General features: G+C 64.3%; 51 protein-coding genes, 1 pseudogene and 1 riboswitch (1 of these 53 running past the window's edge). Of the genes and pseudogenes, 36 read left to right on the forward strand and 16 right to left on the reverse strand.

Features of this window, described 5'->3' with window-relative positions; genetic code table 11:
- The first annotated feature begins 74 nt into the window (after positions 1-74).
- From KF886_17985 to KF886_18005, 5 genes are all read left to right on the forward strand, one after another.
- A complete protein-coding gene (locus tag KF886_17985) occupies positions 75-932 on the forward strand; it encodes a hypothetical protein (protein MBX3179249.1) in 858 nt (285 codons plus the stop codon).
- Positions 933-994: 62 nt separating this feature from the next.
- A complete protein-coding gene (locus KF886_17990; GenBank protein ID MBX3179250.1) occupies positions 995-1402 on the forward strand; it encodes a hypothetical protein in 408 nt (135 codons plus the stop codon).
- Positions 1403-1555: 153 nt separating this feature from the next.
- A complete protein-coding gene (locus KF886_17995) occupies positions 1556-1765 on the forward strand; it encodes a hypothetical protein (GenBank protein ID MBX3179251.1) in 210 nt (69 codons plus the stop codon).
- Between the two features lie 90 nt (positions 1766-1855).
- Positions 1856-2248, forward strand: coding sequence for a hypothetical protein (locus KF886_18000; GenBank protein MBX3179252.1), 393 nt, complete (start codon positions 1856-1858; stop codon positions 2246-2248).
- A 180-nt stretch (positions 2249-2428) separates the two neighbouring features.
- Entirely contained in the window at positions 2429-3577 is a 1149-nt protein-coding gene (locus KF886_18005; GenBank protein MBX3179253.1) for a WG repeat-containing protein, read from the forward strand.
- A gap of 1207 nt (positions 3578-4784) precedes the next feature.
- Here the strand turns inward: KF886_18005 and KF886_18010 are convergent.
- Positions 4785-6881, reverse strand: coding sequence for a B12-binding domain-containing radical SAM protein (locus KF886_18010; protein MBX3179254.1), 2097 nt, complete (start codon positions 6879-6881; stop codon positions 4785-4787).
- A 774-nt stretch (positions 6882-7655) separates the two neighbouring features.
- Between KF886_18010 and KF886_18015 the strand changes: the two genes are divergently transcribed.
- Complete coding sequence (locus KF886_18015; protein MBX3179255.1) at positions 7656-8864, forward strand: PQQ-binding-like beta-propeller repeat protein; 1209 nt, start codon at positions 7656-7658, stop codon at positions 8862-8864.
- A gap of 549 nt (positions 8865-9413) precedes the next feature.
- Here KF886_18015 and KF886_18020 read toward each other — a convergent pair.
- Entirely contained in the window at positions 9414-10367 is a 954-nt protein-coding gene (locus tag KF886_18020; GenBank protein ID MBX3179256.1) for an aldolase catalytic domain-containing protein, read from the reverse strand.
- Positions 10368-10537: 170 nt separating this feature from the next.
- Between KF886_18020 and KF886_18025 the strand changes: the two genes are divergently transcribed.
- The 4 genes from KF886_18025 to KF886_18040 are packed head-to-tail and all read left to right on the forward strand — an operon-like array spanning position 10538 to position 13633.
- Positions 10538-11815, forward strand: coding sequence for a GAF domain-containing protein (locus KF886_18025; GenBank protein MBX3179257.1), 1278 nt, complete (start codon positions 10538-10540; stop codon positions 11813-11815).
- A complete protein-coding gene (locus KF886_18030; GenBank protein ID MBX3179258.1) occupies positions 11812-12099 on the forward strand; it encodes a hypothetical protein in 288 nt (95 codons plus the stop codon). The genes KF886_18025 and KF886_18030 overlap by 4 nt, the downstream gene beginning before the upstream one ends.
- A gap of 11 nt (positions 12100-12110) precedes the next feature.
- Positions 12111-12548: a tetratricopeptide repeat protein gene (locus tag KF886_18035; GenBank protein ID MBX3179259.1), complete on the forward strand. Its 438-nt coding sequence runs from the start codon at positions 12111-12113 to the stop codon at positions 12546-12548.
- A 17-nt stretch (positions 12549-12565) separates the two neighbouring features.
- On the forward strand, positions 12566-13633 hold the full coding sequence (locus KF886_18040; GenBank protein MBX3179260.1) for a hypothetical protein: 1068 nt from the start codon (positions 12566-12568) through the stop codon (positions 13631-13633).
- Here KF886_18040 and KF886_18045 read toward each other — a convergent pair.
- Entirely contained in the window at positions 13619-15358 is a 1740-nt protein-coding gene (locus tag KF886_18045; protein MBX3179261.1) for an O-antigen ligase family protein, read from the reverse strand. The genes KF886_18040 and KF886_18045 overlap by 15 nt on opposite strands.
- A 308-nt stretch (positions 15359-15666) precedes the next feature.
- On the opposite strand from KF886_18045, the gene KF886_18050 reads away from it, so the two are divergent.
- The 9 genes from KF886_18050 (at position 15667) to arsB (ending at position 26546) form a co-directional block, all read left to right on the forward strand.
- Positions 15667-19149, forward strand: coding sequence for a tetratricopeptide repeat protein (locus KF886_18050; protein MBX3179262.1), 3483 nt, complete (start codon positions 15667-15669; stop codon positions 19147-19149).
- A 5-nt stretch (positions 19150-19154) separates the two neighbouring features.
- Positions 19155-19595, forward strand: a complete 441-nt coding sequence (locus KF886_18055) for a hypothetical protein (protein ID MBX3179263.1) — start codon at positions 19155-19157, stop codon at positions 19593-19595.
- Between the two features lie 44 nt (positions 19596-19639).
- The gene (locus KF886_18060) at positions 19640-20788 is read left to right on the forward strand and encodes a PAS domain S-box protein (protein MBX3179264.1); all 1149 of its coding nucleotides are present in this window, start codon (positions 19640-19642) and stop codon (positions 20786-20788) included.
- A 9-nt stretch (positions 20789-20797) separates the two neighbouring features.
- Positions 20798-22195 carry a sigma-54-dependent Fis family transcriptional regulator gene (locus KF886_18065; GenBank protein ID MBX3179265.1) on the forward strand — a complete coding sequence of 466 codons (1398 nt, stop codon included), beginning with the start codon at positions 20798-20800 and terminating at the stop codon, positions 22193-22195.
- Positions 22196-22685: 490 nt separating this feature from the next.
- Positions 22686-23051: a helix-turn-helix transcriptional regulator gene (locus KF886_18070; GenBank protein ID MBX3179266.1), complete on the forward strand. Its 366-nt coding sequence runs from the start codon at positions 22686-22688 to the stop codon at positions 23049-23051.
- Positions 23035-23481, forward strand: a complete 447-nt coding sequence (locus tag KF886_18075) for an arsenate reductase ArsC (protein MBX3179267.1) — start codon at positions 23035-23037, stop codon at positions 23479-23481. The genes KF886_18070 and KF886_18075 overlap by 17 nt, the downstream gene beginning before the upstream one ends.
- Before the next feature lie 2 nt (positions 23482-23483).
- Entirely contained in the window at positions 23484-24362 is an 879-nt protein-coding gene (arsM, locus tag KF886_18080; GenBank protein ID MBX3179268.1) for an arsenite methyltransferase, read from the forward strand.
- A 184-nt stretch (positions 24363-24546) separates the two neighbouring features.
- Positions 24547-24813, forward strand: a complete 267-nt coding sequence (locus KF886_18085) for a hypothetical protein (GenBank protein ID MBX3179269.1) — start codon at positions 24547-24549, stop codon at positions 24811-24813.
- 536 nt (positions 24814-25349) lie between these two features.
- Positions 25350-26546: an ACR3 family arsenite efflux transporter gene (arsB, locus tag KF886_18090; protein MBX3179270.1), complete on the forward strand. Its 1197-nt coding sequence runs from the start codon at positions 25350-25352 to the stop codon at positions 26544-26546.
- Positions 26547-26548: 2 nt separating this feature from the next.
- Here arsB and KF886_18095 read toward each other — a convergent pair whose 3' ends face one another.
- From KF886_18095 to KF886_18135, 9 genes are all read right to left on the reverse strand, one after another.
- The gene (locus tag KF886_18095; protein ID MBX3179271.1) at positions 26549-26827 is read right to left on the reverse strand and encodes an EscU/YscU/HrcU family type III secretion system export apparatus switch protein; all 279 of its coding nucleotides are present in this window, start codon (positions 26825-26827) and stop codon (positions 26549-26551) included.
- Positions 26824-28065, reverse strand: coding sequence for a flagellar hook-length control protein FliK (locus KF886_18100; GenBank protein MBX3179272.1), 1242 nt, complete (start codon positions 28063-28065; stop codon positions 26824-26826). The genes KF886_18095 and KF886_18100 overlap by 4 nt, the downstream gene beginning before the upstream one ends.
- Positions 28066-28102: 37 nt before the next feature.
- Positions 28103-29278 (reverse strand): hypothetical protein, encoded by a 1176-nt coding sequence (locus KF886_18105; protein ID MBX3179273.1) that lies wholly within the window; start codon positions 29276-29278, stop codon positions 28103-28105.
- A gap of 58 nt (positions 29279-29336) precedes the next feature.
- Positions 29337-29681 carry a hypothetical protein gene (locus KF886_18110; protein MBX3179274.1) on the reverse strand — a complete coding sequence of 115 codons (345 nt, stop codon included), beginning with the start codon at positions 29679-29681 and terminating at the stop codon, positions 29337-29339.
- Between the two features lie 22 nt (positions 29682-29703).
- Entirely contained in the window at positions 29704-30462 is a 759-nt protein-coding gene (locus tag KF886_18115) for a FliA/WhiG family RNA polymerase sigma factor (GenBank protein MBX3179275.1), read from the reverse strand.
- Entirely contained in the window at positions 30459-31403 is a 945-nt protein-coding gene (fliN, locus tag KF886_18120; GenBank protein ID MBX3179276.1) for a flagellar motor switch protein FliN, read from the reverse strand. Before fliN ends, KF886_18115 begins: the two co-directional genes overlap by 4 nt.
- A 9-nt stretch (positions 31404-31412) precedes the next feature.
- Entirely contained in the window at positions 31413-32390 is a 978-nt protein-coding gene (fliM, locus tag KF886_18125; GenBank protein MBX3179277.1) for a flagellar motor switch protein FliM, read from the reverse strand.
- A gap of 270 nt (positions 32391-32660) precedes the next feature.
- The gene (locus tag KF886_18130; GenBank protein ID MBX3179278.1) at positions 32661-33503 is read right to left on the reverse strand and encodes a polysaccharide deacetylase family protein; all 843 of its coding nucleotides are present in this window, start codon (positions 33501-33503) and stop codon (positions 32661-32663) included.
- Positions 33496-34344, reverse strand: a complete 849-nt coding sequence (locus KF886_18135) for a glycosyltransferase (protein ID MBX3179279.1) — start codon at positions 34342-34344, stop codon at positions 33496-33498. Before KF886_18135 ends, KF886_18130 begins: the two co-directional genes overlap by 8 nt.
- Before the next feature lie 274 nt (positions 34345-34618).
- Here KF886_18135 and KF886_18140 point away from each other — a divergent pair, with 274 nt between their 5' ends.
- The 3 genes from KF886_18140 to KF886_18150 all read left to right on the forward strand — a co-directional run bounded on the left by KF886_18140 (position 34619) and on the right by KF886_18150 (position 37848).
- On the forward strand, positions 34619-35386 hold the full coding sequence (locus KF886_18140; GenBank protein ID MBX3179280.1) for an HIRAN domain-containing protein: 768 nt from the start codon (positions 34619-34621) through the stop codon (positions 35384-35386).
- Positions 35387-35497: 111 nt separating this feature from the next.
- A complete protein-coding gene (locus KF886_18145) occupies positions 35498-36832 on the forward strand; it encodes a hypothetical protein (GenBank protein MBX3179281.1) in 1335 nt (444 codons plus the stop codon).
- A 365-nt stretch (positions 36833-37197) separates the two neighbouring features.
- The gene (locus tag KF886_18150; GenBank protein MBX3179282.1) at positions 37198-37848 is read left to right on the forward strand and encodes a YdeI/OmpD-associated family protein; all 651 of its coding nucleotides are present in this window, start codon (positions 37198-37200) and stop codon (positions 37846-37848) included.
- Between the two features lie 79 nt (positions 37849-37927).
- Here KF886_18150 and KF886_18155 read toward each other — a convergent pair whose 3' ends face one another.
- Complete coding sequence (locus tag KF886_18155; GenBank protein ID MBX3179283.1) at positions 37928-38965, reverse strand: ThuA domain-containing protein; 1038 nt, start codon at positions 38963-38965, stop codon at positions 37928-37930.
- A gap of 114 nt (positions 38966-39079) precedes the next feature.
- Between KF886_18155 and KF886_18160 the strand changes: the two genes are divergently transcribed.
- The 4 genes and pseudogenes from KF886_18160 to KF886_18175 all read left to right on the forward strand — a co-directional run bounded on the left by KF886_18160 (position 39080) and on the right by KF886_18175 (position 42435).
- Positions 39080-39379, forward strand: coding sequence for a nucleotidyltransferase family protein (locus KF886_18160; GenBank protein MBX3179284.1), 300 nt, complete (start codon positions 39080-39082; stop codon positions 39377-39379).
- A pseudogene (locus KF886_18165) lies at positions 39369-39720 on the forward strand (DUF86 domain-containing protein). The gene KF886_18160 and the pseudogene KF886_18165 overlap by 11 nt, the downstream one beginning before the upstream one ends.
- Positions 39721-40156: 436 nt before the next feature.
- Positions 40157-42073 carry a RecQ family ATP-dependent DNA helicase gene (locus tag KF886_18170; protein MBX3179285.1) on the forward strand — a complete coding sequence of 639 codons (1917 nt, stop codon included), beginning with the start codon at positions 40157-40159 and terminating at the stop codon, positions 42071-42073.
- A complete protein-coding gene (locus KF886_18175) occupies positions 42073-42435 on the forward strand; it encodes a hypothetical protein (protein MBX3179286.1) in 363 nt (120 codons plus the stop codon). Before KF886_18170 ends, KF886_18175 begins: the two co-directional genes overlap by 1 nt.
- A gap of 15 nt (positions 42436-42450) precedes the next feature.
- Here the strand turns inward: KF886_18175 and KF886_18180 are convergent, their stop codons facing one another.
- Both KF886_18180 and KF886_18185 read right to left on the reverse strand, forming a co-directional pair.
- Positions 42451-43695 (reverse strand): hypothetical protein, encoded by a 1245-nt coding sequence (locus KF886_18180; protein ID MBX3179287.1) that lies wholly within the window; start codon positions 43693-43695, stop codon positions 42451-42453.
- On the reverse strand, positions 43692-44966 hold the full coding sequence (locus tag KF886_18185) for a hypothetical protein (GenBank protein MBX3179288.1): 1275 nt from the start codon (positions 44964-44966) through the stop codon (positions 43692-43694). Before KF886_18185 ends, KF886_18180 begins: the two co-directional genes overlap by 4 nt.
- Before the next feature lie 219 nt (positions 44967-45185).
- On the opposite strand from KF886_18185, the gene KF886_18190 reads away from it, so the two are divergent.
- The 10 genes from KF886_18190 to KF886_18235 all read left to right on the forward strand — a co-directional run bounded on the left by KF886_18190 (position 45186) and on the right by KF886_18235 (position 57587).
- Entirely contained in the window at positions 45186-46985 is a 1800-nt protein-coding gene (locus tag KF886_18190; GenBank protein ID MBX3179289.1) for a metallophosphoesterase family protein, read from the forward strand.
- 332 nt (positions 46986-47317) lie between these two features.
- Entirely contained in the window at positions 47318-47971 is a 654-nt protein-coding gene (locus KF886_18195; protein ID MBX3179290.1) for a hypothetical protein, read from the forward strand.
- A 187-nt stretch (positions 47972-48158) separates the two neighbouring features.
- Positions 48159-48461, forward strand: a riboswitch (cobalamin riboswitch).
- A gap of 545 nt (positions 48462-49006) precedes the next feature.
- A complete protein-coding gene (locus KF886_18200; protein ID MBX3179291.1) occupies positions 49007-49996 on the forward strand; it encodes a PEP-CTERM sorting domain-containing protein in 990 nt (329 codons plus the stop codon).
- 75 nt (positions 49997-50071) lie between these two features.
- Positions 50072-50965, forward strand: coding sequence for a type II secretion system protein (locus KF886_18205; protein ID MBX3179292.1), 894 nt, complete (start codon positions 50072-50074; stop codon positions 50963-50965).
- A gap of 108 nt (positions 50966-51073) precedes the next feature.
- A complete protein-coding gene (locus tag KF886_18210; GenBank protein MBX3179293.1) occupies positions 51074-53086 on the forward strand; it encodes a right-handed parallel beta-helix repeat-containing protein in 2013 nt (670 codons plus the stop codon).
- Between the two features lie 57 nt (positions 53087-53143).
- On the forward strand, positions 53144-53359 hold the full coding sequence (locus KF886_18215) for a DUF4258 domain-containing protein (protein MBX3179294.1): 216 nt from the start codon (positions 53144-53146) through the stop codon (positions 53357-53359).
- Positions 53356-53568, forward strand: a complete 213-nt coding sequence (locus KF886_18220) for a DUF2283 domain-containing protein (GenBank protein ID MBX3179295.1) — start codon at positions 53356-53358, stop codon at positions 53566-53568. Before KF886_18215 ends, KF886_18220 begins: the two co-directional genes overlap by 4 nt.
- A 61-nt stretch (positions 53569-53629) precedes the next feature.
- Positions 53630-54109 (forward strand): YaiI/YqxD family protein, encoded by a 480-nt coding sequence (locus tag KF886_18225; GenBank protein MBX3179296.1) that lies wholly within the window; start codon positions 53630-53632, stop codon positions 54107-54109.
- Complete coding sequence (locus KF886_18230; GenBank protein MBX3179297.1) at positions 54106-55656, forward strand: FAD-dependent oxidoreductase; 1551 nt, start codon at positions 54106-54108, stop codon at positions 55654-55656. Before KF886_18225 ends, KF886_18230 begins: the two co-directional genes overlap by 4 nt.
- 611 nt (positions 55657-56267) lie before the next feature.
- The gene (locus tag KF886_18235) at positions 56268-57587 is read left to right on the forward strand and encodes an NHL repeat-containing protein (GenBank protein ID MBX3179298.1); all 1320 of its coding nucleotides are present in this window, start codon (positions 56268-56270) and stop codon (positions 57585-57587) included.
- Between the two features lie 61 nt (positions 57588-57648).
- Here the strand turns inward: KF886_18235 and KF886_18240 are convergent, their stop codons facing one another.
- Positions 57649-57671, reverse strand: the end of a protein-coding gene (locus KF886_18240) for an NAD(P)-dependent glycerol-3-phosphate dehydrogenase (GenBank protein MBX3179299.1). 949 nt of this gene lie beyond the right edge of the window; only the last 23 of its 972 coding nucleotides appear in the window; its start codon lies beyond the right edge, outside the window; its stop codon occupies positions 57649-57651.

Here is a 57671-nt window from a genome sequence, read left to right on the forward strand (position 1 = left end):
AGGAGGCTTGCGAGCGCAATTGTGGTTAGCCGCTGATCGCTGTGCATCGCGGAGAACATTGGGAGGCTGTCCATATGCGCTTGATTATCTTCATTTGCAGTGTGCTCATCCATGCGGTGTGTTCCCTCTCCGTATACTTCCTCGCGCCGGACTTCTTTGGCGATACTTATGCGGCGGTTCCCGTATTTCTAGGTTTGATGGGTTACTTCGGGTGGCGCCTAACTCAATGTGCTGCTCATGAATATGCGCGCTTCCGCTCCTTGAGCTTACTGGCGTTTTTCTTTTCAGGTTGCGCCGCACTGAGCGCCTTCTTGCCTCTTGTGGCCCTGGTCCTGTCGGAATGGGCGGCATCGCAACTGCCTCGAGGCGTCGGCGAAGTACTCGTAACGGGCGTTTGGGCCAAGGTTGGGATCACAGTTTGCTTCGTGCTTGCCATGGTGAACGTCTGTCTGCTTGTATCCATCTACAGAAATAAGCGCGAGAGCATGGTTCGCCAGAATGACACCCGTGAAATACAGTGGCTGCATATCGGCGGATTACGGGTCTCCGCGGCGTTCCTGTTATGGCTGAATGCGGCCTTGATACTCGTGTTTGCCGCGGCAATGGCAATCACGGTGGTTTGGTACAAGGTTTCGATGGACGGAATGCGAAAGGACTTGTTGCGCCAGGCGGCTTTCAGCGATATGGCGGTTTCTCATCTCAGTCTGCGATTGGCGCAGTCGGATTACGAATCCGGCAATTTGCGCCTCTTCACCCTGGAGGACACCGCCGTCGAGGGCGAATCGGAACCCGACGGGGACCGTTCCCTGAGCGTTTCCCGGCTGGTGTGGTCCGGTGATGAAGCGACCGGCGCGGCGCTTGTCCGGAGGTTTGTTGCGGACTACAATCGAAAGATGCGGGAACTGGTGAGCGCGCGTGCCGCAAATGAGTAGATCGGGAAGCGCGGGCGCGGGTATAGAGGAATGGCGGCAAGCTCAGCAGGAGGGTATATGATATGTCGAATCACGCAGTGACAATGGCAATCCGTTGTTGCCAATTCCTGAATACCAAATACGTGATAGTGCTATACTTCGCGTGGTATTGGACCGAACTTGATGGACGAGGCTTTCCGTTTCCATCCGTCGTGTATGGTATTGGGGTTTGCGCAGTTTATTTTGTTATCTGGCTGGAACTTAACAAATTCACCAGTCGGCGCGTTGTGTTTGGGAAGGGTGTCGGCTGCAGTATGGGCGAGCTTGGCTCGGCCCTCCTGATCCTGACGCATCCGGCGTTCTATCTGGCGGAGGATCGCGGCATCTGGGGAGTTCATGAGGTCTTTTTATATTTGTGGCCTGTTGGCTATCTCGTCGTCCTGGGCTTTGTCATTGGCATGATAGTGGATCGAAATGAGAAACTTACCTGAGGGCAAGGTGGCCCGGCTTGAAGTGGTGAGGAAGCAGGGGTGTTACAGAATGGCGCGTACCCTGGTCGAAACCAGCTATCTACACGCGAGCGACGGGAAGCGCTTGGGCGATGCGCCGCACACCGGGATCTCGCTACAGGAGGGTTCTCCAAGATGAAAATTGATTCTGATCGCGCCATAATCGGCGGCAGCCTGTTAGGGATCTTTGGCGGATGCCTTGGGATGCTATTGGGAGACGTGAAGTCTGGACTTCTCTATGTTGTATTGTTCTTGATTCTTTTTAACGTGACGCAAACACGCATGGAGGTAATGGCGGCGATTAGGAACAAGGGTGAACAGCATACCGACGATGCGGATGCGTGAGTGTGTTGCGCCTGCCGGAGGCTCCGGGCGGTTGCGAAGGCGTTTAAAGCCCGCGTTCGCCGGGGCGGGCGCCAGCAGAGGAGGGCTTGGGTGAGAGCAATCGAAGATATGCGCAATAGAATCAGGTTGCTACACAAGCGTGAATTGGAATTGGAAGACCGTGTAATTGGCTTTTTGAGCGTTGAATTACGCCGTTGGGCGGGTCTCCTCTATGTGGTGGCGGGGTTCTTCGTCTACCTGCTAAGCCCTCTTGCAGATCTGATCGTACAATGGATCGTATCCTTTTTGTGTCTATTCGCGTGGTTACTAGCATTTCCCTTGCTCTTACGTGTTAAAGAAAAGTGGATGGTTTTCTACAAGTGGAGATTTGCGTACTGGACACTCATCGTGGTCGCTTTTGTCTGCGCGGCTCCATACACTCTTTTCCCGTGGGTGTGGCTCTGTCTCTACCGTGCTTACGCGGCATTCCCGAGTTTGTTGTAGTGTTTCCACATAGCATCCCACTTTCCTTGCCCCGCCTTCGATTTCGCGCCGGGGAAACACTGTTCAGGACGCATTCGACGTGGCTCCATCTTTGGCAGGTGTCGTGCTTTCTTTCGGCTGGCGTTGGAACACAAACGCGAGCGCCTCGCGGAGGGACTTGATCCCATGGGGATGCACAACATGAATGGGTGGAATTGGTTCACCGGCAATAAATGGAAGGCGATCATCGCCGCGGCGGCCGTGCTCTGCCTCATTGCGGTTGGACTATGGTCGGGCGGCTACGCGGTCCTTCGGTATGTGTGGTATGGCGCCGTGGACGGCCCGATCGCCGTTATTCGCCCGGATGGCTCCCCGGCGCCCGCGGAAGCGCTTGCCTGGCTGAAACCGGCGGCGGAGAACTTCTTCGCGCAGTCCGGCGATTCCCACTTGCTCGACCTGTGGACGAAGCACGGGGCCGCGGGCGTCCTGGCCACCCTGCATGCCGGCACGCGAACGTTTGGTTCGGGTTTCCTTCGTGAGTTCACTTTGGAGAACGCCCCCGAGATATTTCCCATCCGCACCGAGCGGGGCTGCAATCTGGTCGATTGGGAAGGCAATGTCCACCTGCGGTTGGGTCCCAATGTGGACGATGCGGGGCCTGTGTCCGGGGGGTTGGTCGCCGTGCGGCGACGTACGGTGGATGATGGGTCGGGAACGGCCAAAGCCGCCTGGGCGTACCAGAATCTGGACGGGGAGACTGTTGTTCCGGGGCCGTTCGAGATTGCGTTTCCCTTTCAGGAGGGCCTCGCCGCGGTGGCGGTAACGCAGGATGACGGGACGTTGCGCTGGGGAATGATCGACACGAGCGGCGCCTGGGCCATTGCGCCCCGTTTCTGGAGTTTGGGCGGGTTTTCGAACGGGCTGGCGCCCGCGGAGATCCGGGCGGACGACAACACGTTGGAGACCGCTGGATTCATCGACCGTTCGGGCGCGTTTGCCGTTACGTTGGACGGCGCCCGTGGGATGCTGAGTTCACATCGGGATGGGCTCGCGCTGGTATGGTATGGGTCGAGCCCGGGATACGCCCTTGTCGACGAAGCCGGCGCCATCGCCCTGGCGCTCGACTACGAGGACGTGGCCCCCTTTTCAGACGGTCGAGCGCCGGTGCGGGTCGGCAACGCCTACGGGTATATCGACACGGCGGGCGCGCTGGTGATTCCGGCGAAGTACGAGCGCCCGGCTTCCTTTTGCAGGGGCCTGGCGGTGGTGGTTCGTTATTCCGCCGTTCGCCATTGGGTGCTTCAAACCTACCTGACGTGGAAAGAGGCGCTTCCGGCGGGCCTGGGGTAGCCCTGGATTCGCGGGCCGGCCCCGGAGCGACGCAGAGGCCAATCGCGCGCGGGCGGGCGGCGGCGGTGTGTGGGGGGGGGGACAGCCGAGACGGCTGTGCCACGTTCCTTTCGGGGTGGCTTTTTGGGGGCGGGTACAGGCCCCTTGGGGACTGCCTCCGGCTCTTAAGTGGGCCAACGTATTGTCCAATGGCGCCAATCCAGCCAGTGGCTGTACCCGCAGAGCTTTCGGCGGGTACAGTCCCCCGCGATTTTGGGGTGGTATTGGGCGCTTTCGCGGCTTGGGTGGAATTTGTCGCGGGCTCCAGTCCCCTTGGGTCAGCGACGGGACAGCCGCGCCGGTTGTTGGTGTTGTGGGTTGGTTGGGCTGGCTTTTGGTGTTGTGCGGGCTGTTGGTGCGTGGGGTGATGGGGCGCCGCAGTCCCTGGGGTGGGCGGATTGCGTTGCAGTCCGGGGACAGCCGGGACGGCTATCCTACTTTTCGGCGGGTACAGTTTTTCACTACGCTTCGCGTCACCCATTAAGGACGAAAAAAGACGGCGGCTTCGCCGCCTGGCAGGCGGGGACGCCTGCGCTCCCAGCCTTTGCCGCTTCCTTGTTTGGGATACTGTAATCTGGTTTGCATGGGGCAGTTGTGGTGATGCTGGGGCGCAGGTCGGATTGCGTTGCAGTCCGGGGACAGCCGGGACGGCTATCCTACTTTTCGGCGGGTACCGCCGTTCATGACGCGTTGCGTCACCCGTTAAGTTTGAGATACTGCTCCTGACGGTTGCGCTCTTCTGGAGTCTCGCACGCTCAAGCCTTCGCGGCGGAGCCGCGGAGCTTGAACTTGGCACCCGTGGCTCCCTTTGGGGGCGACGGGACAGCCGCGCCGGTTTTCGGTGTTGTGGGTTGGTTGGGCTCGCTTCTGGTGTTGTGCGGGCTGTTGGTGTGTGGGGTGGTGTGGCGCCGCAGTCCCTGGGGTGGGCGGATTGCGTTGCAGTCCGGGGACAGCCGGGACGGCTATCCTACTTTTCGGCGGGTACAGTCGTTCATGACGCGTTGGGTCACCGGTTAGGTTTGAGAAACTGCTCCTGACTGTTGGCGCTCTTCTGGAGTCTCGCACGCTCAAGCCTTCGCGGCGGAGCCGCGGAGCTTGAACGTCGGAGATCCGCCGCAGGAGGATGGCACCCATGGCTCCCTTGAAATTTCAGAGCAGTCCCCTTGGGTCAGCGGTGTGCGATGAGGGTCCAGGCGAATCTTGAGGCGAGGAACATTTCGCAGGCGAGGGTCCAGGGGAGGGCGAGGGGGTTGATGCGGGGCCAGCGTCCGGCGCGGATGCGGTCGAGGGCGTTTTGGCGGAGGGCGTTGAACTGGCGTCGCCGGGCGACGTAGCGGATGGCGATTTCCTCGTAGCCGGCGATGAGTTTGGTGGTGACGAAGCGCTCGGCGTCGATGAGGGTGTTCTGGCCGGGGACGTTGACTTCGATGGCGCGGACGTAGGCCTCGACTTCGGCGGCTTTTTGCGCGAGTTTGCGGCGTGCGGAGGCGCTGAGGTGGCTGCCGGTTTCGCTGAGCTGGCGCAGGCGCGTGGCGGCGGTGTTCAACATTTCGCGCAGCTCGCTTTCGGCGTCGGCGTAGCGGCCTTCGAGGCGGAAGCCGGCGACCCGCCGCTGTGCGGCGATCCATCGTTCGCGGAGGTCGGCGAGGGTGGCCCATCGGGGGTCGCGGGGCTTGCGGGTGAGCATCCAGATTTCCTGGAACTCGATGAAGAGCTGGAAGTAGACGCGGAAGCTTTCTCGCGCGTCGAGGAGGCGTCTGCGCAGGTAGGCGAGGCGGCTTTCGCTGGGGTAGGTGGGCCGGCGGCCGCGGCGCTCTTTGAGGCGGTAGATGCCGGTCGCCATGGGGTGTTGTCCGGTGAGGGCGCCGTGGCGGTACCAGATGGAGAAGCCGAGGATGGTCCAGTACTGGCGCGCTTCGGCGCGGAGCAGGGCGGCGATGATGTTCTGGGTGCTGTAGAGGGCGTTCATGGCCTCGTCGTAGGCGGCGCGCCAGCCGCCGCTTCCGAGGCGGGGGTGGCGGAAGGTTTCGTGGAGCCCGTCGTAGTTGTTGTAGTCCGCGTCGATGGGGACGCCGTCCTGGATCATCCGCCAGTGGTCGCGCGAACCCGGCAGCGGGGTGAGCATGAAGAGGGAGGCGACATCGACCTGGACCTCGTTGCGCAGAAAGGCGATGTTCTCGCGGACGGATTCCCGGGAGTCGTGGGGGAGGCCGATGATGTAGCCCACATGGACGAGGATGCCGTGTTCGTGCCAGGCGTCGACCATGGCGCGATACTGGTCGGCGTGGTTCTGTCGCTTGCCGACGGCCTTGAGGTTTTCGGGGTTGACGCTTTCCATGCCGATGAAGGCGAGGTAGCATCCGGCGCGGGCGGCTTTTTCGACGAAGCCGGGGATGCGGTGGGCCTGGGTGTCGGTCTGCATCATGAATCGAACGGCGATGCCGCGCGCGCGCAGGGCGATGAGGCCATCGAAGATCGCGCTCCAGGCGGGATTGCGGGAGAAGTTGTCGTCGGTGAAGAAGTAGGAACGGATGCCGCGGGCGTAGTTGTCCTCGACCGCCTCGAGCACGCGTTCGGCGGGGCGGTAGCGCATCTTGCGGCCCTGGACGTTGATGATGGTGCAGAAGGAGCAGTTGAAGGGGCAGCCGCGGCTGGTGTCGATGGTGGCCATGCGGCGGGCGAGGTAGCGGCGCTGTAGCCGTTCGCTGGCGCGGGGCACGGGGGCCTGGGCCAGGTCGGGGAACTCGGTGATGTTGTAGATGGGCTGGAGGGCCTGGCGGAGCGCGTCGCCGAGGAGCCGGGCCATGACGCCGGGGGCCTCCACCTCGCCGCGGACGAGGGTGACCCCGGCGTCGAGCAGGCGCTGGAGATCGTGGGAGGGCTGGTCGAAGAGCGCGAGCATGCCGCTGACGTGGAAGCCGCCGATCATGACCTGGACGCCGGCGGCGCGGAGATCGAGGGCGAGGTCGGTAGCGCGCATGAACTGGTTGCTTTGCACACCGGCGAATCCGACGACCACGGTGGTGTCCGGGCGGCGGTTCCAGCGGGCGATGCGGCGGACGGGGATGCGCTCGAGGGTGTCGTCGAAGACGGAGACGGATACGCGGACGTCCGGGCCCAGTTCGCCCGATTCGCCGGTGTGTTCGGCGAGGCGCTGGAGGCAGCAGAGGGTGTTGGAGGGGAGGACGCCGCGGAGATAGCGGACGACGTAGCCGTCGTCGTCGTAGCGCGATGGCCGGATGAATACGGCATGCAGGTGCTTCATGGGTTTAACCCGCCCTTTCGTGAAAAAACAGCAGTTCACGAAGCGCGAGCCCGGCCCACAGGCGCACGATTCTCTTGTGGCTTCCTTCCGTGCATGCGGAGGGAATGCTTTATTGTGGCACAAATCGGGAGGAAAGGGGTAGCGGGGAATTGGGGGTGTGGGGCGAGCCGCTCGGGTGGGGTGGCGCTGGTGGTGGACGGTTGGTGTTGCTCCAGGCACACGAAGGCGCTGGGGCGCCATCGCGTGGCACGGGGAGTGACCTTTCGGCGGGTACAGTCCCTTTGGGGACTGCCTCTGGCTGACAAGTGAGCCTACAAAATGTCCAATGGCGCCGATCCAGCCGGTGGCTGTACCCGCAGAGCTTTCGGCGGGTACAGTCCCCCGCGATTTGGGGGTGGTTTTGGGCGCTTTCGGGGCGTGGGTGGATTTTGTCGCGGGCTCCAGTCCCCTTGGGGCGACGGGACAGCCGCGCCGGTTGTTGGTGTTGTGGGTTGGTTGGGCTGGCTTTGGGTTTTGTGCGGGCTGTTGGTATGTGGGGTGTTGGGGCGCCGCAGTCCCTGGGGTGGTTCGGATTGCGTTGCAATCCGGGGACAGCCGGGACGGCTATCCTGCCTTTCGGCGGGTACAGGCCCCCGCGATTTGGGGGTGGTTTTGGGCGCTTTCGCGGCTTGGGTGGTTTTTGTCGCGGGCTCCAGTCCCCCTGGGGGCGACGGGACAGCTATTATGCAGGGATTAATGGGATATGTTCAGGTGGGCCAGCCCGGAGGGAATTCTATGCGGCGTTACGTGGGAATCTGGATGACGGGTGCGGTGGCCGCGGTCGCCCTGGGCGGATGCGAGGAGATTCCGTGTCCGGAGGCTATTCCAGGGCGTGTGGAGTCGGAAATCACCGCGACCTTTGACGCGCGGGCGTGGGACATCTGCGCGGCTTCGGGCGGCGGCTTTGTGGTGGCGGGGTACGCCTCCGGACAGCCATTCTCTCCGGTAGCTTCCGCAACGTATGAGAGAAGTCTCGATTCCTTTGTCGTTATGCTGGACGCATCCGGGAATATCGAGTGGTCCAGGACCTTTGGCGGCGATGGGGCCGACGAGGTGCGAAATATTGAGCCGGCGGGGGATGGGGGGTATATTGTCGCCGGAAACAAGGGGGCCTCGCCCCTCGATCCGGTCTTCTTTTACGATCCGGCAAGCGTCTTCGCGGCCAGGCTGGACTCCCAGGGGAGCGTGCTGTGGACCGTGGAACCCGAGACCGATCGCTTCACGGCGGCGTATGGGCTTTGCGTAAATGCCGACGGGAGCTTCGTCGTGGCGGGGGACACACGAGACGCTGAATACGGGGCGTCCGACGCCTTTTTGATCAAATTCGACCCCAATGGGGCGGAGCTCTGGCGCCGGCGCTATGGCAGTGGCCGGGATGTGGGCGCCCAAGACGTCATCACAACGAGTGACGGCGGATATGCGTTTACGGGGTACGTACAGGATCAGATTGTAGCCAGGCTTGATGCCGGCGGCGAAGTACAGTGGGAGTTCTTTCTGGACGAGGTCGCCATTCTTAAGGAATTGGCGTTCAGAACGAAGAAAATCATTGAGACGTCCGACGGTGGGTTCGCCGTCGTCGGAAGCACCTTTGGCGAACTGCTTGTGCTTAAGCTGGATGGCGGCGGCAACTACTTGTGGCAGGCCCGCGTGTCCGATGTGGGCGAGGCGGAAGGGCATGCTATTCTGGAGACTGCCGAAGGGGACCTGGTGGCGGCGGGCGTGAGCTACGCGCGCAATTCGTTTGGAAGACGTGTCTGTTCGCATTTGCTTCTCGTTCGATTGGGGAGCGAAGGGGACATACGCTGGAGCGGTCAGGTGGGCAGCAAGGAAACGATATTTCCGTGCGCCATGGTCGTGGATGGCGATAGCCTCAAGCTGGCGGGCTCTATTCGGGAGGACTTCGTGCATTCGATCTATCTGGTGACCACGGATGCGGGAGGATGAGGGCGGTGATGGGTCTCGGCGGGTACAGTCCCCCGCGATTTGGGGGTGGTGTTGGGCGCTTTCGCGGCTGGGGTGGTTATTGTCGCGGGCTCCAGTCCCCTTGGGGACTGCCTCTGGCTGGTACGTGGGCCAACGTATTGTCCAATGGCGCCAATCCAGCCGGTGGCTGTACCCGCAGAGCCTTTCGGCGGGTACAGTCCCCCGCGAGTTGGGGGTGGTGTTGGGCGCTTTCGCGGCGTTGGTGGTTTTTGTCGCGGGCTCCAGTCCCCTTGGGGGGCGACGGGACAGCCGCGCCGGTTGTTGGTGTTGTGGGTTGGTTGGGCTGGCTTTGGGTGTTGTGCGGGCTGTTGGTGCGTGGGGTGTTGGGGCGCCGCAGTCCCTGGGGGTGGCGACGGGACAGCCGCGCCGGTTGTTGGTGTTGTGGGTTGGTTGGGCTGGCTTTGGGTGTTGTGCGGGCTGTTGGGCCGTGGGGTGGTGGGGCGCCGCAGTCCCTGGGGGGCGGCTTGGGTGGTTTTTGTCGCGGGCTCCAGTCGCCTTGGGGGGGCTGCCTCAGTCGATGTCTTCCATGGCGACTTGCTGGTTGTAGAAGGCGACGATGCCTTTTTCGCGGAGGGGGTTGCCTTCCTGCATGTAGGCGAGGGAGGTTTTGGGGTGGCGGTTGAGGTTGCCGGCGATCATGTAGGGCATTTCGTAGCCCCACTTGAGCTCGGCTTTCAACGATTCGAAGTATTTTTCGATGAGGGCGAGGACGGGGCGCACGTCGTATTTGGGGTTTTTGAGAAAACCGAGGAGGAGTTCGGTGGTGCAGTTGCCGGCGGCGCGGCCCATGCCGTAGATGCTGCCGTCGAGCATGTTGATGCCCTTGCGGATGCCCTCGATGGTGTTGGCGAAGGCGAGTTGCTGGTTGTTGTGGCAGTGGATGCCGACGGTTTTGCCGTTGAGGCCGTCGAGGTATTTGTCGGCGAGGTAGTGGATCTGTTCGGAGAAGAAATAGCCGAAGCTGTCGACGAGGTAGACGGCTTCGAAGGAGGTTTTTGCGAGTTCGGCGAGGGCTTCGTCGAGGTCTGGCTCGATGACGGTGGAGGCGGCCATGATGTTCACGCAGACTTCGTAGCCGAGATCCTGGATGTGGCGTCCCAGGTGGATGGCCTTGTCCACTTCCTTGGCGTAGGTGGCGACGCGGAACATGGAGATTATGGATTCGTCTTTGGGGAGGAAGGCGTCGTAGTCGGTGCGTCCGACGTCGACCATGACGGAGATCTTGGTGTCGCATTCGAAGGCGACGTCGCGGAGGTCCTCTTCGTCGCAGAAACGCCAGGGGCCGTGGTTTTTCGGGTCGAACTGTTTCTTGTCGGCGCGGTAGCCGAGCTCCACGTAGTCCACGCCGGCGTCGACGAGGCCCTGGAAGACGTCCTTCACCATGGGCTTGTCGAATTCCCAGTTGTTCATGAGTCCGCCGTCGCGGATGGTGCAGTCGAGAACTTTAATTTCGGGGCGGTACATGCGTGGGGCTCCGTGGATTGCGTGGTTGGAATAGCGCGTATCCTACAATTTCACTGTGTGCGGGTGCAAGGTTGGCGCGGGCGTTCGGGTGGTTTGCGGGTTGCGAGGGGGCTGCGCTATGATGCCGGGAGGAGGCGGAACGCCGATGGACGCAACAGGCCCGGGCCGTTATGGAAACTGAGTCGCAGAGCGATTTTCCGTGGCTGGAGGATGCGACGCACGAGGAGATGGCGCGGGCGGTGGAGGCGATGTACCGCGTGCACAAGCTGATTCGGGCGATCACGGATCTGGACGCGCTGCTGGAGTACATCAGCCAGGAGAGCCAGCGGGTGGCGGGGGCGGAGGCCTCGTCCATCATCCTGTATGACCCGGATATGGGGGATCTGTATTTCCACACGGCGCTGGGCGACTATTCCAGCAGCGAGACGCTGAAACGGGACATCCGGCTCAAATTGGGGGAGGGCATTGCGGGGGTGGCCGCGGCGGAGCGCCGATCGGTTGTTGCGGACAACGCGCAGCAGGATGATCGTTTCTTCCGGAACGCGGACCAGGCGACGAATTTTACGACGCGGAATGTGCTGGCCGTGCCCATGGTGGATCACGAGGAGCTGATCGGGGTGCTCGAGGTGATTAACAAGGTCGGCGACGGCGGGTTCACACTGCTGGATGTGCGGGTGATGGAAATGTTCTCGACCCTCGCGGCGACGTCGATATCCAATGCGCGCCTGGTGAAGGACAAGATCTCGACCGAACGGTTGGCGGCGATCGGGCAGGCGGTCACGGGGCTCTCGCACTACACGAAGAATATTGTGAGCGGGATGAGCAGCAGCGCCGAGCTCATTGAGGCCGGTCTTCGCCAGGGCAATCTGGAGTTGCTTGCCAAGACATGGCCTGTGTTCCGGCGCAGCACGCAGCGCATCAGCCACTGCGTCCAGGACATGCTGAGCTTTTCCAAGCCGCGCACGCCCTGCCGCGAGCCGTTTTCGTTGCGGCAATTGATCGACGAGGCGTATGAATCCTACGCGGAGCTTTTCAGCAAGCGTGGCGTCGAAGTGACGATCACGTGCGCCAATGTGCAGGATACGGTTTTTGCGGAGCCGGCTTCCCTGTACCGGAGCCTGTTGAATCTTCTGGCCAACGCGGCGGACGCGGCGCCGGACACGGGGGGGCGCATCGAGGTTCGCGCGACGGGGCTCCCATCGGGCATACTGGAGATTGTGGTGGAAGACAACGGGCCGGGAGTCCCCGAGGCGCTTGAAGAGCGGATATTCGACCCGTTCTTCAGCACGAAGGGGGCGAAGGGCACCGGGCTGGGCCTGGCGATCACGCGCAAGGTGGTGGAGGAGCACGGCGGCCAATTGCAGCTTAGGAAGAGTTCGCTTGGCGGCGCGGCGTTTCATATCACGTTGCCCGCCGGCGCGCCGGAAAGGACATTGCTGTCACCATGACTGCCACGAATCGAATGGACTCCGTAGGCTGGGTGTTTTTCTGGGTTGTGCTTGCGCTCTACACGCCGCTTTGCATCTATCTGGTGCTTGCCATAACCGTCGAGTCGCTGGGGATGGCGGCGCGCGCGGGGACGGGCGTGTGCCTCGCGTTTTTCGCGGCGGCGTTTACATCGTGGCTTGCGAATAGTATCCTTTCCTACCGGGCGCAACGGTTGGACGCGCGGGAGGCGGCGGCGCGGGCGGCGGCGGGCAAGAAGAAGCGCAGCCGGGCATCCGAGAAGTAGCCGGAGGTAATATGGCCGATATTTGGGACATCGCGCGGTACGTCGAGGCGAATCCGGACGATCACGAGCAGCGCTGGCGCCTGGCGAAGAAGCTGTATACCGCCTGGGAGTACCGGCTTGCGCTGGAGCACCTCCAGATCCTCAAGAACGAGGGGCCGCGCCGGATCAATATCCTGCGCTACCTCGGGGCCACGTATTACCGGCTTGGCCGCTACGAGGAGGCGATCCGGGAACTGGAGGGGGCCATCGACCTCTGGCCCGACGAAATCGGGCTGTACGAGCAACTCGCGCGCGTCCTGGAAATTGCGGGGGACAACCGGCGCGCATCGGCCCTGTGGAAAAAGGCGCTGGAGCTGGATCCGCACCATCCGATGGCGGCGCATGCTGCGGCGCGCCTGATGGACGGCGGGCCGGAATCCGCCAAAAAAAAAACCAACAATCAGGCCTGATTTCCGATGCGGAGGACTTGCGCATCGGGGACAGCGACAGCGGCATTGACGTAAGCGAAGCGTTGCATTGCCCCCGGTGTGGCGCGCAGTGCGATGGCGCGGCGGAAACCTGCTGGCAGTGCGGGGCGGCCCTTCGTTCGGGGCGGCCTCGGGGGCGATTGACGCCGCGCCTCCTGCATCGTGATTCGCCCCCCATGGACGCCCGGCGGCTTGAGCTCCGTCTGCTGGGAGCGGCCCTCGGGGGATTGCTGGTCGCGCTGGCGCTGAGCGGCATGGCGATCGTGCAGGCGTGGCGGCACGGGGATATGCCGGTGACGTCGGTGGCGGAGGCGCTGGCTTACCACATCGCGGGCGCGCGCATTCTTACCGGCGCGCTGATGACGCTTGCCGCACCCCTCTTATTCCACCTGACGGCCCATGTGCTCCGCCTGCAATTCGCCCGCCCGACCCATTTTTTGACCCTGGCGGGCGTCGCCGGGGGCGCGCTGGCGTATTCGCTCAGTTTTCTGCCCCGGCCCGGCCTGTATCTCGCTGTTCTGATTCCACCGTTCGCGGTGTTTGCGCTGGCGCTGCTGGTGCTCCGCCTGCCCGCCGGCCGCAGCATCGCGCTCAGCCTGTCCCATGGCGTATTGAGTTTCGCGGCGGCCGCGGTTGCGATCTGGGGCCTCGAGTCGTTTGCGGTCGGGACCGTATTGAATCCGGTTTCCGAGGCCCGCGCCGTGTACCGGCTGGCCGGCCGGGAGCCGCAGCGGACGATTGAGATACATCCCCGGCGGACCGGCAGCGGGTACCCCGCGTTGATGTGGCACGAGAGCGGTTCCGTGTGGGTGAACCGGCGCGCCGCCCTCAGCGCGCTGCGGGTCGAGATGCCCGACGAAACCACCTCCTGGAGTATGCGCCTTGAGCCGCGCGACGGTGGCGGGCCGGTCGTGGCGTTGCGCGGTACGGGCAACCCGGCGCAGTCCCCCGTTTTTTTGCCCGTGCCCGGCACGGCCTATGTGATCAGGTTGGATCCGGCGCCGTTGCCCGACCACCCCCTGCGCATCATCACGCCGATTCCGGTGTCCGCGTTACCGGCCCGGTAGGGCGGAATCGGGGGCGGAGATCGGCGCGCCGAAGTCTTGAAAGCATGCCTCTGCCTCGTGGCGCACGCCGCGGTTGAAGGGCCATCGCTGGAGTGCCTGGCCGTAGTGGCGGCATGCTCCGCCGCCATCGCCGAGGGCGGCTTTCGCTTGGGCCGAGAGGAGGTGGATACGCCCGGTGTCGAGGCCGGCTCGCGCGCGCGTGAAGGCGCGATCCGCGCCCGCGTAATAGCCCTGTTCGAGCGCCCAGATACCCCGCGATTCGAAGGCTTCCGGCGGGGCGCCCCAGGCCGCGGTGGCGCGTGCGTAGGCATCGCCCGCGGGGAGGCCCGCCACGTGCCGGTCCTCCGCGCGGCAGAGCAGGTAGCTGGGGTAGAGGGCGAGTACGATATAAGCGAGCGAACCCGCGATGGCCAGCGAAACTGTGAGCGATTGCCGCGCAAAGCCGGGCAGGCGCGCCCGCCGGGAACGTGGCCCGCGCAGATTGCAGCCGAGAAACAACAACCCCGCCAGGGCGTGGGGCGGGCTGTACCAGAGGGGATGGAGGAAGGACATGGCCGCCAGGGCCGCGAGGCAGGCCAGCGCGCCGGTGGCGCGCGCGCGGAAGCGCATCGCCAGCCACACGGCGAACACGAGCCCGAGAATTCCGGTTTCGCAGCCTACCTCCAGGAGATCGAGGTGTGCGTGGTAGGTCACGCGCTCGGCGCTTTTTCCTAGGGCCGGTGTCGCGCGGGCCCCGAGCGGTTCGGGTATGTGCCGCGCGTACTGTCCCAGCCCGACGCCGGTGAAGGGGTGGGCGGCGGCCAGGTCAAGGCTTGCGCGGACGATCCAGGCGCGCGTGTTGCCGCCGTCGTCTCCGGGGCCGCCGGTGTTGGCGAGCCGCGTTGCCAGCGCGCTCAGTCCGGCGGCGTGGAGTAGTATGGCCAGCGCCACGGCGATTGCCGCCCAGGCGGCCGCGCGCCGCCACGCGATCATGTTTCGGGCGATCAATACGATGCCGCCCGCGGCGACACCCACCCACGCGGCGCGCGTTTCCGCGAGGAGGATGGCGGATAGAAGGAGGACCGCCCCGGCGCCGCGGGCCAGGCGGTGGAGCGGGCGCGCGGGGGCGCGGAGGCTCGCGAGCGCAACGAGGCCGCAGGCGAGATAGGCGCCGAGCAGGCCCTGATTGCCGAAAACGGAGTACATGGGCTGATCGTAGTGGGCGTAGGGCGGGAACCAGCGGTTGAGGGCGCCGGCGCGCTGGAGCAGCGCCAGGGCGGCGCAGAGGAGGCACGCCGCGGCGATGGCGGCGAGGAGCCCCTGCTCGCCCCGGGGATTGCGGAAGAGTGGCCAGGCCAGAGAGGCGAAGAGCAGGAGGGCGGTGAGGCGCAGGGCTTCGAGGCCGGCGAACAGGGGAAAAGATCCGGCGGCGAGGGTGGCGATCATGGCCGCGGCAAGCCCCGTCCAGGCGGGGGCCCAGGCGGCGAAGCCCCGGCCCGAGCGCGCGGCGGACCCGGCGGTGCAGAGCGCCAGGACGCCAGCCCAGAGTACAAGTTGTTTGGCGTCCAGGAACGAGATGAGGGACATGGACCAGGCCACCGCGGTTCCGATGAGGGTCACGTAGACGAGGCTGCGTTGTCCAACGTCGCGGACGCCGGGCCGTGAAGCTACGAACCGATCGCAGACGGGAATGGCCGCGTTCCGGCTTAAGGGATTGATGTATTTGACGATAGATTGATCGTGCATTTGGCGGTGTTGCGCTCGTATCCCGGCGCCGGAGTCACTTCTGGACGAGCCGCCAGTGTAGCATGGCGGCTGGCTTGCTTCTTCGTTTGATCGTTAACGGGCGGCGGCCCCGGATTTGCGGCGCCCGCATCGCTCGAAATTGCGGCCTGCCGGACCGCGTGTTAGAATGCAGTTGTTGTCTCTGCGGCACAGCAAACATTTCGGGGATTGTTGGTAAGCGCCCGGCGCGCGGTGGTTTAGCGCGGGCTGGCCTGGATGGCGTGGCCGGAATGGCCGGGCCAACGGCAGAATACCCTTCGGACAGCTTAATGAACGAACCAACCGATCAGAACCCGTCTCCGCTCGATCCGGAATTGCTGCGGGAGTTGGAAGCCGCCGAGGCGGGAAGCGGCTCGTCGCTATTGGACGATGCGCCGCTGCTACCGGCTTACCACGTCGATGATGATACGCCCCTGGCTCCGGTTGACCCGGATTTCGGGGTCCTTCCAGCCGGTTCCCAGGGTTCAGCGCCATCGGATTTTCTCGGTGGCGACGATCAGGCGGAAGAGCCGGCCGGGGCGTCGAGTTCCGACGAGGGGATGATGGACGCAGGGGGCGTCGCTGCTCCAATGCCGACCGAAGTCCTGGATCGCTTGCTGGCGCCCGATCAAGAGGGCGGGGCATTGGAGGCGGAGCGTGCCGGCCTCGATACGCCCCCCGCCGGGCGTGCGCCCGCGGATCCGGAGGCCGGTAGGCTGGCGGACATGGATGCGGATGCGGAGCGCGCCCCGTCCGCGTCGTCTCCGCCGGCGCCCGCGGATGCCGCCGCGCCGCCGGTTGCGCCCGCACTTGAAACCGAAGCGCTTTCCCCGGCGAGGGAAGCCGGGGCCGGCGAGGATACGCTATCTCAAGAAGAACTCGAATCGCTGCTGGCCGCCGCCACGGGTAAGGGCGCGCTGCCCGAAAGCGCCGGGGCGCCGCCGGAATCCGTATCGGCCTTGGACCTCGAACAATTGCTCGACAGCGCGGTGTCCAGTCTGGCGCCGGGCGCGGGCGACGCCGGGCCGGAGGCGGAGCCCGAGGACGATCTGGACAGCTATCTGGATTCGGTGTTGCCGGCGGACAGCGCCGCCTCGACCGGGGCCGAGGACATTCTCGATCAGTCCAGCATCGACTCATTGCTGTCGGCTTCCGGCGGGGATGAATCCCTTGCGCCGGAGGGGGTAGACGGCCCGATGGGCGGCCCGTTTGGCGGCGAGGCCGGCGAGAGCGCGCTGGAGGCGTCCGGGTTTGACGCGGATGCTGGATTGCCGGGGGATGCGTCCCCGCCGGACGTTGCGGACGATCTCGGTGCGGGGGTCGAAATATCTCAGGACATGATCGACGCGCTGATCGCAAGCGCGCAGGCCGAAGCGCCAGTGGAAGGGGGGAGCGGATCCGAGAGCGCCATCGGCTCCGAGAATCTTGCCGCGGCCGCGACGGCGTCTAGCCCGGACGCGGATCTGCTGTCGCCCAGCGATCTGGACCGGCTGATTGAAGAGTCCCGGCGCCCGGACTGGAAGCGGCCGGCTTCCGAGGGCGCGGCGCCGGAGATGCCCGCGCCGGAGGCTTCCGCTGGCGCTGTTCCGCCGGAAACGGTTCTGGACGGCGCGGCCGTTGCGGCCCGCACGCGGCGCTTCCGGAAGCCCGGCGTGATTATTCCGTTTGTCCGGCGTCACCCGTTGCGCCTGGCGGCCAGCCTGCTCGCGGGCCTCATCGCGGCGGCGGGGACGGGCGCGTTTCTCTGGTCCCACCGCGAGTTTGTGCCGCGCGGTCCGGGCCCGTCGGCCATTCAAGCGCTGGAAGTGGTCATCGAGCGCGCGCGGGAAGAGATGGCGCGGGGTGATTTCGCGGCCGCGATCGAGGAGCTTGAGGGGCCGCTGTCGCGGGCGCTTCCCAGCGCGCTGCGCGCGGACGGGCAGTACCTGCTGCTCGAAGCGCGATACCGCGGCTTTCGCGGCGCGTATGGCACGCCGCCGTTCGACACCATGGTCGCCCAGATCGAGGCGGTGGTCGAGCAACTTCCCAACCATGCGCGCGCGCCCGAGGCCCTGGCCTGGGAGGCCCGCCTGTACACGCCCGAGCTGCCGTACAAGGCCCTCGACATCTACCGGCGGATTATTCAGGAATACAGCACGGGTCCGGGGATGGACGGCATCCTGCGCGACGCCGCACGGCTGGCGCTGGAGAACAATCAGACGCTCGACGCGGCGATATTCGCGCGGGATCTGCTGCGGCGCTTTCCCGGGTCGCCCCACGCGGGGGACGCGATGCTGACCATTGCCGACACGAATGTTCGTGCGGGCAACATGGCGGACGCGCGGGCGACCTATGTGCGCATGGCGGAGTCGGAACCGAACTCTCGGCTGGGGGCCCAGGCGTATCTCCGCCTGGCGCGGCTCGCGTTCGAAGCGGGGCAATACGGCCAGGCGATCTTGCACCTGACGCGGCGCCTGGAGACGACGACGACGACCGAGGGCAACGACGAGGTGTACCTCCTGCTGGCGCAGGCCTACCGGGCGTCGGGCCAGTTGAATGAGGCCCGCGATACGCTGGCGGACTTGCTGAACCTCTTTGAGCCGGGCCCGGTCACGCCGCGCGCGTACGTGGAGTACACGCAGGTTCTCGAGGCGCTTGGAGATCGGGAGCGCGCCCTGCGCACGGCGCGCCGCGCGGCGCTGGAGTACCCGAATGCTCCGGAGGTGCTGCGCAACCAGGGCGAGTTCGAGGGGCTGACGGGCAACGCGCTGCCAGCCGCAATTGCGTTTGTTGCGGCGGATCGGGCGGGGGCCGGCGACCCGAACCTGCTGCTTGCGGCGGCCCGCTACTACCGCACGGCCAATATGCCCCGCGAGGCGGCGGCGGCCTACGGCCGCCTGAAGACGTACTACGGCGGATCGCCGGCTTCCATTCAGGGCGGGATCGAAGCGGCCGAGTTGCGTTACGCCGAGGGGGCGGTGGAAGGGGCCATCGCGGACTTGAAATCGCTGCAGGCGGCGACCCGCGGCACCGAACACCACCTGCCGGCGGTGCAGTCGCTGCTGGGGATTTACCAGGAGCTCGGGCTTTCGGATCATATAACCGCGCTTGCGGGCGAGGTCGCGCAATTGTCGGAGGAACCCGAGGTGGTCGCGCGGGCCGCGCTGGATCTCATGAGGGCGGGCGAACTGGAGCGCGCGCAGGCCGCGATTTCGCGGATCGACCTGGCCCGCCTCAAGGAGCGAACCGCCTTTGACCTGCTCATGCGCGAGGGCGAGGCCCTGCTTGCGGTCGCCCCGCAACGCGGGCTCGAAAAGATGGAAGCCGCCTTCTTCAATTACCCCGCCGCCCGGACGCGCGAGGCCGACCAGAAACTGCTCGACACCTACCTGCGGACGGGCCGGGCGGCAGCCGCGCGGCGCATGGTGATGGATCTGAAGGCCGGGGTCGAACAGCGCCCCGCCGATGCGCCGTATCTCATCGACGCCGCGATTGCGTGGGGGGACTATCTGTACGACCGGGAAGACTACCGGACCGCGGTGTTCGCGTATGCCCTGGCGGAGGAAGCGGGTGTTGATCGCGGCGAGCGGGTCTCGGGCATGCGGTCCACGCCGGAATGGGCGCGCTACCAGCGGGCCAATGCGCTGCTTCGCCTGGCCGATTACGCCGGTTGCCTGCCCCTGTACGAGGCGATTGCGGCGTCCGATTCGCCCTGGGCCGGTGAGGCGGCGGTCAAGGCGACCGCGGCGCGCCTCGAACAGCGCCAGCGGGGCGTCTCCGTGGCGGCGGGCTAGACGCCGTGCCCACGTTTTCGCTGCACCACCGCGTGACCGATTTTCTCGGGCGCCAGATCGCGTGGAGCGAGGGGGTGCTGGCGGAACTGGACGCGTTTTGCCATGCCGGCGACGCGGCGGATGTGGAGGCCCACCTGGCCCAGCAGGAGGTCCGCGCCCGCGAGTCAAACGAACTCGCCCGCGAATACGCCGGACTCGCCAGCGAGTGGGCGCGGGGCGCGGACGTTCCACCCGGCGCGCGCGAGGAGATCGCGCGGCTTTCGAGCGTCTCCGAGGAACTTCTGGGGCGGGTTCAGGCGGGGTATGCGCGGGCTGAAACCGTGGTGGCGGCGCTGCGCGACAGAAATCGTGAGGCGCAGGCCGACTTGCGGCGGGGCCGCCGCTCTGTCACTATTTACACACCGCCTAACCTGGAGCCGCCGGGCTTTCTGGACACCGACGCCTGAATGCGTGGCTTGGCGTATGGACGCGACAACGACAAGAGCACCCGATGAAACCTCCACAAACCGACGTAGAGGCGCTTGCGCAGGCGCTGGACCTCTTCACGCGAACGACAGCCAGCATGGAAGAGGCCTACCGCCACTTGCAGCAGCGCGTCACCAATCTCGACCAGGAACTCGCCACCAAGAACCTCCAGCTGGCCCTGACCACCGATTATCTGTCAAATCTGCTGGAGAGTATCACCGATGGGGTGATTGCGGTGGACATGGCGGAGCACATCACCCGGTACAACCGGGCGGCCCGGGTTGTACTCGGTTTTGAGGCGGATGAGGTGGTCGGTCGCCCGTTTCGGGAGGTTTTCGGGCGTTCGTTTCACGCGCCCAGCATGCCGGGCGCGATGGAGCTCATTTCCCGAAGTGGGAGGCGGGTTCCCGTGAGTGAGAAGGATTCCGTTATAGCGGATCGGGACGGACACCGGCTGGGGTATGTGAAGACCTTCCAGGATTTGAGCGAATTGAGCGCGCTCCGGGAGCAGGTGCGTCAGATTGATCGGCTTGCGGCGATCGGCGAGATGGCGGCGACGGTGGCGCACGAGATCCGAAACCCTCTCGGCGGAATTCGCGGTTTTGCATCGTTTTTGGCGCAGGATACACCGGAGGACGATCCCCGACATCGATTGGTCCAGAAAATCCTCGCGGGCGTCGGCAGCCTGGAGAAAGTGGTCAGCGGACTGCTGGAATACACGCGTCCCGTGGAGTTGAAGCTCGCCCCGGCGTCCTGCGCGGCGATCGCCCACGCGGCGATGCGCTATATGGAATACGATCCGGCGCGAATCACGATCTTCACTGAAGTCGATCCGGACTTGCGGGTGCTGGCGGACGCGGACCGGATCCGCCAGGTTTTGATGAACATTCTGCTGAACGCGGTGCAGAGCATTGAGGGGCGGGGCGAGATCCGGATCAGCGCGGACGCGGACGAGACGGCGGTGTACCTTTCGGTACAGGACAATGGATGCGGCATGGACGAGGCGGCGCTCCAGCAGGTATTTTCGCCGTTTTTCACGACGAAGGAGAAGGGGACGGGCCTGGGGATGGCGGTGTCGCAGAAGATCGTGGACGGGCATGGCGGGGCCATCACGGCGGACAGCGCGCCGGGAACGGGAACCCGGATCGTGATCCAGCTGCCCCGCGCGGAGTAAGATCGCCGGATGGACACTCCCAAGGCGAAATACCGGTTGCTGGTGATTGACGACGAGTCGTTGATGCGTGAATACGTCGAAGAGGCCCTGGTTCGGGCGGGCTACACCGTCGACACGGCCTCGAATGGCGCGGACGGCGTGGCGCTGTTTGACGCGCACCAGCACGACGTGGTGGTGACGGATTTGAAGATGACCCCGATGGACGGGCTTCAGGTGCTTCAGGCGATCGAGGAGCGTAAGACGCAGTCGCGGGTTATCGTGATGACGGCGTACGGCACGATCGAAACCGCCATCAGCGCGCTCAAGGGCGGGGCGGCGGATTACATTCTGAAACCGTTCACGCCCGACGTGCTCGAAGTGGCGGTAAGCCGGGCGCTGGAGCACCAGCGGCTGGCGCGAGAGAACCAGTACCTCCGGGAGGAGCTGAACGTTCGGTACCATGCGGCGGCGATGGTGGGGAACAGCCAGGGCATGCGCCGGGTGCATGACGAAATCGGCAAAGTCGCCAACAGCCGCGCAACCATCCTGATTCGCGGCGCGAGCGGCACGGGCAAGGAGCTTGTCGCCCGAGCGATCCACCACGGGGGCGGGCGCGCGGAGAAGCCTTTTGTGAAGGTGAACTGTGCGGCGCTGTCGGCGGGGATCCTGGAAAGCGAGCTTTTCGGTCACGAGAAGGGCGCGTTTACCGGGGCGCACGACCGGAAGATCGGGCGTTTTGAACTGGCGGATGGCGGGACGCTGCTGCTCGACGAGGTGAGCGAGATCAACGTGGAGTTGCAGGCGAAATTGTTGCGCGCGCTGCAGGAGCGGGAAATCGAGCGCGTGGGCGGCACGCGGACGATCCCGGTGGACACCCGCATCGTCGCGACGTCCAACCGCGATCTGGAGGCGGCGGTGCGCGAGGGGAAGTTCCGGGAGGACCTGTTTTTCCGGCTCAATGTGATCACGATTGAATTGCCGCCGTTGCGGGAGCGCCGGGAGGACGTCCCGCGCCTGGCCGAGCATTTTCTGCAGGTTTTCAACCGGGAGAACGGGCGCCGGATCCAGGGCTTTACAGAGGCGGCGCGCGACGCGCTGCTGGCGTATGCGTGGCCGGGGAATGTGCGTGAATTGCAGAACGCGATTGAGCGGGCGGTGGTGCTGGCGCGGGGGGAGTGGCTCACGCCGGACGATTTTCAGTTTAATACGGCGGGGCTGCTGGCCGGGGGGCGGGAGAATGGCGGCGGGTTGGCTCCGGGGACGACGGTGGCGGAGATGGAGCGCGCCTTGATCTTCAAGACGCTGGAGCATTGCGATCAGAACCGGACGCGCGCGTCGGAATTGTTGGGGATCAGCGTCCGGACGTTGCGGAACAAGCTGAAGGAGTATCAGGACGCCGGGATTGAACCGCGAATGGACGCGAATTGACGCGAATGAGGATCTGAATTGGGGGTTGGTGTTGTGAGGTTGGGTGCGGTCGTTGCCGTGGGCAGGAATGCTCGCGATCCTGGGGGGCGATCGCGTAGCGCGGGTGTCGGTGGGGTTGGGGTGGCTTGGGTTGGGGGTGATCGCTCGTTCAGGGTGGTGGGGCTGGATGTGGGGTGGTTGTTGCTCCGGGCACACGAACGCGCCTGGGGCGCGATCGCGTGGCACGGGTGTCGGTGGGGTTTGGGTGGATTGGGAAGGGTTGGGGAGCGTGTGGAATCCGGGGGTTGTGTTGGGTCAGGCAGGGATGCCTAACCTCCTGTTGCGTCGCTGGTGTGTGGTGGGGTTGGGTGGATTGGGAAGGGTTGGGGAGCGTGTGGAATCCGGGGGTTGTGTTGGGTCAGGCAGGGATGCCTGACCTCCTGTTGCGCCGCTGGTGTGGTGTAGGGTTGGTTGTTTGCTTTTTGGCCGATATTTTGATATATTTAGAAATATGGAAACTATGGATGCGATAGGCGCGCTGCAGAGTCTGGCGCAGGAGACGCGGCTGGCGGTGTTTCGGCTGCTGGTGCGGGCGGGTCACGGCGGTATGACGGCGGGCGACATTGCGGGCGCGCTGGATGTTCCGGGGCCGACGCTTTCGTTTCATCTGAAGCACCTTTGTCATGCGGGGCTGATTACGTGTCGCCGGGACGGGCGGTCGCTGTGGTATCGCGTGGAGTTCGAGCAGGTGCGTCTGTTGCTGGCGTATCTGATGGAAGATTGTTGCCAGGGGAATCCGGCGGTATGCGGCGATGGCGCGCTGTTGTGCGGGATTTCGCCGGGAAACGATGGAGACGAACATGGCGGATGCTGCTGAAAAACTGAAGGTGCTGTTTCTCTGCACGGGGAATTCGTGCCGCAGCCAGATGGCGGAGGGTTGGGCGCGGGCGCTGAAGGGCAACGAAATCGAGGCGTATTCCGCGGGCATTGAGACGCACGGGCTGAATCCGAATGCGGTGCGGGTGATGGCGGAGGCGGGGGTGGACATTTCGGGTCACCAGAGCCAGCACCTGGACGAATTGAAGCATGTTTCGTTCGATTATGTGGTGACGGTTTGCGGCCACGCGCACGAGACGTGTCCGGTGTTTCCGGCGGGCGCGCGGGTGGTGCATGCCGGGTTTGACGATCCGCCGAAGCTGGCGAAGGACGCGAAGACGGAAGCGGAACTGCTTGCGCCGTACCGGCGTGTGCGGGATGAAATCAAGGCGTACGTAGCGGGCCTGCCCCAGGCTTTTGAGGAGATCTGAACATGAGTGATGCGCAAGCGATTCGAGAGACGGTCCGCGCGGGTTATGGCGCGATTGCCGAGGGCGGCGGATCGTGCTGCGGCCCGGCGACGAACTGCTGCGGCGGCGTAACGGCGGATGCCGCGACGGAGCTGGCGGCGGCGGTGGGCTATGACCTGGAGGATTTGAGCGCGCTGCCGGAGGGCGCCAACCTGGGCCTTTCCTGCGGGAACCCGACGGCGCTGGCGGCATTGAAGGCGGGCGAGGTGGTGCTCGACCTGGGCAGCGGCGGCGGCTTTGACGTGTTTATCGCGGGCCGCAAGGTGGGGCCCGGCGGCCGGGCGATCGGCGTGGACATGACGCCGGCGATGCTGGATCGCGCGCGGAAGAACATCGCCGGCTATCGCGAGCGGACGGGCCTGGACAACGTGGAGTTCCGGCTGGGCGAAATCGAGCACCTGCCGCTTCCGGATGAATCGGTGGATGTGGTTATCTCCAATTGCGTTATTAATCTGTCGCCGGACAAGCCCCAGGTGTGGCGCGAGATCGCGCGCGTGCTCAAGCCCGGCGGGCGCGTGGCCGTGAGCGACATCGCGCTGCTGAAACCGCTGCCCGCGGAGGTGGTGGCCATGGCCGAGGCTCTGATCGGGTGCATTGCGGGCGCGGTGACCGTGGCGGAGACGGCGCGGATGGCGGAGGCGGCTGGGCTGGAGCGCATTGCGCTGGATCCGAAGAGCGCGTATGTGGACGCGATGATGGATTCGGTGCAGGATTTCTCCTACCGCGAGATGATGGCGCACCTGCCGGAAGGCGCGAAGGCGAGCGATTTTGTGGTGAGCCTCGGTGTGAGCGCGGTGAAGCCGGGCGGCGCGGAAGCGTGCTGCGGGCCGGGTTGCTGCTGAGCGATGGGGGGCCGCGGGGCCGCAACCAAAGAAATGATCACCACGAAGGGCGCGAAGACCACGAAGCGAAGGAGAGACGAAGCTTTGACCGCAGAGAACGCAGAGAGCGCATAGGGTGATTTCTTGTACGCAGAGGGATTGGGTGGATGATCTAGAGCGCATTCTTAACCACGAATGAACACCAATGCACACGAATGCATCGGGAGCAGCCGCGGGCGGCGATAAAGAATTGTGCCCACGGATTGCACTGATGACACGGATAGAAAATGATTTCGGTCGTTGGGGTGTGCAGGCGGCTGCGTGCTGTTTCCAAGGCAGCCTGTTTGGATTGTTCAGCATCGGAATTGTAGCGGGGTTGATCGGTGGGCGGGCGGCTTCTGGCCGCAACCAAAGAAATGATCACCACGAAGGGCACGAAGACCACGAAGGAAAGAAGTTGGAGAAGGATTGATATTCACGCGAAGGCGCAAATACGCAAAGAAGCTGGTGTGGGCGTGATGCACAGTCACGGCGGGCGGGGGACTGGATTTGGAGCCACAAAGAGCGCATAGAACACAGAGAAATTCTGTGATGGCGACTGGCCTGAGGGGCATCTTCTTCCCGAAGGGCCAGCGCAGCCTGGTGTGATCGCGAGTGGAAAGACCGAATACAGCGTCCTGGCTATCATGCCGATAAACCGTTTTTCATCAATGACTTGTGCTGTGGCGTGTTTGGAAATCCTGCTAAAAAAATTGACGGATAGTAGTACGAATGAAGAACAGGTGTTTCAGGCTCGGGATTCCGGGACTGCGGTGATGGCGTCAACGGGTCGTTCAGACACAAAGCACGCGTTGTCTCAGGCTGGAAGCCCAAGCGACGTTGGCGCATGTTGAATGATCTCGGTGTCCGTGGATCCACGGGGGCTGTCATTTCGGCGGGAAACCTGTTGTTGAGACGGATCGTGGCGGCTTACGCCGGGCCGCAGAAATTTTTTGAAAGGTAAGATCGATGGGTTGCTCCACCGTACCGGCCCCGAGCACGGGCCAGGCCATGGGTATTTTTGAACGTTACCTGACCGTATGGGTGGGGCTGTGCATTGCCGGCGGGATTGTGCTGGGGAAGGTGGCGCCGGGTGTCGCCTCGACGCTTGACGGTCTGTCTATCAACGTGAATGGCGCGCCGGTCGTCTCGATTCCGATTGCGGTCTGCCTGTTTTTCATGATGTACCCGATCATGGTGAAGATTGACTTCGCCAGCGTGGTGCGGGCGGGGAAATCCGGCAAGCCCGTGCTGCTCACGTTGTTCATCAACTGGGGCATCAAGCCGTTTACGATGTACGGCATCGCCGCGCTGTTTCTCGGGGTGCTGTTTCGCGGGTTCATCGGCGAAGACGCCACGGATCTGGTGAAGATGCCGTTCGGGCTTGACCTGCCGGTCGGGGCGGAGTACGGTTCGGGCGTGGTCGTGCTGCACGAGGGGGCGAAGATGCTACAGGTCCCGCTGTGGCGCAGCTACCTGGCGGGCTGTATTCTGCTCGGCATTGCGCCCTGCACGGCGATGGTGCTGGTTTGGGGTTTCCTCTCGCGCGGCAATGACGGGCTGACCCTGGTCATGGTGGCCATCAACTCGCTGACCATGCTGGTGCTCTACGGCGTGCTGGGCGGTTTTCTGCTGGGCGTGGGGCGGCTTCCGGTTCCGTGGCAGGCGCTGCTGCTTTCGATTGGGGCGTATGTCGCGCTGCCGCTGGTTGCGGGGTACTTCAGCCGCCGCTGGATCATCGCGGCGAAGGGGGAGGCGTGGTTCAAGGAGAAATTCCTGCACGTGCTGACGCCGATCACCATTGTGGCGCTCCTGGTGACGCTTGTGCTGCTTTTTTCTTTCAAGGGTGAAGTGATCCTTGAAAACCCGCTGACGATCCTCTGGATTGCGATCCCGCTTTTCATCCAGACTGTGGCCATTTTCGCGCTGGGCTATTTTCTGGCATGGACGCTTAAGCTGCGTTACGAAGACGCCGCGCCGGCCGCCATGATTGGCGCGTCGAACCACTTTGAAGTCGCGATAGCGACCGCTGTGATGCTTTTCGGGCTTTCGAGCGGGGCCGCACTGGCGACGGTGGTGGGGGTGCTTATTGAAGTGCCGTTGATGCTGATGCTCGTACGTTTCTGTCTGCGCACGCGGGGGGCCTTCGGTCCGGGCGGAGATTGAGTTCAGCGCCCGTAGTTTCGGTTCATACGGTAGACGAAGGCGAGGACTTCGGCGACGGCCTGGTAAAGCTCTTCGGGGACGGGGCTGTTGAGATCGAGTTTGGCGAGGAGGCCGACGAGGTCGGGGTCCTGCTCGATGTGGATGCCTTCGGCGCGGGCGATTTCGAGGATGCGATCGGCGATTTTTCCCTGGCCCTTGGCGATGACGCGGGGGGCGTCGTCCTCGCCGGCGTTGTAGCGGAGGGCGACGGCTTTCGGGAGGTTTTCGCGGGGTTCCTTCATCCTTCGAGGTCCAGTTTCTGGTAGGGCGCGAGCAGGTGTATGAGCGCCTCGATGCGGTCTCCGTCCCCGGCTTCCACGGTGACGTCCGCATCCGGGTAGCCCGCCGTGGCGAGGGCTTCCCGGAGGGCGGGCGCGGATTCCGCCAGGTGGGCGGCGACGCCGGGGTCAGCCGCGCGAATGTGACAGGCGCAATGCGTTCCGGCGGCGCGCAGGGCGACCCAGAGGGGCCCGAGGCGGGTGGTATCGAGATCCAGGATGGCCTGGGCGGGCTGCCCGCGCCGGCCCCGCCCTTGCGCTCCGCCTTCGCCGAAGAGGTGGAGGTCGGCGCGGAAGAATCCGCCGGATTCCCGCACGGGGAGCGAAAGGAACTGGTAGGGTTGATCGAGGCTGCGGAGGTTTTGCAGGTCGGCCCCGCGGGTGTGTTCGGCGAGGCGGTTTGCCGCTTCTTGAAAATTCTGTAGCTGTCCGCGTTCGGTGGCGAGGGCGCGAAACGCGGGGTCATCGAGCAGGCGCTGGGCCAGCGACGCGGCGGAATCCCGCAAGGCGGCGAGTTCCGCGCGCGCGGCGGGGCTCGCGATCGCGCGGGCGATTCGCGCGGCGGCGTGGTGTTCGGCGCGGGCCTGATCGAGCAGCGCGCGCCAGGCCGCGGGGCGATCCGAGTCGAGGCCGAGCCAGCGCGTCACCGATGCGGCGAGGTCCGGGGGGAGCACGCCTTCCGGCTGGAGGGCGGCCAACACCTGCTGGAACTGTCCCAGGGCCTGCGCGGCGCCCCGGTCCGCCAGCAGCGCGCGGACGACCGGCTCGATGGCCTGGGCTGTCGCGGGGAGCGCGGGCGGGAGCACGGCGGGAATGCGCGGCGCCAGGTCGGTTCTGCCGAGGGCCTCCAGCACGGGCTGGATGGCGCCGCTCAGGGTGGTGGCGGCGGGGGCGGCTCCTGGTGAGGTCGCGGCGGTGGCCTGTGCGCTGGTTGCGGTTGCGGTTGGCGCGGCGTGGGGCGCGACGGGGCGGATTTCGATCTGTACGCCGTTGGCGGCGGCGCGCACGGTGAGGATGACGCGCTGTCCTTCGCGCAAACCGCTATCCGGCGGGATCGGGATGGAGAGCGGGCCGGTGTGGGCGACGAGGGCGCCGTCGAGGAGCCGGATCAGGGCGCTGTGGGTCTGGCCGGTGTAGAGTGCGGCGTGGGGGGGCGCCGGGGTTACGAAAACCGGGGCCGGCAGGTGGCCGCCGGTCAGCATGGGCCGTGTCCGCCCGCGTCCGGGGGGCGCCGGGAGATCATGCGCGCGGGGGCGACTGCTGCCGGGCCAGGCTGAGCATGAGCCGGACTTCGCCCTTTCCGATGCCCAGCTCGCGCGAAACTTGCGCCACGGTCATCCCGGCTTCACTGTATTCCAGGACCCGCTGTTGCAGCGGAATGCTGAGGTGATCCTGGCTTTCGGGCGGCGCGGGGTGCGTATCGCGGGACGCGCTGTCTCCGGGCACGAAGTCGAGCGGGCGGTCGATGTCCGGGCTTGCTGGCGATTGGGCGGGCATGTTGAGGAGGGCCCGGAAGGCCTCGCGCGCGGCGTCCCCATTGCCCGGGCCGGCATCCGCGGGATCGGGTGGCGCCGGCGCGGGGGGGGCTGGGCGCGGCGGCGGTTGTTTTTCCTCGATTGCGGGTTCCGGCGGGAGGAGATCCTCGGCGATCCAGGAGGTGAAGGGGGCGCGCGTGACGCCGGTATCTCGCAAGCGTTCGGCCTCCTCGGGGGTGAGGCTTTGAGCGCGATCCCGGGCCGGGGCGGCGGCGCGGGCGGGCAGCGGATCGGGATCGCGCGGCGTCGCGGGCAGATCGCGCGGGTCCTCGCGCACCAGGGGCTCGCGCACCAGGGCATCGCTTGTGCGCGGCAGCGCGGCGGCGGGCGTCTGGGCGGGTCGTGCGGGTTGCACAGCCGGTTCGGCGCGTGGGGGCAGGGTTGCGGCGCCGCTCAAGTTTGCGAGGGCTGGTGCGGGCTTACGCGGCGGCGCGGTTGCGGGTTCCGGGGCCTTTGCGCCGTTGGGGGCCGGGCCTGCCGGGGCGGGGGCCTGTGCGCGGGCCAGCTGGCGGTAGATTCCGTCGATCCGTGCCTGGGCCTCTTCCAGTTCCGCCGTGATGCGCTGCTGTTTTTCGTAAAGCTGCTTGTTTTTTTCCATACCCTGGTGGAGGATATGTTTGACCTGCTCCATCTTGTGTTCGAGTTCTTCGTTGAAGTCCTTCGCCAGGGATTTCTGCTGCCCGATGATGTCGCGCATGGTCTGGAAGAGAATGGTCATATCCGTGATGTCCGCACGGGCCTGCTTCAGCCGCTGGTCGGCTTTTCGCTCCGTGTGCCGGACGAGATAGGCGAAATAGGCGGCGACGGCCAGGCACGCGAGCGCCAGGGTGAAAAAGAAGACGATGAAAGCGCCCTGGTTTTGTTCGATGATTTCGTACATGCTCCCGCCTGTCAGCGCGGCGCCGCGCGCCGGGGCGCGGGGTTCAACCGCGCGCCTGTCAAATCTCTATATCGAGTGTCCGCCCTTCCGGCGCATCCGCGACGACATCTTTCTCCGCGGCGTCGTAGAAATGCCGGCTCCGTTCCTCTTCCGGGGCATCGGGCCGCCGTCCCTGGCTCCGCCGCCGCCCGGCGAAGGGGGGGCGGCGCTTTAGTTCCCGTTCGACTTCTTCGTTCTTCTGCATGGCCTGGCGCACCTGGGATTCGGCGCTGACCCGGGCTTCGGCGGCCTCGGCGGATACGCGCGCCTGGGCCGCGAGCGACGCCCGCTCGGCAATCTGCTGTATGCGCTCGGCCGCGGTTGCGCGCCCGATTTCGGTGTGCGGATCGATGGGCTGGGGCATGGAAACCTCCCGGGCGGTGCGGTCAGTCGTCTTCGTTAACCGCCTTCCGGAGCCGCTTCATGGCCGCGCTGTGGATCTGGCAGATGCGGGACTCGGAAACGTCGAGCACCGCGCCAATCTCCTTCAGCGTAAGTTCTTCATAATAGTACAAGTTTAACACTTTTTGCTGCTGGTCGGGAAGATCGAGTATCGCGCGCACCAGCCGCTCCTTGCGCTCCTGGTGCTCGGCCGCGCTCGCGGGATGGGGCGCGGCGGGGTTCCCGATGAGTTCGAGCTTCCGCGTTTCGGCGCTGTCTTCGGACGGCAGGTAGTCGTCGAGCGAGAGAATCTGGGCGGTCTGGAGCTGGGCGACGGTGTCTTCCACTTGCTCGGCGGTGGCCCCGATTTCGCCGGCGATCGCGTCGAGGCTGGGTTCGCGGCCCTCGGCGTGGCGGAGTTTTTCGCGTGCGGCCCCGACTTTTCGGGCCATGGTGCGGAGCGAGCGCGGGGCCCAGTCCAGCGATCGGATCTGGTCGATGATGGCCCCGCGAATGCGAATGGAGGCGTAGGTCGAGAACTTGATGTCCTGCGTGTGGTCATATTTCTCGACGGCGTCCATCAGGCCCATGCATCCCCAGCCCACGAGGTCGTCCATTTCGACGTTGCTGGGCACATGGATCGCCATGCGCCCGGCGATGAATTTGACGATCCGCATGTGGTGCAGGATCAGGGCGTCGCGGGCGGCGGAGTCGGCCGATTCCTTGAAGCGGCGCCAGAGATCTTTTTCTTCGGTATCTGTCAACGCAGGCTCTCGATCCGCGCGCGGGTACTGACGATTTCGGTGATGCGCAGCCCGAATTTTTCATCCACCACGACGACATCGCCCCGGGCGATGAGTTTTCCGTTCACCAGCAGGTCCACCGGCTCGTCCACGAGGTGGCCGACTTCTATGATCGAGCCGGGCCCCAGGTTGAGGATTTCGCCGATGGGCATTTCGACATGCCCCAGGCGCGCGGTGGCCACAAGTCCGATATCGAGCACCATGTCCAGGTTGCCGTGGTAGGCGGGCTCGCTGGGGATAGTGGAATCGGTGGCGGCGGCCCCGAATCCGCTCAGGATATCGCTCATTTCCTCGGGGCTCAACTCCGCTTCCGCCGAGAATTCGCTCTCGCGCGCGGTCGGCGAAACGAGCATGTCATCCGGCACGCGATCGATCAGGGGCGCGCTGAAGAGGATGGCCCCTTCGCCCGCGATGCCCGACGGGTCGCTGAAGTGGAAGCGGGCGGCGCAGGCGCCGGTTTCCAGCAACGCGGCGAGGGCGGGCGCGCCGTCCGGGCCGCGTTCGTTTACGGCTGCGTCGTCGACGGGTTCGACGGGCGCGCCGATACGCTGGAGGAGGCTCGCGACGCCGCCGCTGAGGGCGGGGTCGGCGATTTCCTGGAGCACGGCGCGGTCCTCTTCGCTGAGAACGGATGCGCCCGTGAACTCGGTCTCCTGTATCATGGCGGCGAACTGTGCGGCGTCGTTTACGGTGAAGAGGAGGGCGATGGCCCCGAGCTCGTTCTGGATCTGTGCCTGCATGGTGACGCCGAACTCCGTAAGCAGCGCGGCGGCGGATTCCTCCGAGAGGGGGACGGGATCGTCGATCCGGTGATCGAAGGCCGTGCTGAGCATCGCGTCAAAGACCTCGAAGGCTCCCTTGAGCAGCGCCTCACCGGCGATTCGTGCAGCGATTTCATTCATGCCCGTCCATTACTCCTGGTAGAAGTCCAGTACCTGCAGCGCCGTCGTTTCGCGCCGCCGCCCGGGCTGCGCGAGAAACTTCGGGCGGCCCCCCAGCTCAACCACGAGCGGCCGGCGCGGCGACGTGTCGAGCTGGATAACGTCGCCCACGCTCAGGCTGGCGACGTCCTGAACGGACATGCGCGCGCGCCCGAGAATGGCCTCGACGGAAACCTTGCTTCGCAAGAGGGTGCGCAAGATGGCCTTCTGCGTGATCGCGGTCATTTCGTCGCTCTGCCGGCGCGAGTAGTGCACCTGCTGCGAGATCTGGTCGAGAATCGGGTTGAGGACTACGAGCGGAATGCAGAAGTTCATGGTGCCGACGGTTTCGCCGATGTGCACCTCATAGCCGACCAGAATCACCATTTCGCTCCCGGCGACGATCTGAACAATCAGCGGGTCGCTCTCCTGCTGAAGGACGCTCAGGCGAAACTCTATCAGCTGTTCCCACGAGCGGCGCAGGCTGTCGAGGATCATCATCACGATGCGCTGGATGATACGGTTCTCGATTTCGGTAAGCTCCCGCGGCTCGGGGAGGGTGAGGCCCTTGCCGCCGAGGACGCGGTCGACGATGGGAAAGACCATGGAGGGGCTCATTTCGATGACCGCGGTGCCCTCCAGGGGGGACATGTCGATAATCGAGAGGGCCGTGGGCCGCGCCACCGAGAGGATGAACTCGTCGTAGGTGAGCTGGTCGATGGAGGTCAGATCGACGCGCACGACGGTGCGGAGAAAGGGGGGGAAGATGATGCTGATTTCGCGGGAAAAGGCCTCGAAAAGGCTCTGCAGGCCCTTGAGCTGTTCCTTGGAGACGCGCTCCGGGCGGCGGAAATCGTAAACACTGAGATGAAGATCCGGTTGCGCCTCTTCCTCGGCCTCGCCGATGTCCCCCTCGGACACGGCGCCCAGGAGGAGATCGACTTCATCCTGGCTGAGAATATCGGCCATGCTAACCCTTCAATCCCGATCGCGGTTGCGCCCTGGTGGAAATTGAGGCGAGTATAGCACAGGGGCCGGGGTCGCGCAACCGGAACGGGGGTGATAAGACATTTAATTTGAGCTAGATACGCACCGGGGTGGCCTGGCCGTGGGGTTACGTCAACCCCCAGTCCCGCAGGTGCGTTGTTCCCTGTAGAATCTTTTCCCTATCCCAAGATTCAGCGGCGGCGTGCTGGCGTCGCGGTTGCGGGCCGGGCCAGGCGGCGCCGGCTCGCGATTTTATTTTCGGGCGGTTGCCGCCAGGACGGTGTTGAGCAGGCGGCGCGCGCGAATGCCCCAGGCGCTGTCCTGGATTCGCAGGAGGTCCAGGCGTCCGCTCACCTTGGCTTCAAACGAGGCGAGGGTATCGGTCGAATCGATCCAGATTCGCCGGAGGTCCAAGGGGGCGTCTTCGGGGTAAACGGGGCCGTAGCGGTTGGAGCAGATCACCGAGAACCCGGCGCGAATAGCCGTTTCGCGGGAGCTGGCGTCGTAATCCAGCGCGGATCCGTAGGGATAGGCGAAGGCATCGATGGTCTCGCCGAGCACGGCTTCAAGATCGGCCTTGCAACCGCCGATTTCGGCGGACTGGGCCCCGGGCGACAATGCGGAAAGCCGGGGGTGGGTCCGCGTATGGCCACCGATTGCGATCCCGCGCTGGCGCAGGGTCTGGATCTCTTCGGGCGAGAGAATTCGGCCGGTTTGCGAATCCAGATCGCCCGGCAGCGCGGCGCCCAGGCATCCGGACACGACGAAGATGGTCGCGGGAAAACCGTATCGCTCCAAGATGGGGAGCGCGTGGATGAAATTGTCCTGATAGCCGTCGTCGAAGGTGAGCGCGACGCCCCCGCCGCCGGTTGCGGCTTCCGCCAGGGGGATGACATTGGTGTGGCTCGCGAGCCAGGCCATCTGATCGGCGAAGGCTTCCGGGGTTACGTTCATTTCGTGGGCGCGGTACCCGATGCTGTGGTACGTGAGAATGCGTGCGGCCGCCGGGGCGCCGGGGAAAGAAGGCCCCAGGGCGGCGGCGGCGGCGCGCGCGGCGCGCTTGAGCCGGGTTTTGGCGGCTCGCGCGCTACTCACGCGGTCGCTCCCGCGCGGTGAGGAGCCCCCAGGCGTAGCCGGCCGCATAGCCGCAATAGGCGCCGAAGCGGATGAACTGAAAGCGCGCGAACGCCCACAGGAGCCGCAGGGGAAAGCGGGCGAGCCGGTAGGGAAGGGACGTGCGCGGCTGGAAGTCCCGGTCGTGGAGGGATTCATGGGTCTCCACGACGCTGTCCGGCTGGAACTTCCAGGCGTATGCGGAGCCGTAGCCATTTCGGAAGAAGACGCGGAGCAGGCCGCGCCAGTTGGGGGGTAGGGGGTGGTGGATGGTGGCGCCGGGCGCGAGCACCACGCGGTAGCCGGCGGCGCGGAGGCGCGCGCGGAGGTCGGGGTCGAGGCCGCGGAGGATATCTTCCCGCTCGCCGCCGACCTCGTGGAAAACCCGGCGGGGAATGGCGCAGCAGCCGTGGCAGGCGAGATCGCTGTCGGTAATCTCGCGGACGGCGGGCGTGTGGAATCGGGGAAACTGGCGCGCCGCGCGCTTTTGGAAGGGGCTCGCGTCCGGGTGGGGCACGATGCTGGCCCCGGCGAGGCCGATCTGTTCGTCCGCATCGAGGGCCGCCACGAGGCGCGCGAAGACATCGGCGTCGGCCAGCAGGCTGTCGTCGTCCAGGATCACGAGTATGTCGCCTCGGGCCCGGGCGGCGCCCTGGTTGATCGCGCGGCCCTGGGGGGCGACGCCCGTGATCAGGAGGGTTTCATGGCTGGTGAAGGTCTGGCGCCGGATGCTTTCGAGGAGTCTGGGAACCGCGCCGTTGCGATGGCCGTCCAGCGAGGGGATGACGATGGAAATGCGGGGGGTGTCGGCGGGCGCGTTCATGGGCGGGAGTATACGTCACGGGCCGGAACCGAGAAAAGGGGAGCGAGGTCCGAAGCCAGGCTGTGCTGCACCGCTCGCCAATGCCGCGGCATTGTACCCACGAATTGTTTCATGTACATTAGCCGACTCAGGCAGCGGGCAACACCCGGAGCAGGCCCATGAACCAACCCAATCCCAAGGTGGACGATTACCTCGCCAACGGCTGCGGGCGCTGTCCCCTTGGCGGGACGCCCGATGCGCTGGCAGAAAACAAGAAACGAATGGGGTCCTTGCGATGACACGACACACCGAAGAGTTTGATGAATTGGTGGTCGTACATCAGGACCCGCAATCCCGCCGCTGGTTCCCGGTTGGCCGGTTGTCGTTTGATGGCGAACTGTATCATTTTCAGTACACTCGGGGAGCCGTCGAAGCCCACGCAGCAGGCGCATTTCTTCCATTCGGCGTGATGAAAGACCTGGAGGCTGACTACCGCTCGCGCAAGCTTTTTCCACTCTTCCAGAACCGCGTCATGCCCCGGTCGCGCCCGGAATACGCCGATTACACGCGCTGGCTGCTTGGCGCACCCGGTGAACTGACGCCCCTGGAGGAGCTGGGCCGCTCCGGGGCGGCGCGCGCGACGGACAACATCCAGTTGTACCCGGTGCCGAGGCCGGTGGACGGTTACTACCGCATGTCATTCTTCGCGCATGGGGTTCGGCACTTGCCGCAAGCGGCGCAGGCCGTTATCGGCGAACAGGCGGCGGGTACGCGGCTGTTCCTGATGCGGGACATCCAGAACGCCCGGGATCCCGACGGCCTGGCGTTGCGTACGGAAAGCCCCATTGCCCTGGTTGGCTACTGCCCGCGCTTTCTCTGCACGGATTTCATGAAGATCGTGCGCGAAGACCAGGAAGCCATCGTCGTACTCGCGCAGGTTAACTCGGATGCGCCGCTGCAGTTCCGATTTCGTTGCGAATTATCGGCGCATTGGCCTGAAGGGTTCCGCCCGTTTGACACGGAGGCTTTCCAGATGGTGACTGCGGCGGTGGCAGCCACGTAGACAGATTGCGTTATCGCGCTATACGTGCGTTGGCATTTGTTCGTGGTCGTTGGCGGATTTGCGGCGCGAGAGCCAGCGGACTATCATGTCACCCATCAGGAGGGCAGGGTCATGTGGATCTGGATATTCGGCACGCTGGCCGTGGCTGCGGCGCTCATCGCCATTGTCGGCTACTTCCTTTTCATGCGCTTCCGCGCGCCGGGCGGAAGGACTGGCCGCATCGAGGGCGTTCTTCTCATCGACGGCAAGCCTGCGCCGCCAGGAACCCCGGTGGCCTGCTCGCTCTCCCGCGAATGCAGTAGCTCCCCGCGCTGGCTCTCGTTCATCACGGGCGTACCACGCGAGGATGTCGGTCAAAGTTTCATCATGTGGTCCGAATACACCATGACCGAAGACGAAGGAAAGTTCGCCTTTGAACGCATCCCGGAAGGCAAGGCCAATCTCGGGCGCGCCCACGGCGGATTGTTACGAAAATCCTGGCTCTTCGGTCTGGTGAATATTTCGCTCGAATCCAAAATTGAGGCGGATCAAGAGCGAACCGTGAGCGTCCGGGCCAATGAAACAACGTATGTCACGCTCGGTGTCGCCGCCACGATTCTCCGCGGCCGATTCGTAGACCCCCGTGACACCGGCCGGACTTTCAATAGCGTGAATTCCCATTGCGCATTCTTATCGAGCAAGGCCGAACTCCCGGAGATTCCCGACGATGTCCCGCCCGAGGAGCGTGACGCCTGGTGGAAAGAGTTTCAGGCCTCCGAAGAGGGATTGCGGTGGCTTGAGCGCCTGCAGCGCATGTACCACATCGCCGTGGATGAACAGGGACATTTCAGCGCATCCAATGTTCAGCCTGGGCGTTACAAGTTGTGCGCGCAATTGGATCACGCGCCCGGCGGCGGGACCGCGCGACCCTTCGGGGAGTATGAGGGGATTGTTGAGGTGCCATCATCCGACAATGGCGACGCACCGGTCGAGTTGGACCTGGGCGATCTGCCACTATTGTTGCACTTCCCCCTGAAGCCCGGCGAACCCTTGCCGGCCATCCCGGTGCGCAACCACAAAGGCGACCCGCTGGAAATCCCATCCGGCAAGGACGGTTACCTGCTCCTCTGCCTCTGGTGGCCTCACGACGATATACACGGCGTCGTTCCCAAGATATTGAAGGCCTTGGAGAAAAGTCGGGCCCGCCGCAACAACATACCCGAAGTGTTCGTCATCACGATGGACGGTCAATGGGCGCCGGCGCACCACCAATTGCGCGGCAAAAAACCAGATTGGCCTCTGAAGTTCGTCTCCGAGGAAGACTCGCTCCGGCTTGCGACGACTTTCGGTGTTCGTTCTTCGGCCTTCTTCCTGTTCTCTCCAGAAGGAACCCTCATCGAGGGAGAGATTGCGCCAGAGGGACTGAAGTCCAGCCTGCGCCGAGCCCAATATGCTCGGGCAATGTAGTCACCAGTCGCGATTCGAGCAAACCGACAGTCCCACCCGCCTCTCAATAGCTTCTCGGCAATGAGGCAGCATTGTGCGTCTTGAAGATTTCATGTACATTAGACAACTCAGGCAGCGAGCAATGAATTCGGAGCAGCCGCTCATGACGCGTTTCGTCACCCATTAAGGATGAATGCCGCTTCTGACTGTTGGCGATCAACGGAAGTCCCGTACCCTCAAGTCGTGACCGCTTTTGGCGGGGGTTCGAGAAAGAAAACGCAGAGATACGGATTGACGCCTCCCGTCACCCACAAGCTGATGGCCGCTTGAGGCGGCCCGCTTGAGGGTGGCACCCGTCGCTTCTTTTTAAATTTCGGAGCAGGCCCATGAACCAACCCAATCCCAAGGTGGACGACTACCTCGACAACGGCTGCGGGCGCTGTCCCCTCGGCGGCACGCCCCAGTGCAAAGTCCACCAATGGACCGACGAACTGGTCCGCCTGCGCGCCATTCTGCTCGAATGCGGCCTGGCCGAGGAGCGCAAGTGGGGCGCCCCCTGCTACACCTGGGAAAACAACAACGTCGCCATGCTCGGCGCGCTCAAGGAGTCCTGCACGCTGGGCTTCTTCAAGGGCTCCCTCCTGGACGACCCCGCCGGAATCCTTGAAAAACCCGGCGAGAACTCCCGCGCCATGCGCGTCATACGCTTCCGCGACGTCCGTGAAATTGAGGCGAGGAAATCGGCCCTGAAACGCGTCATCGGCGCGGCGATTGAGGCCGAGAAGGCCGGGCTCAAGGTGGATCTGGAAAAGGACGGCGCGCTCCCGATACCCGAAGAGCTCCAGGAACAATTCGACCAGGACCCCGCCTTCAAGGCCGCCTTCGACGCGCTCACGCCCGGCCGCCAGCGCGGCTACCTCCTCCATTTCGTCGCGCCAAAACAATCCAAAACCCGCGCCTCGCGAATCGAGAAGTGCATGCCCCAGATCTTCGAGGGCATCGGCCTGCACGACCACTACAAGCAGCGCGCGCGGTAGCCCAATCCGCCCAGGCGGGCGACAGCGGCCGAGTTATCATCATATTGAACCTCGCGCCTAACGCGTCACACACTCCCCCTCACTCCAGCGGCGCATCCGCGTTCCAAATCGGCGTGTCCCATCCCGCGATGTCCGCCGGCCGGACGCCCCGCCGGAAGCTGGTGAAGCTGAACTTCGTCGGGTTGTACGGCCCCACGAACCCGATTTCGCCGTCGGGCGTGATCGCGTCTTCCAGGCCCGCGGCCCAGAGCTGCGCGTTGACGAGCATCCGCCGGAACCCGTCGCTCACGATGTCCTGCGAGGCGCCCTGGGTGGTGGTGAAGACGCGTGCGGACTTGCCGGACTTGCTTTCGTAGTCGCGGGTCCACGCCACCGGCATGAGCGTCTTCGTGCTGTCGACCGGCGCGTCCTTTTCCATGCCGTTGAGTATGATGCCGCGCGCGATGATGGTGGCGGGGGCAAGAGGGTTGGCGGTGTAGCCGCCGGCCTGGGTGTGCATGTCGGTGACGCCGCGCAGGATGGGGTGCTCGCTGTTGTCGGGCTGGATGCCGATGATGGAGCTCTGCTCGTGGTTCTTGCCGTAGTGCGTGACCCACGTCTCGCCCAGCACCTGCCGTCCGAAGCCCATGTGGAACTCCTCGCCCGGGTAGCGGTAGTCGTAGGGGTAAAACTTTCGGTCCGGCTCGATCTTGAACGCGTGCGTCGACGTCCGCAGCGCGACGATGGGGCCGCCGCGATCGACGTAATCGGCGAAATGCTGCATCTCCTCGTCCGGCATACTGATGAAGCGCATGAAGATGACCATCAGGTCCGCCTCCTTCAGGATCTCCAGCCCTTCCAGGTGGCTGCTCCCCGGCAGGATGGTCCCATCCTCCGGGTTCGTCCCGAAGATCACCGTGCACCGGAAGCCGTAGTGCCGGGCCATGATCCGCGCCAGCGCGGGAAGCGCCTCCTCGCTTCGGTATTCGTGGTCCGAGGCGATATAGACAATGTGCTTCCCCTCGCCGACGCCGCCTGAACCTTCGTAAGTCACATGGGATGGGTATTCGGCGCGGGCCGTGAGGGCGAGCAGCACTGGTAGGGCGAGGGAGAGGAGAATGCGTTGGACGATGGGCATGGCGTTGGCTCCGGTTGCGGTTGCGATGACTATAATGGGGATGGCGGGCGGAAGCAAAAAATGGAGCACCGGGACTTGTGCTAAAATGGAGGGGGTTAAAATGAGGACTTGCGAATGGTAGCGAATTTGCAGATCGATGAGGCATCCATAGCCGAATTCTGCCAGCGGCATCACCTCCGGCGTCTGGCTTTTTTCGGATCTGTCCTTCGAGACGATTTCACGGAGAACAGTGATGTGGATGTGCTGGTGGAATACGCTCCAGAGCACGTACCCGGGTTCATCGCCCTTGCGGGGATGGAGGAGGAATTGTCTGCGATTCTGGGGCGCAAGGCGGATATACGCTCAGCGGCTGACCTGAGCCATTACTTCCGCGACGAAGTGCTTCGCGAAGCACAGGTACAATATGTCGCGTAGCTCCACGCAATTGCTATTGGGGCACATGCTGGATGCGGCTCGCGAGGCGCACGGCTATGTTGAGACGCTCGAACGGCCCGCATTGGACAATAACCGCCTGCTCCAGCACGGGCTGGTTCGTTGTATTGAAGTAATCGGGGGAGGCGGCGGCCCGAATGGATGTCGGCTTCAGGGAGACGCATCCCCAGTTGCCTTGGCGCAAGATCATTGCGATGCGCAATCGGATCGTCCATGCCTATTTTGACATTGACCTGGATGTGGTCTGGTCGACGGCTAAGATTGAACTCCCGAAGTTGATTGAAATACTGGAGGCGCTTATCGCCGAGTTTCAGGCCGAATAGCAATTCCTGGAAAATGAGTAATACTTTAGCCGTATGAAGTAAGGCGTTCGCTGATACGAGATGCCTTACTTGCACTGGATGTATTCGTCATTCCCGCGAAGGCGGGAATCCAGAGGGTTTGCGAGGTTAACGTTGCATGATCTCTGGATCCCCACTTTCGTGGGGATGACGGTTTTCGATCACCGAAAGCCGCCACCGTTGGGTGCGACGAGGGTGACTACTTCAGACGACTAAAGAATTTCGAAAATGAGACGTATCGATCGTATCGGACCAATCGGCCCTATGTTCGAAACCAGCAACGCGTGCACGTCTCCAATCGACCAATTGGCCCCATTCTCCCCTCGCCATTGCCGCCCGCTATGCGGTATCCTGTTTCCGTGCTCGCGCACCGGCGAGTCCCGAGAGCAATATCCACGAACAGTGAAGCGGCAGCGCCATGTCCAATCTCCACCAGCACCTCCAGCAACATTTCGGCTTCGAGGCCTTCCTCGACGGCCAGGAACCGGCCATCGCACGCCTGCTCGACGGTAAGTCCGTCCTCGCCATCTTCCCCACCGGCGGCGGCAAGAGCATGTGCTATCAGCTCCCCGCGCTCCTGCTCGACGGCCTCACGCTCGTCATCTCGCCCCTCATCGCCCTCATGAAGGACCAGCTCGACTTTCTCAACCGCCACGGCGTGCCCGCCGCGCGCCTGGATTCCACCCTGACCCGCGAGGAAAACCTCAAGCTCTTCGACGATCTGAATTCCGGCGCGCTGAAGCTCCTGTACATCGCCCCCGAGCGCCTCGGCAACGAGCGCTTCCTCAAATCCATCGCCCGCCGCAATATCGCGCTCCTCGCCATCGACGAGGCCCACTGCATTTCGGAATGGGGCCACAATTTCCGCCCGGACTACCTCAAGATTGCGCGCCTCGCAAAGGAGTTGCGGGTCGAGCGTGTCCTGGCGCTCACCGCCACCGCCACACCCGCCGTCGCGGACGACGTGCGGGCCGCTTTCGATATCGCGAAGGAGGACGAAGTACACACCGGCTTCTACCGGCCCAACCTGAAGCTCAGCGTGGTCCCGTGCACCGCCCGCGAGCGGGACGCGTCCCTGCTGGAGCGGATTCAGCGGCGTCCCCCCGGCCCCGCCATCGTCTACGTCACGCTCCAGAAGACCGCCGAGGCCGTCGCGGAATTCCTCGCGCGCCACGGGCTCGACGCGACCGCCTACCACGCCGGCCTGAAGCCCGAGGACCGCACGGCTATCCAGGACCGCTTCATGGCCTCGGAGAACAGCATTATCGTGGCCACCATCGCCTTCGGCATGGGCGTGGACAAGTCCAATATCCGCTACGTGTACCACTACAACCTCCCCAAGAGCCTCGAAAGTTACAGCCAGGAGATCGGCCGCGCCGGGCGCGACGGGCGCACGTCGGTCTGCGAAATGCTGGCCTGCCCCGCCGACGCCACCGTGCTGGACAACTTCTCCTACGGCGACACCCCGGAGCCCGACGCCGTGGCGGGTCTCGCGCGGCATTTGTGCGGCGCGGGCGAATCCTTCGACATCTCCGAGTACGACCTGTCCCACGAGTTCGACGCGCGCCCGCTCGTCGTGCGCACCCTCATCACCTACCTTGAGCTCGATGGCCTCATCGCGTCCACGGGTCCCTTCTACACGGAGTACAAGTTCCAGCCGCAGCGCCCATCCGCGGAGATCTTCGCGCAGGTCAGCGGCGAACGCTCGGAATTCCTCAAAAAGATCTTCCGCTTCGCGAAGAAGGGCCCGAAATGGTTCACGCTCGACATCGCCCGCGTCGCCGAGACCATTGGCGAGCCGCGCGACCGTATCGTTGCCGCGCTCACCTTCCTGGAAGAGCGGGGCGACCTCATCGTGCAGGTGGCGGGACTGCGCCAGGGCTACCGCAGGTTACGCGAGCCCGACGATCTGGAGGCACTCATCGAATCCCTCAACCAGCGCTTCCAGCAGCGCGAGGGGAACGATATCGCGCGGACGCGCCAGGTGCTCGACTACGCGGCAGGCGCCGGTTGTCTCACGCGCCGCCTGCTCGCCCACTTCGGCGAGGAGCGCGGCGACTGCGGCCACTGCGACCGGTGCAAAGGCGTCCCCCGCGATCCCCTGCCCGATCTGCCCGCCGCGCAATTCAATGGGGAGGACGAGGCCCGTGTGCGCGCGCTCCTGGCGCAGCGGCGCGATGCCCTGGCCAGCCCGAGGCAGGTCGCCCGCTTCCTCTGCGGCATCAGCTCCCCCCGGGCCACCCGCGCGAAGCTGCACAAGGACACCCTCTTCGGCGTCTACGAGCACGCGCCGTTTCGGGACGTGCTCGATTTCGTGGAGGGGCTCGGGGGCTGATGCTGGGGCGCGCTGGGGACAGCGTGGACGGAGTGGACGGAGTGGACGGCGTGGACGGCGTGGACGGAGTGGACGGAGTGGACGGAGTGGACGAGGTGGACGGACTGGACGGAGTGGACGGAGTGGACGGAGTGGACGGAGTGGACGGAGTGGACGAGGTGGACGAGGTGGACGAGGTGGACGAGGTGGACGAGGTGGACGAGGTGGACGAGGTGGACGAGGTGGACGAGGTGGACGAGGTGGACGGAATGGATCGAGCCATTATGGCGCGCGTCCACCCGGTCCATGCTGTCCACCCCCGTCCACAGGGCTTGCAAAAGAAGCGGCCCCGCATAGCGGAGCCGCAAAACCAACTGAGATAGCGCCAGCTCCCGCCCCTATGGCGCGGTATACTCGCTCACATCCAGCACATACACCTGCCGCGTATCCCCCTCGTGCATGGAGTCGATCGCGATCGTGCGCCCGTCGCGGCTCCACGCGGGGTGAAGGTCGCAGCGCCACTCGTTTTCGCTCGGCTTCGGTCGGTAGAACTGGCCCAGGTCCACCCGCTTCCCGTCGCTCACGCGATAAAGATACAAGTGCTGCATCTTGTTCTTGTCCGGGTAGGTGTCGGAAAGAATCCATTTCCGGTCCGGCGAGTACGTGCAGTGCCCGTCGCGCGCCAGCACCCCATCGCCGATCACCGTCATCGCGTCGGACTGATCCCGGTACAGGATGAAGCGGTCGCCAATGTCCGGCTCGCGCGACCACGCCAGAATATGCTCCGGATCCCGCCAGATGAAGTGGCTCACCATCCCGTGGTCGGCCACCACGTGGAGGTTTCCGCCATTCGCGTCCGCCGTAAACATCCGCGTCGTGCGCGCTGTCGATCCCGGCTCGTTGTGCACGCGATGCAGAAACGTATACCGGCTTCCGTCCATGTTGTAAAGCAGGTGGTTAAACCAGTGCTTGCCCGCCGGCTTCGCCTCCTGTGGGATCGCCGCCGCCTGCGCGTAGGAAAAAAGCAACTCGGATTCGCCCGTCTCCAGGTTCATGCGCCAGATGCCGTCGCCCTCCGGCGCAAACTGCTCTGCAAGCGGGTCCACTCCGCCGTGGTAGCCGTAGCCCGGGCGCGTGTCCTGTATCCGCGCGAAGTTCACGCTCAGGCCCCACTTCCCGTCCGGGCTCACGCAATAGATCGCCCGCGGAAGTTTTCGGCGCTCGCCGCTGAACACATCCTGGATATACGAGACGAATGCCTCGCCGTCGCGGTCGTTGTAGATCACCTCCGAGTCGCTGCCCGGCAGCCATTGAAGCATGCAGCCCTGCTGCCAGCTCCAGGCACGGCTTTCGCCCAGGGGGATCCAGTGATCGCCGTCCTCCAGGTCCACCATACCCAGTTGGATGGCGTCGTCGGGGTTGGGCGTGCGGTCTTCGAAGCCCACCTGCATGGCCAACAGATAGCGGCCCGACGGATCGAACTGCTCCTTGTCGTAATAGCCGAACCAGTGGGCTTTGCCGGAGGTGACGGCGCGGATGGGCACAATACATTCCGACCGTGCGCCCGTCTCCGGGATTTGCGTCCCGGCGCGAAGCGGAAAAGCGAACCCCGCCAGCAATACGATAATACAAGCCGTCCTCATCGCGAGCCCTCCGGATCCGTATATTCACTCACATCGAGCAAGTGCACCTGCCGCTTGCCGTCCAGGTACATCGCGTCAATGGCGACCGTCCTTCCGTCGCGGCTCCAGCCAGGGTGAAGATCGCAACGCCATTCGTTGTCGCTCGGCTTGGGCCGGTAGATCTGCGCCAACTCGATGAAGCGCTTGTCCTCCAGGTTGTACAGGTACAGGTGGTGCAGGTTGTTCTTGTCCGGATACGTGTCCGTAAGCATCCACTTGCGGTCCGGCGAATACGTGCAGTGCCCGTCGCGCGTGAAAACCTCCGCCCCGACGATCTCCTTCTCCTCGCTCTGGTCCCGGTACAGATAGTACGCGTCGCCCGTGTCCGGCTCCCGGCTCCACGCCAGAATATGCGCCGGGTCGCGCCAGATGAAATGGCTCACCATCCCGTGATCCGCCACAATGTGCAGGCCGCCACCGCCCGAGTCCGCCGTAAACATCCGCGTGGTCCAGCGGTTTTTCACGTCCAGCTCGTTGTGCGCGCGGTGGAGAAAAATGAAGCGGCTCCCGTCCGTGTTGTAGAGCAGGTGGTTGAACCAGTGCTTTCCGGACGGCGCCTTCTCCTGCGGGATCGCGGCAATATCGGCATACGAAAATAGCAGCGTCGATTCGCCGCTCGCCAGATCGACCGACCAGATCCCGTCCCCTTCCGGCGCGAGCTGATCCGCAACCGGATCCACCCCGCCCGCGTAGCCGTAGCCCGGGCGCGTATCCTGGATCCGCGTAAAATTGACGCTCAGCGCGCGCTTGCCATCCGGGCTCAGCGTATAGATCGGGCGGGGCAACACCCGCTTCTCCCGCGTAAACACATCCAGGATCACCGCCACATGCCGATCGCCCTCGATCGTGTTGTAGATGATCTCCGAGTCCGACCCCGGTATCCACTGAAGCATGCACCCCTGCTGCCATCCCCACGCAGTGCTTTCCCCGAGCGGGATCCACGTATCCCCCTCCGCCGTGTCCACCATGCCGATGACGATCGCGTCGTCCACCGTCGGCGACCGGTCCTCAAAGCCCACCTCCATCGCAAGCACATAGCGGTCCGACGGATCGAACTGTTCCTTGTCGTAATAGCCGAACCAGTGCGCCTTCCCGCTCGTGATGGCGCGAATGGGAACAATACACTGTATCTTCTCGCCGGTCTCCGGGATCTGGGCGCCCGAAGGCAGCATCCCCGCAAGCAGTACGCCCAGCACGGCGCCCATTCGGTTTACACGCGCGATATGTTTCATCACTATTCTCTCCATCTTGGAACCAAACGATAATCGGGCAACCATACCACGCCATTCCCCTCCCGGCCAAGCCCTTGCGAATCCCGGATCGCCGCGCTACAATGCCCGGATTGGCGGCCGGCGGCAGTCCGGCCCAAACCCGGCGCCGGAAGTCCGCCCCGGTCTCGAATCCATACCTGCCTTGTAGCAATCTAGTGTTCTCTCACGAAAGGAATTCGCATGCACCGCCTTTCCCTCCTGCTCGGCCTCCTGCTCATAACCGGCCTGGCGAACGCCCACGTCGGCAACCACCCGTCCATACACGACGCCGTCGCCGGAATTATCGAGCGCTTCCAGCAAACGATGGACCCCGAAGCCCTGAAGTCCATCACTGTCGACCAGGTCCATGAGGCGCTCACGCCCGATGAGCGCGAAACCCTGGGCGCCCACCACATCACCTTTCGCGTGAATGTCCCCGTTACCGTCTACCTCTGCCGCGAGGCCTCGCAGGAGGAGGTCGTCTTCTGGCTGGGGGAGCGCGGTTTTGAGAAAACCGCCGACACCGTCAAGACCAGCGGCGGCCCCTTCGAAGTCTGGCGTAAGGACTTCCCCGCGGGCGAAGTCGGGCTCGGCGTAAATTCGCTCAGCGGCGACGGAAACCACTACTTCGCCGCCATCGTGCCGAAAAACGCGGGCGACAAGGTGGAACTGAGCGACATCTACCCCGGCCAGCACACGGCCGGCGTCTTCGAGCCCGGCGCGCGGACCTACATCAGCTGGAACAACAACGCCATCACCGAGGTTCCCCGGGCCCTCAAGGGACAGGTCCTCCTGCGCGGCAACGAAAACGCCCGCCGCTCCGCACGCCTCACCAGCGTGTACAACACGACCATGTACCCGGCCACGGCGACGCCGGACCAGATCACCCTTACCTGGGCAAGCGATCCCCGCACCACGCAGGCCATCCAGTGGCGCACGAGCACCGAAGTGAGCCAGGGCGTCGTCCGCTACCGCGTGAAGAAGACCCCCGGCGCGGAAGTCGCCGATCCGTGGATTACCGTGGCCGCGCAGATGTCGGTCCTCGAAAACCACAACACCCTCAATGACCCCGTCTGCCACCGTTTCTCCGTGAACCTGGTCGGCCTCGAAGCTTCCACCACCTACGAGTACGTCGTCGGCGACGGCACGCCCGCCGGCTGGGTCCTTCCCAGCGAGTTCACAACGGCCCCCGACAAGACCACGCCCTTCAAGTTCATCTACATGGGCGACGCCCAGAACGGCCTCGACACCTGGGGCAAGGTCGTTCGCGGCGCGCACGCCGCCGAGCCCGACGCCGCCTTCTACGTCATGGCGGGCGACCTGGTCAACCGCGGCAACCAGCGCGACGACTGGGATCACTTCTTCTTCAACGCCGATGGCGTGTACAACAATAAGCAGCTCGTGCCCGCCATCGGCAACCACGAAGACCAGGGCGACATGGGCCCGTGGATGTATCTTTCGCTGTTCGACCTGCCAAAGAACGGGCCGGAGGGCGTGACGCCCGAGCGGGTCTACAGCTTCACGTACAGCAACGCCCTCTTCCTCGTGCTGGACTCGAATGTCGCGCCGGCCGACCAGGTGGAGTGGATCGAAGAGCAACTCAAAAACTCCGACGCCACCTGGAAATTCGCCATCTACCACCACCCCGCCTACTCTTCCGGCCCCCGGCGGGACAACCTCGAAGTGCGCGAGTTGTGGGGCGCCCTCTTCGACAAGTACCATGTCGATCTCGCGCTGCAAGGCCATGACCACGCCTACCTGCGCACCTGGCCGATGCGCGGCGGCAAGAAAGTGGACTCCCCCGCCGAAGGCACCATCTACATCGTCTCCAATTCCGGCGCGAAGTTCTACGACCAGGGCGAATTCGACTACACCGAGGTGGGCCTGACGAACCTCTCCATGTACCAGGTGCTCGACCTCCGCATCGACGGCAACAAGCTCAGCTACAAGGCCTACGACATCGAAGGCAACCTCCGCGACGAGTTCGTCATTGAGAAGTAATTCCAGAATATCCAATCTTGTCATTTCAAGGGCGCAACTCGGTTGTTGCGCCTTTGTTGTGTCTGATCTTACGCTGGCGCCGCCTCCAGAGATACGACCCAGTCGCGAACTTGCCTACCGCCGATAAGCTATCGCTTCTGGCATGGTGTTCCTGCGTTTGGATTTTCCCTTCCAGTCTTAACGCCTTACGTTAACCCAGCAATACTAAACCTCAATTGAAGTACTCGACCGCTCCCGTAAATCTGGCCCGTCTCAGTTTCGGCCGGGACATTTTCTTGCGTTGACGTACACCTCGCTGTGTTACACTGGCAATTGCCAAGGAGACCGACGCCATGAACTTTCGAAGCACCGCCCCAGCGTCCATTTTATTCCTCTTCGCCCCGGTCGCGATTATGGCGCTGTTCGCCATCATGCTCTTCCTTTCCCAACTTGCCCATGCGGCGGCGAAGCGTGAGGAGGCCAAGCCCGGAGACTTCGAACTGAAGCTCTCCGCGGACAAGGCCGAATACCGGGTGGGGGAGCCCCCCCGTCTGTCCGCGATAGTGACCAACAAATCCGGCAAAGAGGTCCTGCTAGTGCCCGCCCTGGACGGCTCCGATATGGGACGGTACCCGGCCGTTCGATTTACGGTAACGCGTCCGCAAGACGCGCCGCCCCCCGAGATGCTCGGGAGGTGCGGCAACACCAATAATATCCAGCCGGGCGATTTTGTAAGGGTGGAAAAGGGCGGAAGTCTCGACGTCGCGGCCGCGTGGGTGGCCCCCCGCGAGCGCCTGTTCAATGCGCCCGGAACCTACACCATTGCGGTGACCTATGATACCAGTGCAGGGAATAAGAGCTGGTACGGGTTCATGGGGGTATTGAAGGGGAAGAGGGAAATTGACCGGCTGCTGGCCCAGGTCCCCAAACTGAGTTTGAAGAGCAACGAAATAACGATTACCTACAGCGCCAAGCCGCCCGCGCGAGTGCTATCCGCGCCCGAATAGGAACGCATGCGCCCCGCGCGCTACCGCCTCGCGGCCGGTCGGCGAAGTGCGAGCCGCGGGTCATCTCGCGGTCGCATCTGATCGCGGTCTCCGGATTCGACCGCCACCGAGAATCCGCCCCGGACCCACAGCCGGGCTATGGCCCTCGGATTTTCAGCTTGTTTGTTTCCCGCAGTTCATGCTAGACTCCACGAGTTAGTTCACTGGTTCTGTTCCGGCCCCAAAGCCGGCGACAGATGAAATGGGAACCCGCGCACACGGCGTCTGCTGATCGTGCGGCCTCAACACCGGAGCCTCTCCGGCGTTGACTGGCGTGAGAATCCGGGACTGCCCCGCAGCGGTATTCAGGAACGACCGCCGTCCGATGAGCGCATCGCTCAGGGAAAGCACTGGCCCGACAGGGCCGGGAAGCGACGGCCAGTAGAGATCCACGAAACACATCGTGGCCCGCCTGAGAGTCCGAAGACCTGCCCGTGGATGGAGGTGCCGATTATAGGTGCCGGCTGCGATAAGGCCTTCGCGGGAAAGGCTGTTGTGGCGTTGCGGATCCGTGCCCCGGGCGCATCACGACTTCGTGCCGTGACTCCGAGGCAAAGGGTAATCTTGCAGCTCACTTCGCCCTCCCCGATCAATTCCCTGTCGCCGCGGCTCCATCCGGCCCCCCCGAACAATTGGTTTCCGCAGCCCCCCCACACGGGGTGTCTGCGGGGTTCTTCATCGCCAGGTCGATGCGGAACCGGATCCTCGCGGGTAGGGCCCGACCGGAGTATAGCGAACTGTTCCGTCACGTCATCGGCCGTGGCGGTGCGGCGCGCCGTACCCCCATCGCCAGACCCGCCATCCGGTCACCCCGCATCGCCGGGCCCGCAGCGCCGGCCTCCATCCCGCTGGCGCGGAAAGGAGTGATCGGTTCGTCGGCGCCTTGAACGGGCACAATTGCGGCGCATTTTGCGGGCCGCGCCGCCGCGACAAGCGCCCGTTTAACCTTTTTCCACTCGCGTACTATCGGTCGTGAGTATTGGAGCATTGCAGCTAATGATAAAAAAAAGTACTTTTCTGACGGCCTCCCTGACCCTTCTGGCCCTTCTGGGAACCGCGTTCCCTGCGGGGGCGACCTCGATAGGCCCGTATTCGGGCGGCGTGGGAAACCCCAACGACCCCAATCCGTTCGACGAACCGATCCCCGGCTTTGTCGGCCCCGACGGCGACGGGCGGGTAACCAACAACAACTACGTGAATCCGGCTTTTGTGGCGTGGGCCACGGGCTACCTCGACTATCTGCCCGCGCCGGGCGTATCGGCCGGCTTTCAGACGCCGGAGCGGTTCCTCGGACCGGTAACAGGCGATAACTTCGATATCGTGTCCCTGGGCGATCTGAACCAGTCGCAGATCGACGCGTGGCTCGCCGATCCGGAGAACAATCCCGGTCCGGGGCAGATCACGCTGACGTTCGAATCGGGCATCGGCAACGGGGCCGGGGCCGATTTCGCCATCTTCGAAAACGGTTTCTTTTCCAACTTCACCATACCGGAAACCGGTTCGGTCGAGGGCATGCTCTTCGGGGAGTTGGCCTATGTCGAAGTATCGTCCAACGGCGTCGACTTCGCGCGATTCGATTCCCACGCCCTCCAGGATTCGCCCGTCGGCGCCTACGGCAGCTTCGACCCCACGGGCTACTACAACCTGGCGGGGAAGCACGCCAATGCCTACGGCCAGAGCTGGGGCACGCCCTTCGACCTGGCGACGCTGAGCTCCCACAGCCTCGTGCTCGACGGTCGCGTCGATCTGAACAATATCGGCTATGTGCGCCTGATCGACATTCCAGGCAGCGGGAATTTCCTGGACGCCTACGGCAATGCGATTTACGACGCCTGGGTTACCTGGGGCAGCGGCGGGGCCGATCTCGAAGCTATCGGCGTGCTGAACGCGGCCCGGTCGTCGGCGCCAGTTCCCGAGCCCGCAACCCTCACGCTGCTCGCTATGGGCGCGGCTTTCCTGGCGCGGCGGGCCCGCTCGGGGAATTAGGGGACATCCTGCAATCGGCCGCCCGCGGCGACTTTTCGTCGCGGCGGGCGGCCCTGGCACTGGAGAAAGTGAGCCATGTCCGTGCGAATTTCCAACCATACTTCCCGCCGGCGCGCCGGTTTCACCTTGGTCGAGCTGCTCGTGTCGATCGGGATCATTGCCATTCTGGCCACCTTACTCTTGCCCGCACTATCGAAGGCGAGAGGCGGCGCGCGCTCGATCCGGTGTGTAAGCAACCTGCGCCAGTTGTACCTGGCGAACACCATGTATGCGCAGGAGCACCACGGCCGCTATGTCGCGGCCGCGCCGGACATGTTGCCCGGCGGCGAGAACGTCACGCGCTGGCACGGCGTGCGCGAGAAACTGGGGCCTTTCGGCCCCTACTCGGACTACGATCCGCAGCGGGGGGCGCTGGCGGAGTATCTTCTGGACGGGCGCGTGAAGGAATGTCCGGAGTTCTACGAGTACCGGCGCAACGGCGAGGCCCCCAATGCTTTTGACTCCGGGGCCGGCGGCTACGGTTACAACATCGCCTATGTCGGCGGCAGCTTCCACCGCTACGACTACACGGACATTCGGGCCTATACCGAGGGGGCCATGGCGTCGCGCATCGCCGAGCCGGGCCGCACCATTATGTTTGCCGACGCCGCCATCGCGCAGGTGGGCTATATCATCGAGTATGGGGAGCTGTGGCCGCCCTATTTCGCGTCCCCCGAAAACCCGACGGGCGACCCGTCGCTGGCGCTCCACCCCAACAGGGCCGACCCCGGCATGCACTTCAGGCACAATTTCCGGGTCAACGTGCTCTGGTGTGACGGGCACATCTCCAGCGAGCGCTGGGGTTGGGCCCACAGTGTGGGAGATATTGGCTATCCGGATGCGAACAACTACCGCCACGGCCTCGGATGGTTCGGGCCGAGGGATAACCAACTTTTCTTCACGGGATATCGTTCCGGCTCTTTCCGTTGACAGAAGGTGCGGGGCGGCTCTACTTCACGGGCCAGGTTAACTGCGGCAGCTCCGGCATGCTATGCTGCGCCCACGACCCAACTGGTTCTGTACGAAGGAGACCACCCGATGTTTCGTATCGCCTGTCTACTCATTCTTGCCCCCGCCGTTTCCGGCCTGGCTACCGCCGCCCCCCTCGTATTCCACGTGCATCCCGAGGGGGCGGACGGCGCCCTCACCACCCTGGCCCAGGCGCGGGACGCCATCCGCGCGTCGCGAGATGCCGGCGTCCTCCCCGACGGCGCCGAAGTGCGTGTCCACGGCGGAGACTACCTCCTCAGCGAACCGCTGACGCTGGGCGGCGAGGATTCCGGCACGGCCGACGCCCCGATCCGGTATATCGCGGATCCCGCCACCCCCGCGCGCCTGTTGGGCGGACGACTCGTATCCGGCTTTGCGCCGGTGGCCGATCCCGCCGTGCTCGCTCGCATCGACGACGCGGCGCGCGATCACGTGCTCCAGCTCGACCTGAAGGCCCTGGGCATAACGGACTACGGCTCCCCGAAGGGTGGCGGCCTCGAACTCTTCTTCAACGGCAAACGCATGACCCTCTCCCGCTGGCCCAACGAGGGCTTCGTGAATATCGCGGACATCGTTGTGGATGATGGCCACAAGATCCACGGCATCCCGGGCAGCCTCGTGGGGAGATTCACCTACGAAGACGAACGCCCTGCCCGCTGGCTCGATGAGCCCGACCCCTGGCTCCACGGCTACTGGTTCTGGGACTGGTCCGACGAGCGCCAGCCTATCGCGGCCATCGACACCGAGAACAAGACCATCACCGTTCAAGAGCCCTACCACAACTACGGCTACCGCAAGGGCCAGTGGTACTACGCCTACAACCTTCTCGCCGAGTTGGACCGGCCCGGCGAGTGGTTCCTCGACCGCGAAGCCGGCCTGCTCTACTTCTGGCCGCCTTCGGACCCCACCGGCGCCGAAATCATGCTCACGCTACTCCCCAATCTCATCGTCCTCGAAGGCGCGTCCCACGTGACTTTCCAGGGCTTCACCCTCGAAGGCATGCGCAATACCGCCGCCATCGTGCGGGAGGGCGAAGGCGTGCGCCTGAACGCCCTGACGATCCGCAACGGCGGCGGCAGTGCGATCTCCGTCAGCGGCGGACGCGATCACGGCGTGCAGGCCTGCAACATCCACGGCATGGGCGCCGCCGGAATCAGCATCAGCGGGGGCGACCGTAATACGCTCGAACCCGCGGGGCATTTCGCCATCAACAACCACATCCACCACTTCGCCGAGGTCTACCGCGTCTACAACGCGGGCATACACGTGCAGGGCGTCGGCAACCGTGTCGCGCACAACTACATCCACGACGCGCCCCACATGGCCATCGGCTTCGGCGGAAACGACCACCTCATCGAATACAACGAAATCCACGACGTCTGCCTGGAGTCCAACGACGCCGGCGCCCTCTACACCGGCCGCAACTGGACCATGCGCGGCCATGTCATCCGCTACAACCACCTCTACAACATCAACGGCTTCCGGGACCACGGCTCCGTCGGCGTTTACCTCGACGACATGTTCTCGTCCGCCGAAATCTATGGCAACCTCTTCCGCAATGTCTACCGCGCGGCCTTTATCGGCGGCGGGCGCGACTGCACCGTCGAAAACAACATCTTCATCAACTGTACGAAGGCATTGCACATTGATGCGCGGGCCTTGGGCTGGGCGCACCAGCACGCGGACGACTGGATCGCGGAGGCCGCCGAAAAAGGGACCATCTCCGGAATCGCGTACAAAAAGCCGCCCTACTCCGAGCGCTACCCGAAGCTCGTCAACATCCTCGAAAACGAGCCCAAGGCCCCCGTCGGGAATCTTGTGGCGCGTAATATTTTCGTCGGCGAAGGCTGGAAGGATGTCGAGGACAAGGCCGACCCCTACATCGAATACAAGGACAACCTGGCCGACGCCGATCCCATGTTTGTCGACCCGGAGAACGGCGATTACCGCCTCAAACCCGAGTCTCCCGCACGGGGCCTCGGCTTTGAGGAGATCCCTTTCGAGAAGATCGGCCTCTACAAGGACGATCTGCGGACTACCCTCCCAGACCGAGAAAACTAAACCCGGATCGAAAGGGCGCATGGCTTGGATTATCGTCTGACACGCCACGCAGCGGATATGCTGGAGAAGCGCGAAATCGCGGTCGCGTGGGTGGAGCGGGTCCTGCGTGAGCCCGAGAGGACAGAAACGGATTCCGCCGATCCCACTCTGGAGCACCACCTCGGCCGCATCGCCGATTTTGATAACCGTGTACTTCGTGTTATTGTTAGGCCAAGTGGTGGATACCTGCTCGTTGTGACCGCATACTTTGATCGAAGGAGCACCCGGTCGTGAAGCTTACGATTGACCACGAGGCAGATGCGTTGTATCTGAGCCTCAGCGAGGCCGCGGCGGCGACCTCCCAAGAGGTCGCGCCCGGCATTGTTGTGGATTTCGATGCGGCGGGCCATGCCGTGGGCATTGAGATGCTGCATCTGTCGCGGTGCGCGCCCGACGCGGATATTCAGCGGCTGCTTTTCGAGCGCATCCCGCTGGCGGGTTAGGTCCGCCACCTTCTGGTTCCTATCCCGCTAATAGTTTCTACAATACTCCCGCAGCATACCCATGTTCGATTCCCCCCACATCTACATCGACGCCGACGGCTGCCCCGTCAAGGACGAAACCTACCGGGTCGCGCGCCGCTACGGCCTCGGCGTGACCCTCGTCGCCAACAAGTGGATGCACACCCCGGACGACCCCGCCATCCACCTCGAAATCGTGGGCCAGGGATTCGACGAGGCGGACGACTGGATTGCCGATCGCTGTGCCCCGGATGATATTGTTATCGCTATCGACATCCCTCTGGCCGACCGCTGCCTGAAAAAGGGCGCGCGGGTGCTCGGCCACAAGGGGAAGCCGTTCAGCGTTGAATCCATCGGCGAGGTCATGGCCAACCGCGAAATCGCCTCGGGCCTGCGCGAGTATGGCGTCATGACCGGCGGCCCGGCGCCCTTTGGCCCGCAGGACCGCTCCCGCTTCCTGCAGGCCCTCGACCGTGAAGTAAACGCCGCGCTGCGAAGCGCCAAGGAGAGAAAAAGCCCATGAAGTTTGCCGTATCCATCGCCCTGGCCCTGTTCCTATCGCTTCCCGCCACCGCACAGACCGTCTACGACGTCGTCGTCTACGGCGGAACCTCCGGTGGCGTCGCCGCCGCCGTCCAGACCGCGCGCATGGGCAAGACCGCCATCCTCATTGAGCCCAGCCCCCACCTCGGCGGCCTGAGCAGCGGCGGTCTGGGCGCCACGGACATCGGCAACAAGGCGGCCATCGGCGGAATCTCGCGCGAGTTCTACAAGCGCCTCGGCAAGCACTACGGGAACGAGGAAAACTGGACCTTCGAGCCGCACGTCGCCGAGAAAACATTCAACGAAATGATCGCCGAAGCCGGCGTGCCCGTGGTCCACGGCGAGCGCCTCGATCTGGAGAAGGGCGTCGAAAAGAAAAACGGCGCCATCGTTTCGATACGGATGGAAAGCGGCAAACAATACCACGGTAAAACCTTCATCGACGCCACCTACGAAGGCGACCTCATGGCCCTGGCCGGCGTCCCCTACCACGTCGGCCGCGAATCAAACGCCACCTACGGCGAAACCCTCAACGGCGTGCAGACCAAACACGCGATCTACCACCAGTTCGAGGTCCCCATCGATCCCTACGTCGTCCCCGGCGACCCGTCCAGCGGCCTGCTGCCCTACGTGCAGGCGGAAGTCCCACCGGCGGACGGGACCGGCGACCACCGCGTCCAGGCCTACTGCTTCCGCATGTGCCTCACCAACGACCCCGACAACCGCATGCCCTTCCCCAAGCCGGTCAACTACGACCCGCTGAACTACGAACTGCTCCTCCGCTACCTCCACGCCGGCCATTGGACCGTCATGAACCTCTCCAAGGACATGCCGAACATGAAGACCGACACCAACAACAAGGGCGCCTTCGCGACGGACTTCATCGGCGGGAATTACGACTACCCCAACGGCGACTACGCCACGCGCGAACGCATCATCCAGGAGCACAAGGACTACCAGCAGGGACTCATGTGGTTCCTCGTGAACGACCCGCGCGTCCCCGAACACGTCCGCAAGGAAATGTCCCAGTGGGGCCTCCCGAAGGACGAATTCCAGGACTACGGCGGCTGGCCCCACCAGCTCTACATCCGCGAGGCCCGGCGCATGATCTCCGACTACGTCATGACCGATCACAATTGCTTCGGCGATCGGACCGTCGAAGATTCCATAAGCCTGGCGGCCTATACCATGGACTCCCACCACGTGCAGCGCTATGTCAAGGACGGACGCGTCCTTAACGAAGGGGACGTGGAAGTCGGCGGCTTCCCGCCCTACCCCATCGCCTACCGCTCCATCCGCCCGATGAAGCAGGACTGCACCAACCTCCTCGTGCCCGTGGCCCTGTCCGCTTCCCACATGGCCTACGGCTCCATCCGCATGGAACCCGTCTTCATGATCCTCGGCCAATCCGCCGCCACCGCCGCTGTTCACGCCATCGAGGCCGGCGTCGCCGTGCAGGACATCGACGTGAAGAATCTACAGGAGCGCCTGCTGGCGGACGGACAAGTTCTCGCCTGGAACCCGTGAGGGGACTGCCAAGGGGTCTGCCTCCCGCGACAAGTTACACCCCAGCCGCGAAAGCGTCCAAGCCTACCCCCAGCTCGCGGGTGGCTGCTCCGAAAAAACACAGGCGGGACGCCTGTGCCACATTCCCTCAAAGGTACTCTTGAGAACCAAGGTGAAGCGCGCAAAGAACGTGGCACAGCCGTCCCGGCTGTGTACCGGTTGCAACGCAACCGGCTTTTATCCTTAACGAGTGACGCAACGCGTCATGATAGGCCGTAGCAGCCAATCCCGAGGGCATTGCCTCCCGCAAAAAGATCCACCCCAGCCGCGAAAGCGCCCAAGCCTACCTCCAGCTCGCGGGTGGCTGCACCCGTGAGGCACAATGTTATAAAGGGCGCGTTTTGGATCGTTGGCATTTCGCCTACGGCGAATCCCGGACCGTGCCGGCACAGATGCCGGCGCTCCAAAACGCTCACTATCGTTGATTCAAGGTTCCAAATCGACTCAAGTTTACGCCCATATACCGAGATCGAGTTTAAATGCGATTGCCCTGGCCAGCCAGCCAGTTGACAGCCACGCCGCGTTCGCGTATGCTGGCGGCGGTCAATCAAGCTATCATGGGAGAGCATACTATGCGCAGTTTTCGCCGATTGGCGTCCCTCGCCACCCTCATCACCGTCTTCGCCGCGCCCGGCGCCCTCGCCGACAGCCCCTACACCGACGGCGTCGCACGCAGCGGACTCAACCACACGGACCCGCGCTACCAGCGCGCCATGATCACGCCGACACTAGTCCATCTCGACCCGGGTGAACAGCAGAAATTCGTCGCGGTGATGTTGGCGACCCGGCTCATGGCCGCCGAGGTGCCGGAAAAAGTGATCTGGTCGGTGAACGACATCCCCGGCGGCAATGAGATCATCGGGACCATCGACGAGAAGGGCGTCTACACCGCGCCGGCCGCCATGCCCTCCCCCCGCGAGATCCACATCGTCGCCGAAGTGCCCCAGGCGGCCAACCGCTTCCTCTTCGCCACGGTCATCATCGGCGACGCGCCGATCCAATACAAATCCGTGCACGTCTGGTCCGAGAAGCGCAGCGGCGAAGGCGCGCACCTCGCCACGCCCCACGGCATCGGCCTGGACAAAGAAGAAAACATACTCATCGCGGACACGGGGAATTCCTCGGTTCACCGCTTTTCACAGACCGGCGAGTACCTGGGCGGCATCGGTCTCGGCCGCGGACGGGACGACGGCTACCTTACAGAGCCCCGGGAAGTAATCAGCGATGTCGAGGGCCGCATCATCGTCACGGACAGCAAGGGCGATCGCCCGCGCGTCCAGGTCTTCTCCAACGACGGCGAGTTTCTCCAGATATTCGGCGAGAAAGGGAAGCTTCCGGGCATGCTGCTGCGCGCGCACGGCATGGGCTTTGATCCCGCCCGCAACCTCTACATCGTCGATGTCGACAACATGCGCGTGAGCGTGTACGACCAATTCGGAAAGTCCATTCGCGACTGGGGCACGGAAGGCCTCCTGCCGGGCGAGTTTAACGCGCCCCACGGCCTCTTCGTCGATCGCAGCGGCGACGTCTTCGTCACCGGCTACTACGGCCCGACCCAGAAGTTCAACGGGCACGGCGAATTCGTGACCGTCTTTGCGCACGGAACCCCGCCCGACGGCCCGAGCTACTTCCACAGCGTCGCCGGCGATCGGTGGGGCAACGCCTACGTCTCCGTACGCAACAAGGGCGGGTATGACGGCGCCATCCAGCGCGGCGACGAAGGCTACTACAGCATCATGAAATACAACAACAATGGGGATTTCATCTGCGGCTGGTCCTACACCGCCAAGGAACACTCGGAATCCGCCGTGGCCATCGCCAAAGACGGCCGGGTCTTCTGCCTCTTCAACGGCCCCGACATCTCCGGCGTGGAAACCTTCGCCCAGGAGTAGGAGCGAGGGCCGCCCGCGCGGCCGGCGAGACGCCTTTCCCATTCCGTTTGGTTCGCGCAGCCTATTCGGGTTTGGCGTCCCGCG

This window comes from Candidatus Hydrogenedentota bacterium (genome assembly GCA_019637335.1).
In the GTDB taxonomy this organism is placed as follows: Bacteria; Hydrogenedentota; Hydrogenedentia; order Hydrogenedentales; family JAEUWI01; genus JAEUWI01.

What these genes read in the sequence shown, in the direction of transcription:
- arsB (MBX3179270.1), top strand. Translation starts at nt 25,350, where the DNA reads ATGGGTTGCTCCACCGTACCGGCCCCGAGCACGGGCCAGGCCATGGGT.
- KF886_18050 (MBX3179262.1), top strand. Translation starts at nt 15,667, where the DNA reads ATGAACGAACCAACCGATCAGAACCCGTCTCCGCTCGATCCGGAATTG.
- KF886_18065 (MBX3179265.1), top strand. Translation starts at nt 20,798, where the DNA reads ATGGACACTCCCAAGGCGAAATACCGGTTGCTGGTGATTGACGACGAG.
- KF886_18020 (MBX3179256.1), bottom strand. Translation starts at nt 10,367, where the DNA reads ATGTACCGCCCCGAAATTAAAGTTCTCGACTGCACCATCCGCGACGGC.
- KF886_18035 (MBX3179259.1), top strand. Translation starts at nt 12,111, where the DNA reads ATGGCCGATATTTGGGACATCGCGCGGTACGTCGAGGCGAATCCGGAC.
- KF886_17995 (MBX3179251.1), top strand. Translation starts at nt 1,556, where the DNA reads ATGAAAATTGATTCTGATCGCGCCATAATCGGCGGCAGCCTGTTAGGG.
- KF886_18155 (MBX3179283.1), bottom strand. Translation starts at nt 38,965, where the DNA reads ATGCCCATCGTCCAACGCATTCTCCTCTCCCTCGCCCTACCAGTGCTG.
- KF886_18145 (MBX3179281.1), top strand. Translation starts at nt 35,498, where the DNA reads ATGTGGATCTGGATATTCGGCACGCTGGCCGTGGCTGCGGCGCTCATC.
- KF886_18085 (MBX3179269.1), top strand. Translation starts at nt 24,547, where the DNA reads ATGCACACGAATGCATCGGGAGCAGCCGCGGGCGGCGATAAAGAATTG.
- KF886_18060 (MBX3179264.1), top strand. Translation starts at nt 19,640, where the DNA reads ATGAAACCTCCACAAACCGACGTAGAGGCGCTTGCGCAGGCGCTGGAC.
- KF886_18140 (MBX3179280.1), top strand. Translation starts at nt 34,619, where the DNA reads ATGACACGACACACCGAAGAGTTTGATGAATTGGTGGTCGTACATCAG.
- KF886_18015 (MBX3179255.1), top strand. Translation starts at nt 7,656, where the DNA reads ATGCGGCGTTACGTGGGAATCTGGATGACGGGTGCGGTGGCCGCGGTC.
- KF886_18195 (MBX3179290.1), top strand. Translation starts at nt 47,318, where the DNA reads ATGAACTTTCGAAGCACCGCCCCAGCGTCCATTTTATTCCTCTTCGCC.
- KF886_18100 (MBX3179272.1), bottom strand. Translation starts at nt 28,065, where the DNA reads ATGCTGACCGGCGGCCACCTGCCGGCCCCGGTTTTCGTAACCCCGGCG.
- KF886_18135 (MBX3179279.1), bottom strand. Translation starts at nt 34,344, where the DNA reads ATGAACGCGCCCGCCGACACCCCCCGCATTTCCATCGTCATCCCCTCG.
- KF886_18105 (MBX3179273.1), bottom strand. Translation starts at nt 29,278, where the DNA reads ATGTACGAAATCATCGAACAAAACCAGGGCGCTTTCATCGTCTTCTTT.
- KF886_18070 (MBX3179266.1), top strand. Translation starts at nt 22,686, where the DNA reads ATGGAAACTATGGATGCGATAGGCGCGCTGCAGAGTCTGGCGCAGGAG.
- KF886_18210 (MBX3179293.1), top strand. Translation starts at nt 51,074, where the DNA reads ATGTTTCGTATCGCCTGTCTACTCATTCTTGCCCCCGCCGTTTCCGGC.
- fliN (MBX3179276.1), bottom strand. Translation starts at nt 31,403, where the DNA reads ATGAATGAAATCGCTGCACGAATCGCCGGTGAGGCGCTGCTCAAGGGA.
- KF886_18025 (MBX3179257.1), top strand. Translation starts at nt 10,538, where the DNA reads ATGGAAACTGAGTCGCAGAGCGATTTTCCGTGGCTGGAGGATGCGACG.
- KF886_18230 (MBX3179297.1), top strand. Translation starts at nt 54,106, where the DNA reads ATGAAGTTTGCCGTATCCATCGCCCTGGCCCTGTTCCTATCGCTTCCC.
- KF886_18190 (MBX3179289.1), top strand. Translation starts at nt 45,186, where the DNA reads ATGCACCGCCTTTCCCTCCTGCTCGGCCTCCTGCTCATAACCGGCCTG.
- KF886_18075 (MBX3179267.1), top strand. Translation starts at nt 23,035, where the DNA reads ATGGCGGATGCTGCTGAAAAACTGAAGGTGCTGTTTCTCTGCACGGGG.
- KF886_17985 (MBX3179249.1), top strand. Translation starts at nt 75, where the DNA reads ATGCGCTTGATTATCTTCATTTGCAGTGTGCTCATCCATGCGGTGTGT.
- KF886_18170 (MBX3179285.1), top strand. Translation starts at nt 40,157, where the DNA reads ATGTCCAATCTCCACCAGCACCTCCAGCAACATTTCGGCTTCGAGGCC.
- KF886_18095 (MBX3179271.1), bottom strand. Translation starts at nt 26,827, where the DNA reads ATGAAGGAACCCCGCGAAAACCTCCCGAAAGCCGTCGCCCTCCGCTAC.
- KF886_18205 (MBX3179292.1), top strand. Translation starts at nt 50,072, where the DNA reads ATGTCCGTGCGAATTTCCAACCATACTTCCCGCCGGCGCGCCGGTTTC.
- KF886_18010 (MBX3179254.1), bottom strand. Translation starts at nt 6,881, where the DNA reads ATGAAGCACCTGCATGCCGTATTCATCCGGCCATCGCGCTACGACGAC.
- KF886_18180 (MBX3179287.1), bottom strand. Translation starts at nt 43,695, where the DNA reads ATGAGGACGGCTTGTATTATCGTATTGCTGGCGGGGTTCGCTTTTCCG.
- KF886_18030 (MBX3179258.1), top strand. Translation starts at nt 11,812, where the DNA reads ATGACTGCCACGAATCGAATGGACTCCGTAGGCTGGGTGTTTTTCTGG.
- KF886_18110 (MBX3179274.1), bottom strand. Translation starts at nt 29,681, where the DNA reads ATGCCCCAGCCCATCGATCCGCACACCGAAATCGGGCGCGCAACCGCG.
- KF886_18160 (MBX3179284.1), top strand. Translation starts at nt 39,080, where the DNA reads ATGGTAGCGAATTTGCAGATCGATGAGGCATCCATAGCCGAATTCTGC.
- KF886_18235 (MBX3179298.1), top strand. Translation starts at nt 56,268, where the DNA reads ATGCGCAGTTTTCGCCGATTGGCGTCCCTCGCCACCCTCATCACCGTC.
- fliM (MBX3179277.1), bottom strand. Translation starts at nt 32,390, where the DNA reads ATGGCCGATATTCTCAGCCAGGATGAAGTCGATCTCCTCCTGGGCGCC.
- KF886_18185 (MBX3179288.1), bottom strand. Translation starts at nt 44,966, where the DNA reads ATGAAACATATCGCGCGTGTAAACCGAATGGGCGCCGTGCTGGGCGTA.
- KF886_18200 (MBX3179291.1), top strand. Translation starts at nt 49,007, where the DNA reads ATGATAAAAAAAAGTACTTTTCTGACGGCCTCCCTGACCCTTCTGGCC.
- KF886_18225 (MBX3179296.1), top strand. Translation starts at nt 53,630, where the DNA reads ATGTTCGATTCCCCCCACATCTACATCGACGCCGACGGCTGCCCCGTC.
- KF886_18215 (MBX3179294.1), top strand. Translation starts at nt 53,144, where the DNA reads ATGCTGGAGAAGCGCGAAATCGCGGTCGCGTGGGTGGAGCGGGTCCTG.
- KF886_18175 (MBX3179286.1), top strand. Translation starts at nt 42,073, where the DNA reads ATGCTGGGGCGCGCTGGGGACAGCGTGGACGGAGTGGACGGAGTGGAC.
- KF886_17990 (MBX3179250.1), top strand. Translation starts at nt 995, where the DNA reads ATGTCGAATCACGCAGTGACAATGGCAATCCGTTGTTGCCAATTCCTG.
- KF886_18045 (MBX3179261.1), bottom strand. Translation starts at nt 15,358, where the DNA reads ATGCACGATCAATCTATCGTCAAATACATCAATCCCTTAAGCCGGAAC.
- KF886_18005 (MBX3179253.1), top strand. Translation starts at nt 2,429, where the DNA reads ATGAATGGGTGGAATTGGTTCACCGGCAATAAATGGAAGGCGATCATC.
- arsM (MBX3179268.1), top strand. Translation starts at nt 23,484, where the DNA reads ATGAGTGATGCGCAAGCGATTCGAGAGACGGTCCGCGCGGGTTATGGC.
- KF886_18150 (MBX3179282.1), top strand. Translation starts at nt 37,198, where the DNA reads ATGAACCAACCCAATCCCAAGGTGGACGACTACCTCGACAACGGCTGC.